Raw genomic sequence first — 57,671 nt, 5'->3', positions numbered from 1 at the left:
TTAAAGCACTGACCCTCTCGAATACCCGTGAACCCTATTACACCCCTCGTACGTAAACTGGCTTATGCAGGACTCATTCCGTTTATCGGTCTTGCTTTATTGGTGCAGCTCGCACCCACCCCATTAAATTATCTCAGCGCAGAATCTCTTGCTGGTTATGGCGCTGTCATTACTGCATTTATGGGTGCCATCCATTGGGGTGCCAATTTACATACCTTAGGTAAGGCGCCTTGCGGTGATCGTTGGATTGATCGCAATGCTTGGATTTGGGGTGTGATTCCAGCACTGGTTGCTTGGCTTGCCCTGCACATTTATATTCCAGTTGGCTTGCTCATTTTGGCATCCACTTTAATCATCCAACGCAATATTGATCAGAATACCTATCGATATTACTTTTCTGATGAAGCTGCTTGTGCTGCTTTCATGACCATTCGCAATCGTCTAACTTATATCGCTGCAGCTTGTTTAACTTGGGCAGCCATCGTGATTCTTTTTATTCAAGCATGATGATTTGATGAGTAGTTTGTTTGACAGCACCCCACCGCCACCGTTAGCGGAAGCACTGCGTCCAAAAACCATCGCAGAAGTCATCGGACAAACCCATTTACTCGCCGCCGGTAAGCCACTCAATCTAGCGTTTGCCTCTGGCAAACCCCACTCCATGATTCTTTGGGGCCCACCAGGTGTTGGTAAGACCACCTTGGCACGCCTTTCAGCTAAAGCATTTGATCGAGAGTTCATCGCCATCTCAGCAGTATTGGCAGGGGTTAAGGAAATTCGAGAAGCCATTGAGCTAGCCCAACAAAATATGGCGCAATATGGCAAGCAGACTATTTTGTTTGTCGATGAAATTCATCGCTTTAATAAGAGCCAACAAGATGCTCTGCTGCCCCATGTGGAATCTGGTTTATTTACTTTTATTGGCGCGACTACCGAGAACCCTTCTTTTGAAGTGAACTCTGCTTTGTTATCACGAGCTCAAGTCTATGTTCTTAAATCCTTAAGTCCTACTGAGTTGAAGCAATTATTTCAGCGTGCGCAGCAACATGCTATGCCGCAAGTGCAATTTGAAGATAGCGCCATAGATACACTCATCAGCCATGCTGATGGTGATGCGCGTCGCCTTCTCAATCTCGTTGAACAAATTCGTAATGCTGTCTTTACACCAAACTCGGAAGTCTCTACGGTAGACCAAGCCTTTATTGAAAATGCGCTCACTGTTCAGGCCCGTCGCTTTGATAAGAGTGGTGATCAGTTTTATGACCAGATATCCGCGCTTCATAAATCAGTGCGCGGCTCTGACCCCGATGCTGCACTTTATTGGTTCTGCCGGATGTTGGATGGTGGGGCTGATCCTCGCTATTTGGCGCGTCGCATTATTCGTATGGCTTGGGAAGATATTGGCTTGGCTGATCCCAGGGCGATGCAATTGGCTAACGATGCTGCACAAACTTTTGAGCGCCTTGGCTCACCAGAGGGCGAGCTTGCCTTGGGTCAAGCAGTCGTCTATTTGGCGGTCGCCTCCAAGAGTAATGCGAGCTACAAGGCTTTTAATGCTGCGCGTGCCTATGTTGCGCAAGATCAATCTAAGCCCGTTCCCAATCATTTGCGTAATGCGCCGACCAAACTCATGAAAGAACTGGGTCATGGCAAAGAGTATCGCTATGCTCATGATGAACCCCATGCTTATGCTGCCGGTGAATCTTATTTACCGGAAGGCATGCAAGCCCCGCATTGGTATGAGCCTGTTGAACGGGGCTTAGAAAGTCAGATCAAAGAGAAGATGACCTTCTTACGTAAGTTGGATGAAGAGTCCAAAAAGAAATCCGGAGATTAAGTCACATGAGTGAAAAAATAGTGGCCACACTCTATTACGACATCATCTCTCCTTTTGCTTATTTATATATCAAGCAAAGAAATCGTTTAGAACACAAACTCGATATCACTCCCGTGCCCATCCTGCTTGGTGGACTCTTTCGAGCCACAGAGAATAAAGGGCCTGGTGAGGTTGCTGCTAAACGTCCGCACACCTATCAATTCTGTGTATGGCAAGCTGAAAAGTTGGGAATTCCCTTTCGCTTTCCGGAGCATCACCCATTCATGACAGTGGCAGCCCAGCGACTACTCATTGAACAAAAAGCAGATTGGCCTATGGTTGAAAAGGCCTTTGACTATGTTTGGGTGGAAGGCAAAGATCCGAATTTATCTTGGCCGGATTTTTGCTCTTATTTAGGTTTGCCAGCAGATACCGTAAAACCGGATAACCCTGAAGTCAAAGCGCAACTCGTTGCCAATACCAATCAAGCGAAGGCAGATGGCGCTTTTGGTGTGCCCGCATTGATCCTCAATCATCACTGTTTTTGGGGCGTTGATACCATTGACTGGGCTTTGGACTATCTGGCGCGACCGGGGATGTTTGATGAAGCCTCCTACGTCTACGCCGGAAATGTTCCCAATGGCCTAGCTTAACTAGACTCCCAGACTCTTGAATACAATCATCCACACTCACTTCTATTAATTATTGGAGCTCTTATGCGTAAGCTTTTTGCCAGCCTTGTTCTCATTGTTAGCTGTTTTGCAAGTCAAGCGGCTATTGCCGGACCTAAAGTGGAATTTAAAACCACTATGGGTAATTTCGTAGTTGAGTTAGATGCTGATAAAGCGCCAAAGACGACTGCTAATTTTCTCAACTATGTCAAAAGCGGTTTTTATAACGGCACTGTCTTTCATCGTGTGATTGATGGCTTCATGATTCAAGGTGGAGGCTTTACCCCTGATCTCGTTCAAAAACCTACTGATGCTCCGGTGGTGTCTGAGGCAAATAATGGTTTGAAAAACAATCAGTACACCATTGCGATGGCACGCACTTCGGATCCCGATTCTGCAACTGCGCAATTTTTCATCAACGTTAAAGACAATCCTGGTCTGGACTACCCAAATGCAATGGGCAGTGGCTACACCGTGTTTGGCAAGGTGATCTCTGGCACACAAACGATTGACGCCATTCGTAAAGTACCAACGATGGTTGCTCCAGCGCCTCGCATGGGCAGAATGGCTGATGTTCCAACAAAGCCCGTCATCATTGAGTCTGCCACTATTCTGAAGTAAATAATTTACTCATAGATCTTAGGTTAGCCGCGATGATTTTGCTCGATGATGCGCAAAGTACAGCGGCTGAACCAAGCAGTCGACTCTATGAGAATCCACTGCATTACTGGCGCATTCTGCCAAGTGGCGATCAAACAAAAGACTTTGCCGCTACCGAACAATGTTTAAGGGAAATATCGGCATCACTATCTCGAGGTGAGCATGTCCTTGCTGCATTTGCCTACGAACTAGGTCAATGCCTTCAGCGATTGCCAGAGCATCGAGAGAATGCTTCTGCAACACACCCACTCATTGAGGCTTGGTCTTTTTCTAAGTTTGAAAAACTCTCCAAGGAAGCTGTTGATACCCTGATTGCCCATCGAATAGAGCAACTCGACTCCAAAGCGAAGCTTGCAGGCGTGCTTGATCAGCAGGAATCTCTTACTGAAGCGCAATTTGCACAAGATATTCAAACGATCCAGGAATATATTCGCAGCGGTGATACCTATCAGATTAATCATACCTACCGCATCACCGGGAAGGCCTATGGCTCTCCCCTCGCCTTATATAGCCTGCTACGACAGCGACAACCTGGCAGGTTTGGTGCCTATATTGCCTATGACTCTCGTTACCTTTTATCCCAATCCCCCGAACTCTTCATTGCTCGTGAAGGCAATACCTTAAAAGCCATGCCCATGAAAGGCACTGCCAGCGCACTCTCAGAAGTGGCAAGCGCACTCTCAGAAGACCCAAAAAATCAGGCAGAGAATGTGATGATTGTGGATCTCTTGCGCAATGATCTGAGTCGAATCTCAATGCCAGGCACTGTCACTGTTCCCAAACTCTTTGAAGTTGCTCGTCATGGTGATGTCTTGCAGATGACATCCACCGTCCAAGGAAAAATCAAACCAAATACCACCCTACTCGATATTCTGAAAGCAGTCTTTCCTTGCGGATCGGTCACGGGTGCCCCCAAAAAACGTAGTATGGAAATTATTCAAGAGCTCGAGTCTTCTGATCGTGGCTACTACTGTGGCGCACTGGGCTGGCTTGATCCCAACGACAACTTTGCCTTTAGCGTGCCGATTCGCACCATTGAAATCGAAGAGGATAAGCAATCCCATGCTGCTGCCTTCACACTCGGTGTTGGAGCAGGCATCACGATTGACTCTGATGCCAAACAAGAGTGGCAAGAATGCCGCATCAAATCTGCCTTCTTGATGCAATTGCCTAGTGGCTGTGGTTTATTTGAAACCATCGCCATCCATGAAGGAGCACCCCAAAGGATTACGGCGCACTTAGATCGCATGCATTCTTCTGCGCTAGCTTTGGGCATCGGTTTTAATCGAGCAAATGCGCAAACGCTAATCGAATCTGCTTGTGCTGGCCTTAAAAGCAATTTGCGCTACCGACTTCGCTTGGATCTGGCTCCAAATGGAGAATGTTCTGTGAACACGACTCCACTCGATGCTATTGAGGGGTCAGTAAAGATCTTTTGGGCAAAAGATGTTTTGTCCGCTGATGTGGGGATGTTTTCTGGAGATGCTTTATTAGCCCACAAGATTACTCAGCGCATTCTTTACGATCAAGCATGGCAAAAGGCAGTTGAGTTAGGCGGCTTTGACGCCATTTTTACCAATGAACAGGGCTTTGTCACTGAAGGCGGCAGAACTAGCATTTTTGTTAAACCCCAAGGAAGCGTGGAATGGCTTACCCCTCCAGTTTCAGCAGGTCTATTACCCGGTGTCATGCGTGCAGCCGTCCTTGCTGATCCCAATTTCAATGCCCGTGAAGCCAACCTGACTATTAATGATGTTTCAATGGCAGATGAGATTATTCTTACAAATGCGCTTCGCGGCGTCATCAAAGCCCATTTTTAGAAAGTCAATATGAAGTATTGCCCAAACTGCGCTGCTGTATTGACGATCAAAATCCCCGCAGATGATTCTCGTGAACGCCATGTCTGTGAATCTTGTCACAGCATTCATTATCAGAATCCGCGCAATGTCGTTGGCAGCATTCCCGTCTATGGTGAACGGGTGTTACTGTGTCGGCGTGCCATTGAACCGCGTCATGGTTATTGGACATTGCCGGCAGGTTTCATGGAGCTTGGTGAAAGTACTAGCCATGGCGCTGCTAGAGAAACACTTGAAGAAGCTGGCGCCCAAGTGGAAATTGGTCCGCTTTATTCTTTATTAAATGTTCCCCATGCTGAGCAAGTGCATCTTTTCTACTTAGCCACTATGCCTACTCCCGAGTTTTCTGCTGGTGAAGAGAGTCTTGAGGTAGCACTCTTTTATGAACATGAAATCCCTTGGGCTGACTTGGCTTTCCCAACTGTTAAGCAGACGCTAGAGTGGTTCTTTGCAGATCGGGCTGCTGGTCTTCTTCAAGCGGGCAAAGAGTTTCATGTTCGCAGTCGCGATGTCTCGCCCTCCGAGAGGGTGTAGTGAGTGAACTATGAGCCAGATTGCTTGGCTGGGCCCTCATGACCCTTTTCCTAATCCACTCCTAGCTCCTGATCCTGACCCCAGCGTTCCTGGCCTCATTGCCGTGAGTGAACGTATTTATCCTGGACAGCTCTCTCGGGCTTATCAACTCGGTATTTTTCCTTGGTACTCTGATAATCAACCGGTCTTGTGGTGGTCACCTGATCCTCGAATGGTTTTAAAGCCAAGCGCCTTTAAGTGCAGTGACTCTCTGAAAAAATGCATTCGTTTGTTTTACCAAGATGCAAATGCACAAGTTCAAGTCGATATGGATTTTGGTGGGGTAATCCGCGCTTGCGCGACCAGTGAGCGCAAAGATCAGGATGGCACTTGGATTACCCATGAAATCATGGATGCCTATACCGCACTGCATGAACAAGGTCATGCTCATAGTATTGCTGTCATGGAGCAAGATCAACTCATTGGCGGCCTGTATTGCGTCTCCTTTGGCGGTATGGTTTTTGGTGAGTCCATGTTCAGCCGCAAACCTGGCTCCTCTAAGATAGCCTTGGCGGCCTTAAGCGCCTGGTGCTTACAAAATGGCATTGCGATGATCGATTGCCAACAAGAGACAGCCCACCTGAGCTCCTTGGGCGCTACGCCTATTCCGAGAAAAGAATTTCTGGAAGCACTGCAAATATCTCTAAATCAAACTAAGATTGAAGCATCTTGGACCTTTGATAAAACCATCTTGACCCACTGGCTATGACCCAGCTTAAAGAACTTCCGCTGACCGCAATCCAGTTTTATGCAACTGCGCCCTACCCTTGTAGCTATCTGCCAAATAAAATGGCGCGCTCACAAGTGGCCACTCCATCTCATTTGATTCATGCGGATATTTATAACGAATTACTTAATGCGGGTTTTCGTCGGAGTGGTCTCTATACCTATCGCCCTTATTGCGACAACTGCAGAGCCTGCATTGCTACCCGCATTTTGGTGAATCAATTTATTCCCTCTCGGAGCCAAGGTCGCGCTTGGAAAAAACATTCTGGATTACAGGCGTTTGTGTTGAACTTAGGCTATCAAGAAGAGCACTACCAGCTCTATCAACACTATCAAAATGCACGTCATGCTGGCGGTGAAATGGATAACGATGATCAAGATCAATACATGCAGTTCTTATTGCAAAGCCGGGTGAACTCACGCATCGTGGAGTTCCGTGATGGACCCCACGACTCCCATCCCGGCCGTCTTCGTATGGTCAGCATGATTGACATCCTCGAGCAAGGCATTTCTTCGGTTTATACCTTCTTTGATACCTCGGAACACGCAGCCAGTTACGGAACTTTCAGCATCTTGTGGCAAATTGCTCAAGCTAAAGAGCTGAACCTACCCTATTTGTATCTCGGCTATTACATTCAAGAGAGTGAGAAGATGTCCTATAAGGTGAACTATCAACCGATGGAAGGTTTGATCGATGACCACTGGCAAGCATTGAGTGGGTCATAATATCTACCCATGATTGATCCCTATTCTCTTTTACGCCCTTGGCTCTTTTGTCTAGATCCTGAACAAGCGCATAACCTGACGCTCAGTAACTTAGATCGTGCACAACGCTGGGGTTTACTTGAGCGCTTTGTTACCAAACCCATAGCTGATCCACAAACGCTTTGCGGCATCACCTTTCCGAACCCTGTCGGTTTAGCTGCGGGTCTGGATAAAGATGGTAAGCATATTGATGCTCTCGCTGCGCTTGGCTTTGGATTTTTAGAGATTGGTACAGTCACTCCTCGCCCACAAGCTGGCAATGCTAAGCCCCGCATGTTTCGGCTCACTGAAGCCCAGGCGATTATTAATCGCATGGGGTTTAATAATGATGGGGTTGATGCTTGCGTAGTACGTGTACGTCGCTCCAGCTTTTGGCAATCCGGCGGTGTCTTGGGGATGAATATCGGCAAGAATGCAGATACGCCGATTGAGAATGCGGCAAGCGATTACATCTTGGCGATGCAGGCTGTTTATGAGATTGCCTCCTACATTACAGTCAATATCTCCTCCCCGAATACCCAGAATCTGAGAGCACTCCAAGGCGAAGAGATGTTGCGCTCATTACTCAGCAAGTTAGATCAAGCTCGGCAAGAATTATGTGATCGCTATGGTGTGCGCAAACCGCTCTTCTTGAAAATTGCGCCTGACTTAAATACAGAAGACATCCATTTAATTGCTGACCTATTAATGGAGTTTCAAATCGATGCCATCATCGCCACCAACACTACGATTGCACGTGATGCAGTTCAAGGTATGCAATATGGGCAAGAAACGGGCGGCTTATCAGGCGCGCCAGTTCGGGCAGCATCGAATCAAGTAATTAGGGCGCTCAAAGCCAGATTAGGAAACACTCTGCCAATCATTGGCGTAGGCGGCATTATGTCGGGGGCAGATGCCAGGGAAAAAATCATGGCTGGAGCGTCTTTAGTTCAACTCTATAGCGGCCTCATCTACCGAGGCCCGGATCTTGTGAATGAGTGTGCCAAGGCGCTCAGACAGCCCTGATCCCAAGCCCAAGTGGGTGTTTTTCCAGCCTCAATTCCATAAAATGGGATTTCATAATATGCAATTAGCTCTGAAATCGATACAATAAGGGCTATGAGTACGACCAAACCGATCAAAACTGCTAAAAATACTGGCGAAGTTGGCAAAACTGCCATCCAGGTGCTCGATCGCATGATGAACTTGCTCGACGCCTTAGCCGAGCAAGAAGAATCTTGCAGCCTCAAGAATTTGGCTGAGCAAACTGCTCTGCATCCCTCCACTGCCCACCGAATTTTGAATGACATGGTTGCTTGCCGTCTGGTTGAGCGTGGCGATGGCGGCACTTATCGACTTGGCTTAAAACTGCTAGAACTTGGTAACTTAGTCAAAGCACGACTCTCTGTTCGTGAAGCTGCACAAGTACCCATGCGTACCCTTCACAAGCTTACAGGTGAGACTGTCAATTTATCCGTTCGCCAAGGTGATGAAATTGTGTATGTCGATCGTGCCTATAGCGAACGCTCTGGCATGCAAGTAGTTCGAGCCATTGGTGGACGTGCCCCGCTTCACCTGACCTCAGTCGGAAAACTATTCCTATCAAGTGATGACCCTAACCAAGTGCGCGCCTATGTGACACGTACAGGGCTTTCTGGTCATACTCGCAATAGCATCACTGATTTAGCCAAACTAGAAACTGCACTCAATCAAGTGCGTAGAGATGGCAATGCACGTGATGATGAAGAACTTGAGCTCGGCGTGAGCTGTTTAGCTGCGGCGATTTTGGATGACTCAGGAAAATTGGTTGCTGGCTTATCACTGAGCGCTCCAACAGACCGCATGCAAGCTGACTGGCTAAAGGCACTACAAGACACCGCGCTCCAGATCTCCAAGGGAATGGGCTTCAAACCCAAGTCCTCTGAGCCTGGTGCTCCAGCCTAAATTACATTAAGCGACGGATGGGTTGAGCGCCTGAAGGCATGCGCTCATACCAATCACGCACTCTCACTGCATCTGCAAAACGCGATTGGGTTCCAACAGAATCTAAGAAGACCAGCAATAAGGGTGTGTTGTTCACTCGTGCTTGCATAACCAGACACTTGCCTGCGGCATTAATAAAGCCAGTCTTTTGCAATCCGATATTCATATCACCAGAACGCACTAAGCGATTCGTGTTTAGAAATTTTTGCGGGCGATTTGCAATCACCATCGTCAAATCAGGCCAAGTAGAGAACTCACGAATCGTCTTGTATTGATACGCGGCATTGAGCATGCGGGTGAGGTCCTCGGCTGAAGCAACGTTCTCGCTCATCAGGCCAGTAGGATCAGCAAAATGCGAATGGTCCATCCCAATGTCTTTTGCTTTGCGGTTCATCGCATCCACAAATGCTGGAATACCCCCTGGATAGTTACGACCTAAGGTATATGCTGCACGGTTTTCGGAAGACATCAGCGCCAGTAAGAGCGCTTCTTCACGCGTGAGTACAGTTCCGCCAGCTAGGCGAGACTTGGCATAAATGTGAACATCGTCCGCATTAATCACAATGGTCTCATCCATGGGCAACTTGGAATCCAAGACAACCATTGCTGTCATTAATTTTGTAATGGATGCAATCGGCAGGCTAACGCTCGGATTTTTTTCAAAATACACTTCTTTAGTGTCTTGGTTGACAACCATTGCAACACTAGATTTGAGGCTGAGCTCATCATGCTGACCGCGTAATCCTAGAGCAGTGGCAAGAGATGGTGGTCCGGCAACCACTGGCGCATTCGAACGCGTAACAGTCACTCGGACTGTCTTAGGTCTCTTAGGCGATTTAGCAGTCTTTACAACTACCTTGCTCGATTTGGCTTGCTTATCTTTATCCTTATCTTTGCTAGCTGCAAATACTGGTGCATTTACAGAGGCAGTCAAGCCGATCAGCAAAGCTAGGGCAAATGGCCAAAATCGATTCAAACGCATCCCAAAATACCTTCCAAAACTTTCAACATACCGAATGATAATTAATTTCTAATGTCAGAAAGGGTTTATTCGCCCCATCTTGGACATTTTGGGGTGTTCTATTCTGCAATCGTAGCTACCGTATTGGTTTGACGGGCATTAACCAGAACCACCCCAGTCATCGTTAAGCCCAGACCGACAGCCATCATGGCGGTAAATGGCTCATCAAATAGGAACCAAGCCATCAATGCCGTGGTTGGTGGTGTGAGATACAGCAAGCTGGTGACTTTGGTAGCCGCCCCCTTACGAATCATCATAAATAACAAACTAATCGATCCAATGGATAGCGGAAAGATAGCCCAAAGCAAAGCACCAATGACCGAAGCATTCCAGACCATCACGCCAGACTCAAAGAAATACATGCAAAGAAAACAGAGGACGGCTGATACGCCAAACTGAATGGACGAGCCTGCTCGCAGATCAAACACTGGGCAATACTTTTTCTGATACAGAGTGCCAAAAGTAATTGAGAGTAAGGCAATGACGGCCAATACATAACTAGCAAATGGAATATGGGCAAAGCCAATTTTTTCCATCACTACCAAAGCCACACCCGCAAAGCCAAACCCCAAGCCTATCCATTGGCGTGGAGTCACTTTTTCTGAAACCCATGCCGCAAACCACGCTGTCAAGATCGGTTGTAGACCAACAATAATGGCCACTAAGCCAGCAGTCATTCCGAGTCGTACTGCAAACCAAACCCCGAGTAAATAACCAAACTGCAACAAGATGCCAGCAACCGCAATATGCTTCACTTGCGACCAACTCGGCCAAGTGATTCGCCAAATCAGACTGAGTGCTGCCATGGCAGCTAGAACGCCTGCAAAACGCCAAAACAAAAATGTGGCTGGCTCAACATAGGGCATCGCCAACCGTGCGATGACAAATCCCGTACTCCAAATCAGCACAAAAAACGGTGCAATAGCATTATCTAAACTAAGCTTCATGAATCTCTTGCTGAAAATTGGGGGGATTGAACTGAATCATTGATTTTAGGCTCTTTTGTTATGGTGACTCTGCTACCCACTAAGGCGAAGTCATGATTCTTTATGCTGCGACGCAATATTAATGATGTAAAATTCCTCCAAACCCTATACAGTGAGGCATAGACCTCAAGCGAAAATTGAACGCAAATCCAAATGAAAGGGATTGAAATGAACTTAACACCAGAACAAATCGCAGCAGCGCAAAAAGCCAATTTAGAAACCTTGAGTGGTTTGACCAATCAAGCGCTCCAGAGTATTGAGAAACTCGTTGAACTCAATATGCATATTGCCAAACAAAGTTTGAGCGACAGCATGACTAGCGCAAGAAAAGCTTTGGAAGTAAAAGATATCCAGCAGCTCCTAGCCCATCAAGCTGAAGCAGTGCAGCCTATGGCAGAGAAAATTATGGCTTATAGCCGCCACTTGTACGAGTTGGCTCATGAGACTCAAAACAACTTCACTAAGTCTGCTGAAAAAGAATTTCAAGCGGGTCAAGAAAAAATCAATGCATTGGTAGAAGAGTGGACGAAGAATGCCCCCGCCGGTTCCGATGCAGCGGTGCAGGCAATGAAGCAAGCAATTGCTTCTGCAAACAATGTGTTTGAAACTAGCCAGAAAGCAGTGAAGCACGCGGTTGAGGTAGCACAAACAAATCTCAGCACGGCTACTGACACTGTGATGAAAGCTGCAGATACCGCAACGAAAGCTGCAAAAAAGAAATAATTTACCTGATCTCCTGTAATGCAAAAGCCCCGATTACTCGGGGCTTTTTCTTTTGAACTGGCTCAGCTATTTAGGACTTCTTCTTCACTGGTGGTAAATCTGTACAGTGCCCATGCGCTGCTTCAGCTGCCAGACCCACAGACTCACCTAGCGTGGGATGTGGATGAATAGTTTTGCCAATATCTACCGCATCAGCACCCATCTCGATGGCTAAGCAGACTTCACCTATCAGATCACCTGCGTGGGTTCCGACAATACCGCCACCAATAATGCGATGGGTGGCTGCATCAAATATCAATTTGGTGAAACCTTCATCACGACCATTTGCAATTGCACGACCACTTGCAGCCCATGGGAAGAGACCCTTCTCATAGGCAATGCCTTGAGCTTTACACTGCTCCTCAGTTAAACCAGCCCAAGCTACCTCAGGGTCTGTATAGGCAACGGATGGGATTTGCTTGGCATCAAAGTAAGACTTTTCACCCGCTGCAGCTTCAGCAGCGACATGACCTTCATGCACTGCTTTGTGTGCCAACATGGGTTGACCAACAATATCCCCAATAGCAAAGATATTTTGCACATTGGTGCGCATTTGTTTATCCACTGAAATGAAGCCCCGCTCGTCCACCTGAACACCGGCCTTGCCCGCATCAATCTTCTTACCATTTGGAGTCCGACCTACCGCTACCAATACCAAATCATATGTTTGTGGTTCTGCTGGGGCATTCTCGCCTTCAAAAGTCACTTGAATACCATCCAATTTCACTTCCGCTTTAGCAGCGCGCGTCTTCAGCATGACTTTTTCGAAGCGTCCGGCATTAAACTTCTCCCAGACTTTTTCTAGGTCGCGATCAGCACCAGCCATCAGACCATCCATCATCTCTGCAATATCAATGCGTGAGCCAAGCGTGCTGTATACGGTTGCCATCTCTAAACCAATAATGCCACCGCCAATCACGAGCATGCGCTTCGGAATACTCTTGAGTAATAAAGCGCCAGTACTATCCACAATTCGGGGATCCTCTGGCAAGAATGGCAATTTCACAGGCTGACTGCCCGCAGCAATAATGGCCTTCTGAAAGCGCACTACTTCTTTTTGGCCAGTCAGGTCTTGACCAGTGCCATTGGTTAATTCCACTTCAACGTGATGAGCGTCTAAAAATCGTCCTAAGCCACGCACGGTTTTGACCTTACGGGCTTTTGCCATACCAGCCAATCCACCGGTCAATTTAGCAATCACAGAATCTTTATAGCCACGCAGTTGATCAATCTCGATCTTGGGCTCACCAAAAGTGATGCCATGCTTAGACATGGTTTTGACTTCATCCATCACCGCAGTGGTATGCAGCAAAGCTTTTGAGGGAATACAGCCAACGTTCAAGCACACGCCACCCAAGGTAGCGTAACGCTCTACTAGAACAGTATTCATACCCAAATCAGCACTTCTAAATGCCGCGCTATAGCCACCAGGGCCCGCACCGAGTACCAATACTTCACATTCATGATCCACTTTGCCACTGTATTGACCAGCAACGGGGGCTGGGGCTGGAGCCGCAGCAGGAGTAGATGAAGTGGCAGCTGGTGCAGCCACAGCAGCAGGCTTAGCTACAGGGGCAGCAGCACTTGCCTCAATCTCAGCAATCACTGTGCCTTTACTAACCTTGTCACCCAACTTTACTGAAATGCTAGTGACGGTTCCCGCAGCGTCAGCTGGAACTTCCATCGTCGCCTTATCAGATTCGAGCACTAACAGTGGCTGCTCTTTTTCAACTACATCACCAACTTTAACCAGCACTTCAATTACTGGAACATCAGAATAATCGCCAATATCAGGCACGAGGATCATTTGCTTAGCCATAAATCCTCCTTACAGCGAAGCACGACGGAAGTCGGCTAAAAGTTGTGCGATATACACATTGAAGCGCGTTGCTAATGCGCCATCAATCACGCGATGATCAGCAGAGAGTGATAATGGGCAAATCAGACGTGGCACAAATTGCTTACCATCCCAAACGGGTTTCATGGCAGCTTTGCTAACGCCCAGAATAGCGACTTCAGGAGCATTCACAATTGGAGAGAAGTAAGTTCCTCCAATGCCACCTAAAGAGGAGATCGTAAAGCTCGCGCCCTGCATCTGATCAGGCTTTAACTTACCATCACGGGCAAGCGCAGCCAGCTCAGAAGTCTCTTTAGCCAACTCAAAGATACCTTTTTTATCTGCGTCTTTAATTACCGGCACAACCAATCCCGTTGGCGTGTCTGCAGCAAAGCCGATATTGAAATATTTTTTGAGAATTAGATCATCGCCATCGAGCGAGCTATTGAACTCGGGATATTTCTTCAAAGCAGCAACTGCAGCCTTCATTAAGAATGCGAGCATCGTAATCTTGACACCCTTCTTTTCATTCTCTTTATTGGTAAGCACACGGAATGCCTCCAAATCAGTAATGTCTGCATCCTCGTGATAAGTTACCGCAGGAATCATCACCCAATTGCGGCCAAGGTTCGCTGCAGTAAGCTTCTTAATTCGATTTAAGGGTTGACGCTCAATTTCACCAAACTTTGTGAAATCCACTTTTGGCCATGGGATCAAATTGAGACCGCCCAAGCTGCCACCGCTGGATGCTGAGGCACTGGTAGCGCCACCACTCATTGCGGCTTTCACAAAAGCTTGTACATCTTCCTGAGTAATGCGCCCCTTAGGGCCAGATCCCTTAACCTGAGTAATGGTCACGCCCAACTCACGCGCAAATTTACGTACGGATGGACTTGCATGACTTAACGCAGCATCCACCGCTGGGGCTACATTGCTCACCGGAGGCGGTGCTGGAGCACGAACAATTGGAGGCTCAACTGCCTTAGTAGGTGCAGGTGCTGTAGTTGCAGCTGGTGCACTTACTGGGGCAGCAGCTGAAGATCCACCTTCAAGAATCAAGACCACTGATCCCTCAGATAAGTTGTCGCCGACTTTCACTTTGACTTCCTTAACAACGCCGGAGTGTGTTGAAGGAACATCCATAGTGGCTTTATCAGACTCCAGTACAACGATAGATTGCTCTTTCTCAATCTTGTCGCCGGCCTTCACCAACACCTCAATCACGGGTACATCTTTATAGTCACCAATATCAGGGACTTTGATCTCCATGGATCCACCACCAGAACTTGCAGGGCTTGCAGCTGGAGCAGGGGCTGCTTGAGCTGGAGTAGCCGCTGTAGCGCCCTCTTCCAAAGTGATCACAACAGATCCTTCAGAGAGGCTGTCACCCACTTTGACCTTCACTTCTTTCACAAGCCCAGAGTGAGATGAGGGAACATCCATCGTTGCTTTATCAGACTCCAGAACAACGATAGATTGCTCTTTCTCAATCTTGTCGCCGGCCTTCACCAACACTTCAATAACAGGCACATCTTTATAGTCACCAATATCGGGGACTTTGATTTCGATTATTTGACTCATGAATTGATCTCGTTTTAAACCGTCATTGGGTTTGGTTTAGTGGTGTCGATGCCATACTTCTTGATCGCTTCAGCCAGTTTTTGACGATCCATCTGGCCTGCATCCACCAAAGATCTCAAGGCAGTCACAACCACCCAGCGACGATCCACTTCGAAGAAGTCACGGAGTTTTTCACGGGTATCAGAACGACCAAAGCCATCCGTACCCAATACTTCGTAGCGGCGACCTAGGTGCTGAATTGCTGGACGAATTTGCTCAGCAAACAAACGGACGTAGTCGGTTGCAGCAATCACAGGGCCAGAAGTATCTTTGAGGCACTTTTCCACATGGGACAAAGCTGGCGCCGCAGTTGGGTTGAGCAAGTTGGAGCGGTGTACTGCATTCCAATTGCGACCCAACTCAGTAAAACTTGGGCAACCCCATAAATCCGATGCTACACCCCAATCTTTTTGCAATAACTCAGCAGCCTCAATCACTTCACGGAAGATGGTGCCAGAACCAAGGAGCTGAACGCGCAACTTCGCTTTATCGTCACCAACTGACTTGAGCTTGTACATTCCTTTAATGATGTCTTTTTCAGCACCTTTAGGCATCGCTGGATGTGCATAGTTCTCATTCATCAATGTGACGTAGTAATAAACGTCCTCCTGCACTTCCAACATACGACGCATACCATCCTGAATCACTACTGCTAATTCAAACGAGAAAGTTGGGTCGTAGCTGATGCAGTTTGGTACTGCGCCACTCCAAAGATGACTGTGACCATCTTCGTGTTGCAAGCCTTCGCCGTTTAAGGTGGTTCTACCCGCAGTACCGCCTAACAAGAAGCCGCGGCTACGCATATCACCAGCCGCCCAGGCTAAGTCGCCGATACGCTGGAAACCAAACATCGAGTAGAAGATATAGAAAGGCAACATGGGCACGCCATGTGTAGAGTAAGAAGTTGCAGCAGCGATCCAATCGCACATACCACCCGCTTCGTTAATACCCTCTTGCAAGATCTGACCAGTCTTATCCTCTTTATAGAACATCAATTGATCGTGATCTTCTGGGGTGTAAAGCTGGCCTAATTGGTTCCAAATGCCGAGTTGGCGGAACATGCCTTCCATACCAAAGGTACGGGACTCATCTGGAACAATCGGCACTACACGCTTACCAATGGTTTTATCTCGCACCACAGTATTGAGCATGCGGACAAAAGCCATCGTAGTGGAGATCTCGCGACCCTCAGTAGTTGCTTCCAACAATGGTGCAAATGCATCTAATGCTGGTACAGGCAAACTCTCTGCCTTGGTTCGACGCTGCGGCAAGTAACCGCCTAACTCTTGGCGGCGCGCCTTCATGTACTCCAATTCAGGGCTGCCTTCAGCAAAGCTAACTAAAGGCATCTCATCAAGGTCTTCGTCTTTAACGGGAATTTCAAAACGATCGCGGAATCGGCGAACGTCGTCATCATTCATCTTCTTCGCTTGGTGCGCAATATTCATTGCCTCACCGGAGCCACCCATACCGTAACCTTTAATGGTGTGAGCCAAAATAACGGTAGGTTGATTTTTGTGATTTACCGCTGCATGAAAGGCTGCATAGACTTTATGCGGATCATGACCACCACGATTAAGTTGCCAAATTTCATCATCACTCCAATCACTTACTAAAGCTTTGAGCTCTGGCGTATTGAAAACGGTCTCACGGACATAGGCACCATTCTTTGATTTCATGGTTTGGTACTGGCCGTCAACGATCTCGCCCAAACGTTGCATCAAGATACCCTTTTTATCACGCGCAAATAAGGCATCCCAATGGCCGCCCCACACCACCTTGATGACATTCCAACCAGCGCCACGGAACTCACTCTCAAGCTCTTGAATAATGCTGCCGTTACCGCGTACTGGACCATCCAAACGCTGCAAATTACAGTTAATCACAAAGATGAGGTTGTCTAGCTTTTCACGGCCGGCCATACCAATAGCGCCCAAGGATTCAGGTTCATCGGTTTCGCCATCGCCCAAGAATGCCCAGACCTTGCGACCTTCATTCTTAATAAAGCCACGGTCTTGCAAGTAACGCATGAAACGCGCTTGATAAATAGCCATGATCGGACCAAGGCCCATCGATACCGTAGGGAACTGCCAGAAGTCCGGCATTAACCAAGGGTGTGGATAGCTTGAAATCCCTTTGCCACCAACCTCTTGGCGGAAGTGATTTAACTGATCGGCTGATAAACGGCCCAACATATAAGCACGTGCGTAAACGCCTGGTGCAGAGTGGCCCTGAACAAAAATTAGGTCGCCACCATGTTCTGGTGATGGGGCATGCCAGAAGTGATTAAAGCCAACGTCATATAAAGTTGCTGCTGACTGGAAAGAAGAGATGTGTCCGCCTACGTTTGTATCTTTATTGGCACGCAAGACCATTGCCATTGCATTCCACCGAGTGTAGGAACGAATGCGGTGCTCAATATTTTGATCGCCAGGTAACCGAGCTTGGTTCTCAACTGGGATCGTATTGATGTAAGGAGTTTCTGCATGGAAAGGTTGGACGACACCATTGACCCGTGCATGAGAAATTTGTTGATCTATTAAGTAAGCCGCTCTGTCAGCGCCTTCGTTATGAATGACACCATCTAAGGCCTGCAACCATTCTTGGGTTTCTCCAGGGTCTACATCCTGAGAATTTTGCTTACCTAATATCTGCTCTGGAACTGCAGCCATAACTTGTCTCCAATAAGTACTTCACTTGTATGTAGCAACTTTATAGACAACATTCTAGGAAGGTATATGGGTGTAAACAAGCAATTTCCCACATAATGATAATATTTCTCATAATGTGGTAATTTATTGCAGCGCAAATAAGATGCTGATTTAATGGGGAAAAATGGCTTTCTAAGCACGTAATAAGGCAAAATGACCCTCATTCATGAAATTTACGGCTTTGATTAGCATTCTCTTTAGTCCATTTAAATGGCTCCGAAAAATCCGGGGATTTAGGCTCGTTTACACCCCCCTGATTGCCATCGTGCTCTTTACCGTAGTCATGGGCATCATTCTGGGCACTTTGCACTTACAAGAAAAGAATCAACAAGAAGCCGCCCTATTTCGTGAACTGTCGTTTGCTAAGCAACGCATCCAATTGCGCTTTGCCAATAATCTAGAAGCGTTCACCAGTATTAATCGCGAACTGGCTGCTACCGAAGATCAAGTCAAGCTGAACAAAATTGCTTTTGAGCAAGCACAGGCGCTTGCACTAAGCAACCATGAAATCATCAAAATCATTTCACTGAATCAAAATCTGCAGAATCAATGGATGGCCCCACAAGGCAGCAAGAATAGTAATTGGATTGGCAATACACAAAATAGCCAAGCTAGCACTAGCGCACTAAACAGTACGGTTGAATTAAGCAAAATTACTGGCAGAGCTGCATTTAGTAAATTCATGAGCTTGGATATTCCTAGTCAGGACCCATTGGCAAAAGAGAGTAGCATCGTGTTCTGGCAAGTAGTGCCCAATATCGTGGGCGGTGAGGCTATTGGATACCTAGCTGTGCTCTACTCCACCCAAGGAGTGTTGGATATTATTCCATCCGATCTAAAAGCCCACTACCGCTTTACCTTGCTGGCAGATGATGAACGCATTTTGTCTATTTCCTCTGATCGCGGGACACCTAAAAGATCTTTTAGCAACCAAACGAGTTTGGATATTGGAGTACTGAGTCCAAACCTGACCTTACGAATTGATACCTATCCTCCACCAACAAATTTAACCTTTCGAATGTTGATTGGCGTGCTGTTGGGGTTGAGTGCCTTCGTGATTTGGAGTTTGTGGTCAGTCTTAAAACAGATGCAAGTTCGTCAAGAGGCAGAAGCCAGTTTGCGTAAAGAGACGAGCTTTCGAAATGCGATGGAAAACTCTACACCAGTTGGTATACGTGCGCATGATATGGATAAACGTATTACCTATGTCAATCGCGCATTCTGCGAAATGACTGGCTGGAACCCTGAAAAGCTCATTGGACTGAAGCCCCCTTTCCCCTTCTGGCCAGACGCTCGACGTGAGGAGTTGTCCGAGAAGATGAATCGGGCCTTGAACTCTGAAGTTGTCTCCAAAAAGGGTATTGAGGGAGCTATTTTGCGGCGCAATGGCACACTCATTGAAACCCGTACCTTCATTGCACCTTTAATTAATGAAAAAGGCAAACAAACCGGCTGGGTTACTTCTTTAATCGATATCTCTGAGCCTAAGAAGATTCGCGAAGAGTTAGCGGCCTCACAAGATCGCTTCACCACAGTTCTCGAGGGTCTGGATGCAGCGGTATCCGTAGTGGATCTAGAAACCAATGAACTTTTATTTGCGAATCGCTTCTACCGAGAAAATTTTGGCAATGACTCTAAAGGGCATTTCAAATTAGCAGGCGATATCAATACCATTAAAACGCTGCATGATATCGCTGAAGATATGCACGAATCTGCGCCATCTATTCCCGCCTCTTTTTTATATCAAGAATCTGAGTCAGAGGAAATTCAGCTCAGCGAAGATGGCAACCACTGGTATGAGGTGCGTCGACGCGTGATCCCATGGGTAGATGGTGAGCTCGCTCAGTTGCAGATTGCTACCGACATCACCATCCGCAAAGAAGCTGAAGAGTTAGCGCGTCAACAAGAAGAACGGATGCAATTTACGAGTCGCCTCACCACAATGGGTGAAATGGCTTCTTCCCTTGCCCATGAATTGAATCAGCCACTCTCTGCAATTTCAAATTACTGCATGGGCGTAGCCAAACGTTTAGATGGCAATATTGATCCTAATTTAAATAAAGAAGTTTTGCCAGCGCTAGAGAAAGCCTCAGAACAGGCTCATCGTGCAGGTACCATCATTCAACGCATTAGAGGATTTGTAAAGCGTAGTGAACCGCAACGCAAAACATCCTCAATAGCTGACATCATCAACGACGCAGTGGGCTTAGTAGAAATTGAAGCCAATCGTCATCGCTTAAGCATTGAATCAAATATTGCTGCAAATTTACGTGAAGTTAGCCTTGATCCTGTTCTGATATTGCAAGTATTAGTGAACCTGCTCAAAAATGGCTTGGATAGTATGCGGGAGGCCTACCCCCTGTCCTCGCGCTGGTCAGCCCCACCCGTCAAGATTAGCGCTGACTTGGACACCAATATTTTTCCGGCCATGCTCAGAATTCGGGTAACTGATTCTGGGGGTGGCATCGCCGAATCGGTGATTGAACGCATGTTTGAGCCGTTTTTCAGTACCAAAACCGATGGGATGGGCATGGGGCTGAATATTTGCCGCTCCATCATTGAATCCCACCACGGACGCCTCTGGGCATCCAATATTATGGATTCTGAACACACCAAGCTGGTCGGCTGCACCTTTACAATACTTCTACCCATAGAATCTTCGGATTCCATTGGAAATGCATAATTTTCGTAGTCTGAATCACCACGCGAGACCCAAAATGAACTTAGCCACTGCCAAACCCAACCAAGCCGAAGTTGTATATGTTGTTGATGATGATGAGGCTGTCCGCGATTCTCTTACCTGGCTTCTAGAAAGCAATGGCTACGTCGTTCGTTGTCACGCAAGCGCAGAACGTTTCTTACAGTCTCTACAAAGCACCGATAAGTCCACCATCTCTTGCGCCATCTTGGATGTGCGTATGCCAGGAATGTCTGGCCTTGAATTACAAGAGCGTTTGATTAGTGAAAATCTACCAATGCCTGTAGCCTTTATTACTGGTCACGGTGATGTCTCTATGGCAGTGTCCACTATGAAACGTGGTGCAGTCGATTTCATTGAAAAGCCTTTTAAAGAAAATGATCTCTGTGGTTTAGTCGATCGCATGCTTGCAAAAGCCAGAGTGGACTACTCACAAGCAAGTCAACGCAAAATTACGCAGAGCCTGCTGAGCAAATTGACTGGTCGTGAACGCCAAGTTTTGGAGCGCATCGTAGCCGGTCGTCTGAATAAGCAAATTGCCGATGACTTAGGCATCTCCATTAAGACTGTTGAGGCGCACCGTGCCAACATCATGGAAAAATTGAACGTCAATACCGTAGCGGACCTGCTCCGCTTAGCCTTAGCCGATCCCCAGCCTAACTAATCAGAATATCTCGACCGCAATGCCTGCCCAACTACTAGACGGTAACGCACTCTCTAAAAAAATCCGCACTGAGATCGCAGCTCGAGGGGCTATTGTGACGGCGAAGGGTGTTCGACCTGGATTAGCAGTCATCGTCGTTGGTGACAATCCTGCTAGCCAAGTATATGTGCGCAATAAGGTCAAAGCCTGTGAAGAAGTCGGCTTTCATTCGGTGTTAGAGCGTTACTCTGCAGGGCTTGGTGAAGAAGAATTGCTCGCTCGTATTGCTACCCTGAATGCGGATCCCTCAATTCATGGCATCTTGGTACAGCTCCCCCTACCTGAACACATTGCAGCTGAGCGTGTCTTGGAGGCGATTGCCCCTCATAAAGACGTGGACGGCTTTCATGTTGCCAATGCAGGTGCCTTAATGGTTGGCCAACCAGAATTTAAACCTTGCACACCCTATGGTTGCATGAAGATTCTGGAGAGTATTGATTATCCGATTCGTGGCGCGCGGGCTGTCATTGTTGGCGCCTCTAATATTGTGGGCAAGCCAATGGCTATGTTGCTTTTGCAAGCAGGTGCCACTGTGACAATTTGTAACAGTAAGACCCGTGACCTCGCTCACCACACTAAAGATGCAGACATTCTGGTAGTAGCTACCGGAAAACCGAGAATGGTTTCAGGCGATATGGTGAAAACTGGTGCAGTTGTCATTGATGTGGGTATCAATCGTCTTCCGGACGGCAAGCTTTGTGGTGATGTCGATTTTGATACTGCTAAATACATAGCCGGCTGGATTACCCCCGTTCCTGGTGGTGTTGGTCCAATGACAATCACTATGCTGCTCATGAATACCTTGGAAGCTGCCGAAAAGGCAGCTAAGCCTTAGATCGGCTGAGATCCATTAAGCTAGAGGGTATGACAAATACCTTCTTTCCTAGCTTACCCCCTGCCTTACAAAATAATCCCCTGCTGACCTTTGGTCGAGGCATCACTGCTTATTCAGATGTCAAGCCTGAGCACATTGCACCAGCAATCCGCTTTTTGCTCAAGCATGCACAAGAATCGGTGGATGCTGCAACCAATTCTCACACTCCGGCTACTTGGGATCAGTTAGCCGAACCCTTAGAGGATGCAACGGAAGCATTGGGCAGATCATGGGGTGTGATATCCCATCTCAATAGTGTTGCCGATACCCCAGAGCTGCGGACTGCCTATGGAGAGATACTCCCGGAGGTTACAGCATTCATGTCCAGTCTTGGACAAAATCTGGCGCTCTATCAGAAGTTTAAGGAACTGAAGAACAGTCCTGAATATGCGCAGCTCAGCCGCGCGCAACAGAAAGTGATTGAAAACTCCTTGCGAGAGTTTCGTCTTGGTGGTGCAGAATTAAATGATGCTGATAAATTGCGCTTCTCCGAAATTCAGGATCAACAAGCAGCCTTGGGTAAAGCGTTTTCAGATCATGTTTTAGACGCAACTGATGGTTTCGTCCATCTCATTACAAACAGAGCAGACCTGGCTGGTCTTCCAGAAGATACTATCGCTGCCGCTGCACATACTGCAGAGCAGAAAGGTTTGAAAGGTTGGGCATTTACCCTCCACTTCCCCTCTTACTATCCCGTGATGCAGTACTCAGAGAACCGCGACTTACGTCGCCTCATGTATGAAGCCTATGTCACACGCGCATCCGAGTTAGCCCCCCAATATGCCAAGGGTGATCTGGCTTGGGATAACACGGCTAACATGCTCGAGCAACTCAGACTGCGGGATGAAGAGGCACGCATGTTGGGCTTTGCGAATTATGCGGCTCTGAGCTTAGCGCCTAAGATGGCAAGCAGTGTTGATGAAGTGGATCTCTTTTTAACCAACTTTGCCAATAAAGCAAAACCATTTGCCCAGCAAGATTGGCAAGAACTTTGTGAGTATGCAAAAACAGAGTTGGGACTCGCTAGTGAATCGAGCAATGGCCTTGAGCCATGGGATGTTCCTTTTGCTGCAGAACGCTTGAAGCATGCTCGTTATTCTTTTTCTGAAAACGAGCTTAAGCAATACTTTCCACTTCCCAGGGTATTGGATGGTTTATTCCAAGTGATTCAGACGCTCTTTGGCGTGAAGATTGAGGCTGCTGACTTGCCTACTTGGCATGCAGATGTGCAGTCCTTTGCTGTAAAAGATCTAGCAGGAAAGATTCAGGCCTATTTTTATTTAGATCCCTATGCTTGCCCCGGGAAACGTGGCGGTGCCTGGATGGATGATGCTCGTGGTCGCAGAGAACTTGCCAACGGTGAAATCCAAGTTCCGGTTGCTTACCTAGTTTGCAACTTTGCTGCGCCAGTCAAAGTCGATGGGATATTGCGTCAACCCACTATTACCCATGATGATGTGATTACCCTCTTCCATGAAAGTGGTCATGGACTGCATCACCTACTTACCCAAGTAGGCGCATTAGGCGTTTCCGGAATTAATGGCGTGGAATGGGATGCAGTTGAACTGCCAAGTCAGTTTATGGAAAACTTCTGCTGGGAATGGGAAGTGTTAGAAAAAATGACTGCACATGCAGAAACAGGAAAGCCGTTGCCGCGTGAACTCTTTGAGAAAATGATTGCTGCTAAGAATTTTCAGAATGGTTTTGCAACCCTACGTCAAATTGTGATGTCCTTAACCGATTGGCGCTTGCACTCTCGCTTTGATGCTCAGGATGCTAAAGGCCATGCCGTACTTGATGTTTCACGTCAAATTGCTGATGAATACAACATCATTACGCAACCAGAAATCTCTCGTTGGATCAATTCCTTCAGCCATATCTTTGCTGGTGGTTATGCAGCGGGTTATTACAGCTATAAATGGGCAGAGGTGCTCTCAGCTGATGCTTACTCCGCCTTTGAGGAAGCTGAAAAACTCACTGGTAGTGTGCTCGATACCGAAACAGGAACTCGTTACAGAGAGGAGATTTTGGAAGTGGGTGGCAGTCGTCCTGCGGCCGAATCTTTCAAGGCCTTCCGTGGCAGAGAGCCCAGTATTGATGCTCTACTTCGACATGGTGGCTTAGCGTAGGCTGTCTTGTACTGACTAATCCACCCAAGTGGGATACTTCTCCATTACAGAATTGAATAATGGTGATTGAATCAGTTGCTCTAACCATTTTTGAGTAGCCGGCAATGGCAACTGTGTAAATCTTTCCGGATGAACGGCGGCAAACTGCCTGATGAATGGAAAGATAGCAATATCTACCCAAGACACTTTGTTGCCCAATAGATATTGATTTGCCTGTAGCGCAGTTTCGATGGGTTTTAACATCACATCCATTGCTGCAATTAAAACTTCTTCTGGATTGAGCTCTGGGTAGCGATTGGGATACTTGTATTGATCTAACAGCAACTTGAATTGGCCATCATTCTTCTCGATCCAACTTTCAGCAATCTGCTCATCGACACTCTTCCAGCCATCGGGGTCTGATTTGTCCAGTGCCCAGCGCATAATATCCAAGCTTTGATCGATGACTTGACCATCAACACACAGCACTGGAACAGTTCCCTTGGGCGATGCTAGTAGCATCGATTTGGGTTTATCCCTTAAAGCAATCTCTCGATGCTCGAACGCAATGCCAGCGTATTGAAGAGCCATCCTCGCCCTCATGGCGTAAGGGCATCTTCGGTAGGAGTACAAAATTGGCACCATAGATGCACTAGTCACTGAAATGCGCTTAGGTTTTTTTAATGGTTGCTATCACCGGAGCATGGTCTGAAGGCTGCTCCCAAGTTCTAGGCTCTTTATCTACGATGCTAGCACTGCACTTTTCTTTGAGTTGCTCACTCAGCAAAATGTGATCAATACGCATCCCAGCATTGCGTCTAAAACCCATCATGCGATAGTCCCACCAGCTATAGGTCTTGGGTGCTTGTGCAAACATTCTGAATGAATCATGCAACCCCAGATTTAATAACTCTTGGAATGCATTTCTTTCAGGTAGTGAAACTAAGTTCTGCCCCTCCCAAGCTTTGGGATCATGAACATCTTCATCGGTTGGTGCAATATTGAAGTCGCCCAGCAAAGCCAAGCGCTGGCTCTGCTCTAATTCGGATGTTAACCAGCTTTGTAACTTATTTAACCAGTCGAGCTTGTAAGCAAACTTATCGCTATCGGGTGATTGTCCATTCGGAAAATATGCGGAGACTAGTCGAATGGGTTGGGTTCCTGAAAATGGAATGGTCGCAGCCAAAATGCGCTGCTGTTCATCAGAGCTACCAGGGATATTCCGAATGGGCTTTAAAAAAGTGGTTTGCACATCCGAGGCAATAGCTGCCAAGGCAGCTTTGCGCACAATGATTGCTACACCGTTATAAGTCTTTTGCCCTGCTGCCAAGCTGAGATAGCCAGCAGCCTCAAGCTCTTGATGTGGGTACTTATCATCCGTGAGCTTGAGTTCTTGTAAGCACAAGGCATCAATGGCTTGCTTTTGTTGCTCCTGATCTTGCAACCAGCGAAGTACCTGTGGAAGGCGAACTTTTAAAGAATTTACATTCCACGCAGCAATGCGAATTGAATCAGTCATCGATCCCCAGTTCCTGCAATTTACGAGTAATGGTATTGCGGCCGATACCTAGGCGTTGTGCTGCCTCCACTCTACGGCCACGGGTTACCTCTAACGCTGCTTGCAATACTGCTTTCTCAAAGCGGGCACATAGGGCGTCATAGACCTCAGTATCACCATCCTGCAACATCTTCACGGCCAAACGTCCAAGACCATTCTCCCAATCGCCAGTAGCTACTTTTGCAATAGCCGGATTTGAACTAGAAGACTCGCCCTGCAAGATAACAGGCTGCTCACCAGCTTCCGCCATGATATCAGCAGGTAAATCAGTAACGCCAATCACATTGGCAGGTGTCATCACGGTAAGCCAATGGCATAGGTTCTCTAATTGACGTACGTTTCCTGGAAATGGCATTGCAGCAATTTCTTTCAGGACTTCATCTGAAAGCTTCTTGGGCTCTACGCCTAAGGATTTTGCGCAAGCGAGCATGAAATGTCTCGCCAACATCGGAATATCCTCACTGCGTTCGCGCAATGAAGGCATTCTTAAACGAATGACATTCAAACGATGCAATAAATCTTCGCGGAAGAAGCCTGCTGCTACACGAGCATCCAGGTTCTGATGGGTAGAGGCAATCACACGAACGTTTACCTTGATAGGATCTTGACCGCCGATGCGATAAAAATGGCCATCGGACAACACACGCAATAATCGTGTTTGTAAATCAAATGGCAGATCACCAATTTCACCTAAGAAGAGTGTTCCGCCATCGGCTTGCTCAAAACGTCCACGACGTAATGTCTGCGCACCTGGGAAAGCACCACGTTCATGGCCAAATAACTCTGACTCCAATAGATCTTTTGGAACAGCGGAAGTGCTGAGCGTTACAAATGGGCCTTTTGCCTTAGGGCTATGCTTATGCAGAGCATGTGCAACAAGCTCCTTACCCGTACCAGATTCACCAGTAATCAGAACTGTGGCATGCGACTGCGCTAAACGACCAATGGCACGGAAGATTTCTTGCATGGCGGGTGCTTGACCGATGATCTCGGTTGCCTCTTGCCGCCAGCCCGTCAAATCTTTAGTGCCTGCCTCATTTCGAGTGCTCTGCTCTACCGCACGAAGAATTAACTCCACTGCTTTTTCAATATCAAAAGGCTTGGTGAGGTATTCAAATGCACCGCCTTGAAAGGAGGACACCGCAGAATCCAGATCAGAGTATGCCGTCATGATAATCACTGGTAAATTTGGATGACTGGCTTTGACATGCTGCAATAAATCCAAACCATTGCCGCGCGGCATACGAATATCCGAAATCAATACCTGAGGAGATTCCTTCTCTAAAGCGTTGAGCACATCATTGGGGTTTGAAAAGCTCTTATGCGGAATATTTTCACGTGCCAAGGCTTTTTCTAAGACCCAACGAATGGATTGATCATCGTCAACGATCCAAATTGGTTTCATGATGCTTTCTCCTGACTGCGATATGGAATTTGAATATGAAAATCAGTACGTCCAGGGCGACTGTCACAAGCAATAAAGCCCCGGTGTTGTTGAACAAAGGTTTGTGCGAGGGTAAGGCCCAGGCCACTACCCCCTTCTCGTCCAGATACTAGTGGGAAAAAAATACGTTCAATGATTTCTTTCGGAATACCGGGACCGTTATCAATTACGTGCAAATCCATGGCCAACTTATAACGGTGCTTAGCAATCGTGACTGAACGAGCCACCCGCGTATTGAGTTCAATCTGCGCAATACCCGCTTTAATCTCATCTGAAAGCGCTTGTGCTGCGTTATGCACAATATTCAGTACAGCTTGAATGAGTTGTTCACGATCACCAAGAATGTCTGGAAGACTGGTGTCGTAATTGCGGATGATCTTTAAACCCTTGGGAAACTCTGCCAATACTAGGCTGCGGACGCGCTCAAGCGCTTCATGCACATTAAATGCTTCTATCACGTGCGCTTTACGATGTGGCGCCAAAAGACGATCAACTAAGGTCTGTAAACGATCTGACTCTTTGATAATGACTTGGGTGTACTCACGTAAACCCTTTTCCGGTAACTCAAACTCTAAGAGCTGAGCCGCACCCCGAATACCGCCCAAAGGATTTTTAATCTCATGCGCCAGATTGCGCATTAACTGTTTGTTGGCTTCTACCTGCTGTGTAACACGCTCATCACGCTCACTTCTCAATTGCTGGTCGATCGGAAACCATTCCATCATGATGAGCTCGGGATCCTCGAGCGCTGCAATGACTACATGTGCTGGGGTTGATTCTTGATGAATACTACTGGGTAGGGAATGCAAAACCATTTCTTGACGTTGTGCCGAGACATGACCTGCTCTCACCTCAGCAATCATGTCACTCAAAGCACTGTTATCCCCAAATAAAGCGTGCACAGACTGACCCTCAAGTGATTTGCGCGAGAGGTCCAGTGCAGATTCCGCAGCTGGGTTCACGTAAACCAATTGTTGGCTCTGAGCCTCAAATACCAGGATGGCATTGGGCATCTGATCAAGCAATGTCGGAAAAAAAGGAGCAGCCGTGGCTGCTCCCTTGAACGAATTGCGCAACAGACCTGCGCTCAAGTTCTCTCCTTCGCTTACAGGGAGAAGTACATATCAAATTCGATTGGATGAGTAGTCATACGGAAACGTGTGACATCATCCATCTTTAAATTGATGTACGCATCAATCATGGACTCTGTAAATACTCCACCACGAGTCAAGAACTCATGATCTTTCTGCAAGGCATCCAATGCTTCTTCCAAGCTTGCGCAAACGGTTGGAATCTTTGCATCTTCTTCTGGTGGCAAGTCATACAAATTCTTGTCAGCAGCTTCACCTGGATGAATCTTGTTCTGTACGCCGTCCAAACCAGCCATCAACAAGGCAGAGAATGCCAAGTATGGGTTAGCCAATGGATCTGGGAAACGGGTTTCGATACGACGACCCTTAGGACTAGAAACGTGTGGAATACGGATAGAGGCAGAACGGTTACGTGCTGAGTAAGCCAATTTCACTGGAGCCTCAAAGCCTGGAACCAAACGCTTGTAAGAGTTTGTACCTGGGTTGGTAATTGCGTTCAATGCCTTAGCGTGCTTAATGATGCCGCCAATGTAGTAGAGAGCAAACTCTGACAAACCAGCGTAACCATTACCAGCAAACAAGTTCTCACCGTTTTTCCAAACAGATTGGTGAACGTGCATACCAGAACCGTTATCACCCACTACTGGTTTAGGCATAAAGGTTGCTGTCTTGCCGTAAGCATGAGCAACGTTTTGAATCACGTATTTCTGCCAGATAGTCCAGTCAGCGCGTTGTACCAATGTGCTGAACTTTGTACCCAATTCGTTTTGACCTTGGCCAGCAACTTCATGGTGATGTACTTCAACTGGAATGCCCAATGATTCGAGAATCAAACACATTTCAGAACGCATGTCTTGGAATGTATCTACTGGAGCCACTGGGAAGTAACCGCCTTTTTTACCTGGACGGTGACCGGTATTACCGCCTTCAACTTCAAGACCTGATGACCATGGCGCTTCTTCAGAATCAATCTTCACGAAGCAACCTTGCATGTCGGCACCCCAACGAACGCCGTCAAAAATAAAGAACTCTGGCTCTGGACCAAAGTAAGCAGCATCACCTAAACCAGTGCTCTTCAAATACGCTTCGGCGCGTTTTGCAATAGAGCGTGGGTCGCGGTCGTAACCTTTGCCATCGGATGGCTCGATCACATCACAAGTCAACACCAAGGTTGGCTCTTCATAGAATGGGTCAATGTAAGCAGCAGTTGGATCTGGTTTGAGCAACATATCAGATGCTTCAATCCCTTTCCAACCAGCAATGGATGAGCCGTCAAATGCATGACCATCTTCAAACTTGCTTTCGTCAAACGCGGAGATCGGTACAGAAACATGCTGCTCTTTACCTTTTGTATCCACAAAGCGGAAATCAACGAAAGTACATTCTTTCTCTTTAACTAACTTCATCACATCAGCGACGGTCTTCGTCATGCAAATCTCCTCTATTAACTAAACTCGGAATTCAAACTCAAGGCATACACCCTTGTTTATTCCAGGCACCAAACATGCCTATTGGATGTATGTAATTTACTGAAGCAAACAAATGGGAACATTCATTATTGCACTAATTAAGTGCTCATTTACGGGTTTGACACCCTGAAAATACCCTTATAGCACTATTTTGGTGCAATAAGGGTATATGACTGACTAGCTAATATCGTGGATCTCGTATCCCAGTTCTTGGGTGCCGGTTCGAAGAGCAAGCCAAGCGCTCTCGAGGAGGTTTGCGTTGCCTTTGATGCCCAATTCAATATGACGCTGAGCGTATACGCCACCCTTACTAGGATCGCCTACTGAGGGCAGGCTAAAGACCTTCACCCCAGGGAAGTTTTCTTGGATGCGCTCCATTAAGGGGGTCAAAGTCGACTCAATACCCTTGGGCACGATGAAACTCTGCTCCGCCCAATTCTCTTGATGGAAGAGGCTTTTGTAATGATTATCCAAACACCAGGCCATCATGGGGCCAGCCATCACCGGAAAGCCAGGAACAAAGTGATGCTCCGAAATCCGAAAGCCCGGTATTTGGTTATAGGGATTGGGAATGATTTCACTACCGATCGGGAACTCGCCCATTTTGAAACGCTGCTGATTCTCAGGAGTATTGAGATCAGATTTAATCGGGTCCCCTTCTGCCATCGACTGAATGCGCCCCGCAATGAGTTCTTGCGCTGTGGGATGCAACTCTAATTTAGTGCCCAATGCTAATGCCGCGCATTGGCGAGTGTAATCGTCTGGTGTTGCTCCAATACCGCCAGTACTAAACACGACATCGCCACTAGCGAAACTGTCTTTCAGTGTGGCTGTAATTTGCTCTGGATCATCTGGCACATACTTGGCCCAAGAAAGACTTAGACCACGTTCATTGAGTAAGTCAATCAAGCTAGCCATATGCTTATCTTGACGACGGCCAGAGAGAATCTCATCGCCAATCACAATCAAACCAAAACGGCGTGCAGTCTCTGCCTCGTTGGCGGGGTTATCGATTTCAACTTTTTTAAGTGCATCAACCATGGTAAGGAAGTTCCGTCTCAACTACACGCGTGGGCACCGTTAAGGCTTGATCCAATTCATCCTGTCGTAACTCTTTGAGAGCATCTAATAAGAAATGGCTAAACCATAAAGCTGCAAATACAAAGATCAAAGAATAAATCCATAAAGCGACAAAACTCACGATCGGGAACAATACTAAAGCCAAAGCAGAAGTTGCCCAGAAGAAAGTTGGCACAGCACCCAACATGCCAGAAACAATACCCATTGTGAGTAAAGGCCAGCGGTATTTTTCTAGTAGTTGATCGCGCTCTTGAGTACTGGCATGTTTGGCCAACACATCGTAGGACATTAAGCGCATCGTTAACCATCCCCACAACAATGGTGGTAGCACTGCGACTAGTGGAGGCACCCACCAAACGGGTAAGGTCAACATCACTAAGGCTAAACAAATCAAGGCAGACCATAAGCTGTAGACCAGGCTTCCAAAGAAGCTGCCACCATGTTTGGATTCTAAATCTTGATAGTGGGATTGACGCACGACAATCTTTACTACCGTTGGCACAGTTGAAAACGCAACAAATACCAATAAGCTAATTGTGATCAAGGGAATAATCAGCATCACAAAAAATAAAGGGGCGATAAATGCTCGAGCATTTTCAAAGCCGGCCCAAATTAAGCCTTCTTGTATCCAGCTCGTAAACATGGAGGTGGTTAAGAAAATACTCAAAGCCTCTAAGGCGGGAGTCCAGGTCAACCAGATGAGGCAACCCCATAGCACCGAGACGATCAAAAATGGTCGCAGGCTTAGCCATAGCATTCTTGGATGCATTGTTCCCACCAAGGCCAAACCAAAGGATCTAAAGACTTGCGGCAATCCAACCATTCATACTCCTCTTGCACTTCACCTGAGAACTTCATCTCAGTGAGTGCCTATATTTACTTTGGTAATAACTCTTTTACTGCGTGGACGAGACCTTGCCACTGCTGAGTCAAAATATTTTGCGATACAGCTAAGTTTCTGACTCCTGTAGGATAGACCTCCTTCGGAAAGATCGCCGTACTAAAAAGCATGTCCCACCACGGAAACAGAATGCCGAAGTTACAACCTCCAAGCACACCCGGTTTGCCCTTGGCCTCATGACCATAGCCCACGGCATGATGCATGCGATGGTACAGCGGGGATATCAATACATAACGCCCTACACCGAGGTGCAATTTGATATTGGCATGCTGCCAACTCTGAATAAATTGGCTTAGCGCGACCAGCATAATAAATTGACCTGGAGGCACCCCGAATATCAAGGCAATTAAAGATAAGAAGACCGCACGCATGATGTCATCAAGTAAGTGGTTGCGATTATCAGACCAAGCAGTCATCACAGTTTGGCTGTGATGCAAAGCATGTAGCTGCCACCACCAATTAAAGGCATGTGAGGCGCGATGATAGAGGTAGTCAAAGAAATCGAGCAAGACGAGATAAATCAGAAAACTGACTACTGGAATAGAGGTGATGCCAGGCCACCAGTTTTCGACATTCAAGCGATCAAAGCGGAAGTCATGCAAGATTGAATCGATTTGAAAAAAGAATCCTGATAAAGCAATAAACATCAAGCCATGAAAGATTCCCAAGCGATGGAACAGGGTATAAAAAACATCGGCCCTGCTGCTTTTAGCAAAACGCTCTTGTTTCTCAGCAGGGGCAAAATGTTCCCAGGTTCTCAGTACAAGCACAATCAAGAAAACCTGTACGCAGCCAAACAAGAACCAATCAATGCCATCAAAAACATCTTCAGCCCAAGACATCAAATCAAACTGATACAGCAAGGGTCCAACTACATTAGAAAAAATGAATTCCTGAACGCTGCCGTAAGCATCAGAGATTAAGGAGGTTATCGAACTAAAGTCCATGCCCTATTTTGACTGATCTCTAGTTTATTTGTGTGAGGGTAGACTTAACTTGGGTAATAAGCCAAAGCAAAAGCCGCGCCCTTTGAGATTCACAATCAGTTGCTCCAGCACGGCAGGTGCCCAAGGATCTTTTCTAGACCAGATACCTAAGTGAGCCATCGTGATATCGCCATCCTTCAGATCACGACTCGCCTTCTCTAGAAGCAAACTATTAGGATGCTTATCTGAGTTGAGCTCATCCCCTAAAAAGCCAGCTGCTGACCAGCCAATATGCTGATAGCCGCACATATCCCCCATCCGAATGAGGGTAGGTGAAGTTTTGCCACCTGGTGCTCGCCAGATTTTTTGGATAGGCTGCCCGGTTAGCTCAATAAAACGAAGATCTACCCGACGAATCTCTTTGCACATGGCAGCCTCGTTATACAAAATAGTCTCGCCCGCCTTGGGGCCAAATTGAGGCTTCTCAAAGACTTGCCCCTTGGGCCCATCTTTCACAAAATACACATGATCGTAGGTATGACTACCAAAATGATGACCTTCCTTAAGACGCTCTTGCCAAAATGCTTTCCAAGAATCATCGAGGGAGAAGTCGCCACGAAAGGTTTTTTCATTTGCTAAAAAGAAAGTGGCTTTGACATCTTGGCGCTTGAGAATCTCTGCCACCTTTTCAGCAACTGACATATTGCCAGTATCGAATGTGAGATAAACCGTTTTATTGCAACTGCTTGTTTGTGCGACACTGCTCAATGCAAAACAGCCGAATACGAATGCGGCTGTTAAACGAATGAGGGCTTTGCACTTCATGATGAAGATTTATTCCCAGGAGGCTCTGGGGTAGAAAAATACGCCATGCGGCGATTTCCCAACGGGAATCACGGTGAGTAATTTCATCGTAGGGATATCAATCACGCCAACCTTTTTGGAAAAGCGAAAGGTCACCCACAAGGTTTTTCCATCCGGCGTAATTTCCATATCATCTGGGCCGGAGGGCAAGCCGGTAATATCACCCACCTTCTCTAAGGTATGCATATTAATCAGACTGATAGTTGATGCAATACGATTACTGACGAATACATGCTTTTTATCGCCAAGTGGCCGGAAATTATGAGCACCCTTACCAGTTGGGATGCGCTTCACTTCCTTGCGGGTCTTCCAATCAATGACTTGAACATAGTCTTCACCTGTTATGCCAATCAATAAGTACTGGTCACCAGGTGTCATCCATAAGCCTGCAGGAACTTTGCCCGTGGGAATTACCCAAAGTACTTTTTGAGTTTCTAAATCAATCGCTGCAAGTTCGCTCGAGTCTTGCAGTGTGATAAATGCAATTTTGCTATCTGAAGTGAATGCAATATGACTTGGGGTCTTGCCTAGTTTCACTGAACTGGCTAATTTCAGATCAGCACTATTGGCAGCATAGATGTCGACACGATCCAAACGATTGCCGTTTGCCACAAACCATTTGTGATTAGGTGAATACCCAATTTGGTATGGATCAATGATGTTTGGGATTTTTCCGGTCAACTCACCGGTAGTTGGATTCATTAAAACAACATCATTGCCTGCAGCATTGGCAATCAACAATGTTTTTTGATCTGGGGTCATCATCAAATGATGTGGCTCTTTACCAACTGGAACGGTTTTAATCACTTGCCGAGTGGGCATATCAATCAGACTCACCGAGGCAGCACCAGAGTTCAAAATAATGGCAATCTTGGGCTCGGCTACAGAAGTGCTAGTTTGTGCAAAAACCCCGTTTACGGAGAGTAAAGCCAGTAAGGCTGTAATTCTGTGAAATCTACTAATCGTGATAAATGTGTGCATCCCTCTATTGTAAGCAATGCAAGCAGGTTTTAATGCCCCTCCGTTTAACTCGATTTGACCTAGCGCAAGCTAGCCAGAACCTTTTCCAAGCGCTTTAAAGACATTGGCGTTGGGGTTTTGAGCTCCTGAGCATAGAGCGCCACCCTCAACTCTTCGAGTTGCCAACGAAAATCTTGTAGCGCAGGGTCTTCATTCATGGCATAGGCTGCTGAACCCTTGCTGCCCTGAAGCAACTTTTGCCATGGTCTTGCAACCGATTCCCAATCCTTTTGGCACTGGACATCACGAGTCGGGTTGGAGCGCAACTTATCAATTCTGAGTGCGATGGCTTTTAAATAACGGGGGATGTGCACAAGCTGAGCATAGGGAGTCTGTGCTACAAACTTGGCAAAGATTAAACCCTGGAGTTGCGTTTGAATATCAGCGTAGGCAGTTGGAGATGCTGCTTTAGCACTAGCAATCTTCTTCTGCAAATCAGCATAGGCCTGAAGCGCAGCTAAGGCATGTTTAGAAATCTCTTGTGCAATGAGCGCTAAGCGTGGCTTACCGGCCTGTAAGCGCTCTGCAAATTGCTCAGCATTCACAGGCAGAGGATCGATCATGAAAGCCCGCTCAATTGCAAGATGAATAATTTGTTCGATCAAGCCATCGACTGAGCCAATATTAATAAAGAGCAATCCTAGCTCCCGAATACCAGGCAATTGTTTTTGCAGTGCCTTGAGCGTGTCTTTATTACTTAGTGAAAATAATCTGCGCAATCCTTGCTGGTGCTGCTTTCTGGCCTCGACTAAATCATCAAACACCTCTAGGTCACAGTAATCCCCCCGATCCACCAAGGCCGGATAGCCAAATAGGGTCTTGTTCCCCTTTTGGATCTCAAGGGTTTCAGGAAGCTCGCCAAATTCCCAAGAGCGATAGCCTGATTGCTCTACTGAGCGGGCTTTTGCATCCGCATTGGCGCTTACTTTAGGCGCATCTACCCCTAACTCTGTCTGCGCCGTCTCTTGTGCAATCGCCTGAAAAGCACTGCGAGCAGTTTCGCCATACTCTGAGCGAAGGCGTGCAAGGTTACGCTCCACTTCTAGCTGTCGTCCATGTTCATCAACCAAACGAAAGTTCATTGCGGAATGCAGCGGCAAGGATTCTGGTCTAAAGTCTGTGCGCTTAATCTCCAGTCCACGTTCTTTACGAATATCACTGATGAGACTATCCAGAAAGTCACCAACTCCAAATTGCTTGGCATCTAATGTACGCTCTAAAAATGACTTGGCATAGTCAGGCAATGGAACACAATGACGGCGCAGCTTCTGAGGAAGAGATTTGAGTAGTAGCAATACCTTTTCTTCACACATACCTGGCACCAACCATTCACAGCGGCGGCCATCGACTTGATTGAGTTGTGTGAGCGGCACCACCAAAGTCACGCCATCCTTGGGGCTACCAGGCTCAAAGTGATAAGTCAGGTTGAGTTCTGCCCCACCCACCAGAAGCTTCTTGGGATAACGATCTACGGTAATACCTGCAGCCTCATGCCGCATTAAGTCTGCTTTTTCCAGTCTAAGCTGGGTATCAAGTTCAGGTTCTTTTTGCAGCCATGCTTTGAGGCCCTCCCGATTACAAATCGTTTTAGGTAGGCGAGATTCATAAAAAGCAAACAGCAAATCATCATCGACCAAAACATCGGGACGACGTGAGCGATGCTCTAGCGCTTCAATTTCTTTAATCAAACGGCAGTTGTGCCAGAAGAAACCAAATTGCCCAGGATATTTTCTCTTGGCATCCGCTTCAATTTCTCGCTGTAGCGCTGGCGATTCCATGCGACAAAACAGTTCTTCTTGAACTAAGGCCTGTCCAATAAATAACTCACGTGCCTCTGAAAAATTGTGCGGCTCATAGCGAACTCTGCGACCATGGTAGATTGGCAAACCATATAGGGTTCCCCGCTCAAACACCAGCACTTCACCCTGACGGTTATCCCAAAATGGATCGCTTAACGATTTAATCAGGCGATGGGCGGCGACTTTCTCAACCCATTGCGGCTCAATCTTTGCAATCGTGCGAGCATACATTCGGTTTGTCTCTTGCAATTCACCAGCCAAAATCCAGGCACCTGCCTTTTTCCCAATGGTGGAGCCAGGCCAGATGAATGGCCGAATGCCACGGGCTCCGACATACCCACCAGTCTTGCTATTGCGATCTTGAGACTTTTCGTCTTCCTCTTTTTTAGCAACATAACCAAGCAAACCTGTCAGCAATGACAAGTGAACTTGCTCATAGGTAGCAGGCAGGCCATTTTCTTTCCAGCCCTTCTCACCGAGCATGGTATGCAACTGACCATGGACATCACGCCATTCACGAAGACGTCGGGGAGATAAGAACTTGCTTCTGCATAAATTTTCTAATTGGCGATTGCTGTGCTTGTGTTGCAAAGCATCTTGGTACCAGTTCCAGAGCTTCACAAAACTCAAGAACTCAGAGCGTTCATCGGCGAACTGCAAATGCGCTTGATCTGCTGCTGCACCTTGATCCATTGGTCGCTCACGGGGATCTTGGGTGGCCAATGCGGAGGCAATAATGGTGACTTCTTTTAAGGCATTTTGTTCTTTGGCAGCAAGAAGCATTCTGCCAATGCGAGGATCTAGTGGTAAATCAGCTAATTGCTTTCCAATCGGAGTGAGTTTGAAACTATTGTTCAGATCCTTGCCATCAACTTGGTCCTTCTCATCATATTCAATCGCACCCAATTCATCTAATAGTTGTATGCCATCAGTAATAGCCCTGCCAAGCGGCTTATCAATGAAAGGGAAATGCTGAATCTTTGGTAAGCGCAGTGAGCTCATGCGCAGCAAGACTGCTGCTAGAGAACTGCGCAAAATTTCAGGATCGGTAAATTTAGGACGGCTTTGATAATCCAGCTCGCTATATAAGCGGATGCAAATACCATCAGAGACACGTCCACAGCGCCCTGCTCTCTGATTAGCAGCTGCTTGTGAAATCGGCTCAATCTGTAATTGCTCTACCTTATTACGGTAAGAGTAGCGCTTGACTCTCGCCAAGCCACTATCAATTACATAACGAATATTGGGGACGGTTAAGGATGTTTCAGCAACGTTAGTGGTCAGGATGATGCGGCGTCCATTACCTGGATTAAATACCCGCTCTTGCTCAGCAACAGATTGGCGCGCAAATAAACTCAGAATCTCTGGATGAAAGCGTTGCTGGAGAGTGTGGTCTTTACGCAGAGCTTCTGCACAGTCCCGAATCTCACGCTCACCTGGTAGAAAGACTAAGACATCGCCAGCCCCACTAGCCCCTTCTTGCCAGAGATGAGTAATTGCTTCAGTAACCGCCTCAGGAATTTCCTTGGCAACTTTAGATTCTTTTTTACCATCTGGCTTACCAGTTGAATTCGCATCAGGCTCTAGCGGTGCATATCGCTGCTCGACTGGAAAGAGTCGACCGCTGACCTCAATGACTGGCGCTACAGTGCCGTTGATTGCAAAGTGTTCTGCAAAACGCTGGGCATCAATGGTGGCTGAGGTAATGATCAGCTTGAGATCTGGCCGCTTGGTCAGTAATTGCCGTAGATACCCCAGCAGAAAATCAATGTTCAGGCTACGTTCATGGGCCTCATCGATGATAAGAGTGTCATAGGCGCGAAGCTGAGGATCGCGCTGTGTCTCGGCCAACAAGATGCCGTCCGTCATCAACTTGACTGAAGCCGTATTGCTAGTCTTGTCTGCAAACCGCACTTGATAGCCTACATCCTGACCGATGGGTGAGCCCAGTTCTTGGGCAATGCGTTTGGCTGTGGCAGTCGCTGCAATTCGGCGGGGTTGGGTATGGCCGATCAATTTGCCACCATTGATAGTCCCCCTACCCAGGTCTAAACAGATCTTTGGCAATTGCGTGGTCTTACCTGAGCCTGTTTCACCGCACACAATGACCACCTGATGGCTCAGCAAGGCATCCTTGATCAGCTGACGCTGACCCGATACCGGCAACTCCTCTGGAAAGCGGATTTCCAGCCTACGCTGGGTGTTGGAAGCAGGCACAGGCTTTGGCATTGCTTTGGGTTTTTGTTGGTTTATAGGCTCTTGCACCCTATAATTTTCTCACTATGCCAACAAATGCACCGAACCAGGCGCTCAGCGCCACTGAATCTACCTCCAACTTCCCATTTGTAGGATGGTTACGCGACGTTGCCCCTTACATTCATAGCTTCCGCGAAAAGACTTTTGTCATTGCCTTCGCGGGTGAGTTAGTTCAAGAAGCGGGTCTTGAGAACCTCATTGAGGACATCGCGATGTTGCATGCCATGGGTATGCGTATCGTCCTGGTTCACGGTATCCGCCCTCAAATCGAAGAGCAACTGATGTTGCGCAAGATTAAGAGCAAGTTTGGTAAGAGTTCAATAAACAGTTATCGCATTACGGATGCGGCAGCACTAGAGTGCGTTAAAGAAGCTGCCGGTGAATTACGTCTGGATATCGAAGCGGCATTTAGTCGTGGCTTACCCAATACCCCGATGGCTGGCTCTCGCATTTCTGTGATCTCAGGAAACTTCATCACTGCGATGCCAGTCGGCGTGGTCGAAGGTGTTGACTATATTCACACAGGTCTAGTACGTAAGGTGGATTCCACTTCTATCAAGTTATCGTTAGATAGCAATAAGATTGTTTTGCTTTCTCCTTTAGGTTTTTCACCAACGGGTCAAGCATTTAATCTCGCCTATGAAGATGTGGCTGCTTCCACTGCTGCTGCACTGAAGGCTGATAAGTTGATTTTCTTAAGTCAATTTGAAGGGCTTCACGATCAGGAAGGCGATCTCATTACTGAGCTGTCCTTACCGCAGTTGCAAGACTATATGCATGAGCATAAAGATATTGGCGTTAGCATGAAGAGTCTGCTTAATATCTCGGGCCGTGCGATACGGGCTGGGGTGAGCCGTGTTCATTTCCTGCCTTGCAATCAAGATGGTGCTCTACTGGAAGAGCTCTTTACCCATGATGGTATTGGCATGATGCTGGCCTCTTCCGATATTGAAAACTTGCGCGAGGCCAACCAAGACGACGTTGGCGGCATCTTGCAATTAACGATGCCACTAGAAGAGGAAGGCATCTTAGCGGCCCGTGGGCAAGATGTGATTGAACGGGATATTCAGCGCTTTTCAGTGATTGAGCATGACCGCGTACTCTTCGGTTGCGCAGCCCTCTTTCCCTTCCCCAATGGTGTTGGTGAATTGGCTTGCCTAGCAGTCGATCCAGATGTTCAAGGATCCGGTGACGGCGAACGTTTATTAAAGCGTATTGAAATGCGCGCCAAACAAGAAGGTATTAAAAAATTGTTTGTACTCACCACGAGAACAGAACATTGGTTCTTAAAGCGTGGCTTTAAGAGGGCAACGGTAGATGACTTACCTGAAGAAAGAAAGCAAATTTACAACTGGGACCGCAAGTCCATGGTCTTAACTAAAGATTTATAAGTAAAAAGTAATTATTCAGAAAGGCATTACAGATGGCACGCATGGTTCAATGCATCAAGCTCAACAAAGAGGCTGAAGGAATGGATTTTGCTCCGCTTCCTGGCGAGCTTGGCAAAAAGATTTGGAATCAAGTTTCTAAAGAAGCTTGGGCTGCCTGGTTAAAGCAGCAAACCATGTTAATTAACGAAAATCGCCTCAATATGGCCGATCCCCGTGCTCGCCAGTACCTTCTGAAGCAGGTCGAGAAATACTTCTTTGAGGGTGGTGCAGATATGGCACAGGGTTACGTTCCACCAGCTGAGTAAATCTTGATCTGGAGTGTTGACACAGTCAAAACACAGGCATAGGATGTAATTGTGGTGAGGCAGTTTGAGTGCCCCGCCACATTGGCGAAAGCCATTTAAGAATAAGCACATCTATGTGCTTATAGGCTAAGGAACTAAATACCTTCCGAGTGCCTGCGCCATGCAAACCATGGCAAACAACCCGATGGGCATACCCCGTCGGGTTTTTTACTTTCTAGAGGACGATTCTTTCCACGCCAGAGGTATTGCTGACCAACAAGATGTCCGCTTTTTCTTTGGCAAAGAGTCCAACCGTGATCACGCCTGCAATTTGATTGATTTGAGCTTCTAAAGCAATAGGGTCGCTAATCTTCAATCCAGCAATATCCAAAATCCAACCACCGTTATCTGTCACAAAGGGCTCACTAGGGGTTTGTTGGAGATCAGCCCGAATACTTTTGGCTGGGCGCAAGGTTACTTTACCGCCAAGCTTTTCCAGCTCTCTAGCAACCACACCCTTTGCCAAAGGAATGATTTCTACTGGAAGCGCGAAGTTACCGAGTACCGGCACTTGCTTAGAGGAATCGCAAATACAAATAAATTGCTTAGCCATGGAGGCAATGATCTTTTCTCGAGTCAGCGCCCCACCGCCCCCTTTGATCATGTGGCCAGCAGGATCGATTTCATCGGCGCCATCAACATAAGCTGGAAGGCTGACGACATCATTGGGATCTAGCACTTTGAAGCCATGCTTGAGCAGTCGCTCAGTAGTGGCATTCGAACTGGAAACCGTACCTGCAAAATGATCTTTGTGGGGGGCTAAGGCATCAATGAAGAAGTTGGCAGTTGAGCCAGTACCCACACCTAAAATTTGTCCAGCAGCCAGCTTGAGAACCTCATCCCGAGCTGCTTCACCCACCATTTGCTTTAATTGATCCTGAGTCATGTGTCCGCCAAACGCCTTTACTAGAACTGAGTAATGAATGCATCTATCATATGATATTCATCAGAAACCTTCCAAAGCAGACTTCTTTTAGACCCATAAGCCATGAATAGCACCGCCCTTGCATCCAGTCAACTTGAGCAGCTCAAGAAATTCACGACCGTTGTAGCAGATACAGGTGACTTTGAGCGCATGCAAGAGTTTCAGCCGCAAGATGCCACGACCAATCCATCCCTTATTCTCAAGGCGGCACAGCAAAGCAATTACCAATCTTTGGTGAACTCCGTTAAGGCTGCACACCCAGGCATGAGTCCGACAGACCTAGTGGACTATATCTTGGTAGCGTTTGGTTTAGAGATTCTAAAAATTGTTCCTGGCCGCGTTTCTACTGAAGTCGATGCACGTCTTTCCTTTGATACAAAGGCAACAGTCGCTAAAGCGAAACACCTCATTTCCCTGTACGAATCTCATGGCATTGATCGCAAGCGGATTTTGATCAAGTTAGCTGGCACTTGGGAAGGCATTGCTGCCGCAAAAGAATTAGAGTCTGCCGGTATTCATTGCAATATGACCCTGCTCTTCTCTTTAGTGCAAGCTGCCGCGTGCGGCGCTGCCAATGCCAAATTGATTTCTCCATTTGTCGGTCGCATTACCGATTGGAATAAAGCAAAGCTTGGTACTAGCTGGAGTGATGCCAATCATGGCGGCGCCAATGATCCTGGTGTGACTTCTGTCAAACGCATTTACCAATACTACAAACACTTTGGCATTGCTACTGAAATCATGGGTGCGAGTTTTCGCAATACCAGCCAGATCCTTGAACTAGCAGGCTGTGACCTACTAACTATTAGCCCAGAGCTATTGGCAGAGTTGAGCGCGAATACTGCTAGCGTTAGCAAGAAATTGGATGCCACTAGCGCTTTGAATGCGCAGATCACCCCATTAAAGCTAGATGAGTCGAGCTTCCGCTTACAACTGAATAATGATGCAATGGCCACCGAGAAATTGGCTGAAGGTATTCGTAATTTCTGTATCGACACAGAAAAACTAGAAGCCCTACTTGCGTAGAGCCTTGCCATTGCTAGAACTACTTATTTTTTGGCAGTGCTGATACCAATCAAACTATAAAGGGGGCAATTGCCAATCATTCCAGTCAATAGCGGAATAATTCCAATCCAAGCCCAAGGGCCAGTAATCCCAAATCCAGCTAAACCCATTAGGGTAACGCCAACTGTCATCCGTAGAACGCGTTCAGTGTGACCAATATTGCATTTCATATCAACCCCTTAAGTATGTATTTAGTAAGTACTAAATTCAGCTTAGGCTTATTTTTTGGTTTTAGCAAGACGTTGTCTTAATGTCTCATAGAGACATACACCACTAGCCACCGATACATTCAAACTCTCCACCACTCCCTGCATCGGGATACGGACAAGTTCATCACAGGTCTCTTTAGTGAGGCGGCGCATGCCTTCACCTTCAGCGCCCATCACGATCGCAATCGGGCCTGTCAGATCAATATCGTAGATCGATTTTTCAGCTTCATCATCAGTGCCAATTAACCAAACACCCGCTTCTTGCATTTCTTTCATGCTCCGAACGAGATTGGTTACGGTAATCACGGGCATCACTTCAGATGCGCCACTAGAGACTTTGCTGACGGTAGCGTTGATTGATGCTGAACGATCTTTAGGAATCACCACTGCATTGACACCAGCACCATCGGCTACACGCAAACAGGCGCCAAAATTATGGGGATCGGTAACGCCATCCAAAACCAAGAAGAGTGGCTTTTGCTGCGCTTCCTCGACATCCTCCACCACTTCTGTAATGGTGCGAGCAATGGTCATCTTTTCAGCTAAGGCAACGACGCCTTGGTGGCGATCATGACCAGTCAATTTATGTAAACGCTCTGCATCTGCTGCATGCAAACGCTCACCTAAGATTTCTTCTGCTTGTTTTAAAAAATCGCCCATACGTCGATCACGACGACTAGGGTCAAAATAGACCGCCTTAAGACTATCTGGGTCAACGCGTAAGCGCGCTTGTACCGCATGAAAGCCAACCAATATTTGTTTCATCTGATGTGCTTATTCTCTACTGTTCTTATTTACGACGAGCCGCTCGGGTATTGCGCACTGGAGGCTTATTTCCAGCGGCCTTTCCTGGCGTTCTACCGGGCTTATTGCCTTTGCCGTTCTTGCGACTAGCCTTGCTCTTCGATTGGGTGGCACTCAGTGTTCCAGCAGACTTAGCAGCATTCACATTAATGCCGCTGGGCTTTTGTGGAGTCTTATTCGCAGGGCGAGTCTTTTTAGATGCCGCTTTTTTATTAGGTCTGCCAGTATCAGCCGCTAAGAGCAATTGACGGCGATTAGAGGCGCCACTCGCATCAGCCCCAATAGATTTAACTAGACTAAATTCGATCTTACGGGCATCTAGGTCGACACGGCTCACCAATACATGCAGGCGATCGCCTAAGCGATAACGAATACCAGTGCGTTCACCGCGCAACTCTTGACGTGCCTCATCGTATTGGAAGTAATCTCCACCAAGTTCGGTGACATGGACCATACCCTCAACAAATAGGTTTTCCAGCTGAATGAACAATCCAAAGTTGGCAACGCTAGTTACTGATCCTGCATATTCTTGACCAAGATGGTCACGCATGTAATAGCACTTGAGCCAAGCTTCAACATCTCGCGATGCCTCATCAGCACGGCGCTCATTGGATGAGCAATGGACTCCTAACTGACCCCAAATAGGTAAGGCAGCATTACCGCCCTTCGGCGTTCTAACGCCTTTGCTTGGGACAGCCTTGGCATCATTTTGGGATTTCTTGGCATTGACTGCATTCTCACGACCCTTACCTTTACGTGGCAGTGTCAAATTCAATGGCACGTTCGGCGGAATAACGGGAGCGTAAGGCTTCTTTTGCAAGATGGACTTGATCACGCGATGGGTCAGCAAGTCAGGATATCTGCGAATCGGACTTGTGAAATGAGAATACGCTGGATAAGCCAAGCCAAAGTGGCCTTCATTATCGGGCTGATACATCGCTTGTTGCATGGAGCGCAATACTACAGATTGCAACATATTAGCGTCAGGACGATCTTTAATTTCACGCATCAATTTTGCAAAATCGCGTGGCTTAGGTTTCTCGCCACCGCCTAGTGACAAACCAGAGGTTCTCAGCACCTGACGCAAAGTCACCAACTTCTCTTCGGAGGGCTCACCGTGTACACGGTAAAGACTCAGATGTTTATTCTTCTCAATGAAGTCGGCAGCACAGACGTTCGCCGTTAGCATGCACTCTTCAATTAAACGGTGAGCATCATTGCGCAAGCGTGGTTCGATACGCAGAATCTTGCCCAGCTCATTACTAATGATTTGGGTCTCAGTCGTCTCGAATTCAATTGCGCCACGTCGCTCGCGTGCAGCCAGGAGAATCTTAAATAAAGAGTAGAGATTGCCCAATAAGGGACGGAATTGCGCAAAACGCGCTGCTTCAGGCCCTTTACTATTTGAGAGAATTTCCCAAACGATGTCATAGGTAAAGCGTTGTGCAGAATGCATCACTGCTGGATAAAACTGGTAGGCCAAGACTGTACCGTTGTTATCTACTACGGAGTCACAGACCATACAAAGACGATCTACATCAGGATTGAGCGAGCACAAGCCATTAGAGATCTTCTCTGGGAGCATCGGAATGACACGTCTTGGGAAGTAGACTGAGGTTGCCCGGAGCAAGCCTTCGTCATCCAAGGGATGTCCAGGTTTGACGTAATGGGAAACGTCGGCAATGGCAACAATCAAACGCCAGGCTTTAGTTTTGCCATACATGATGGGTTCGCAATATACCGCATCATCGAAGTCTCTCGCATCAGCACCATCAATGGTGACCAATGGAATGTCCCGTAAATCTACTCGACCCTCTAAATCGGCCTGCTGAACTGTATCGGGAAGCGCTGCAGCTTCTTTCATAGCAGCAGCTGAGAACTCATGTGGCACACCATACTTGCGTACAGCGATTTCGATCTCCATCCCAGGGTCATCAATCTCGCCCAAGACCTCAACCACGCGGCCAACCGCTTGGCGATAGCTATCTGGATAGTCAATAATTTCTACGCTAACTACCTGACCTAATTTTGCTTGTCCCTGTCCTTTTGGCGGAATCAAAATGTCATGACCAATGCGGTTATCTTCTGGCGCAACAATCAAGACACCGTTTTCATTCAAGAGACGGCCAATGACTACCTTATTCGCGTGCAGAACGACTTCAACAATTTGCCCTTCAGGACGACCACGTCGATCTGTTCCTAATACTTTGACGTTCACTCTATCGCCGTGCATTACACGGGACATCTCTCGTTCAGAGAGAAAAATATCTTCCCCACCATCGTCGGGAATTACAAAACCAAATCCATCTCGGTGACCCTGGACTGTTCCTAAACGATCAGCCTCTCGCGGCACCAAGTCTTTTGCTTTACGCATTTAATTCCTTCGGCAATACATGCCCTTACTATATATCTGTTGATATCTATTTTTGTTATGAATAGGCCTACTGTATCAAACCACTAAGACCAATCTGAAAAAGCCAAAATGGGGTTCAAAAAGCCTAAAAACGCCCATCCCCCTATAATAGAGGCATGCCCAGGTGGCGAAATTGGTAGACGCACCAGCTTCAGGTGCTGGCGATCGTAAGGTTGTGGGGGTTCGAGTCCCTTCCTGGGCACCAAACACTCTCCATAGACCCTATATGGGGTTAAATGAAGCAAATGCAACCCTAGCTAAGCAAGAAACCTTGAACTCCAGCCTTTTAAAGAAAACCAGTACTAAGGGTAAAGAAATTAGCCTTTTTTCTGCTACCGCCCTAGGAATAGGCGGGATGATGGGCGCTGGTCTCTTTTCTTTGCTTGGCACCGCTAGTGCACATGCTGGTACTCATGTACCACTCGCCTTCTTATTGGGAGCAATTGCAGCCTCTTTCTCGGTCTACTCTTATGCCAAATTGGGTGCCACCTTTCCGAGTAGCGGCGGAGCAGCTACTTTTACCGTAATGAGCTTTGGCGATGGACTGATTTCAGGGGGGCTCAACTCATTTCAATATATTGCTTATCTGATTGCAGCAGCACTGTATGCTTGTGGATTTTCTGAATACGCCAACACCATTTCCGGCGGAAATCTCTCAGCATTCGAAGTCAAAATCATAGGTGCAGTCATTGTTGTGCTGTGTGCGGGAATCAATCTACTGGGCACCGATATTGTTGGTAAAGCTGAAACCATTGCAATCGGTTTTGTCACCATCGCCCTGCTTCTGTTTTCTGCTGGTGGCATTCATATTGCCAATGTCAGCAACTTTGAGGCGTCTGGCTGGTCTATGAATGGCATCGCTATTGCTACTGGGATCCTCTATATCAACTACCAGGGCTTCGGAGTGGTAACCAACTCCTCTAATGCAATGCGTGAGCCGCAAAAAGAACTGCCATTAGCGATGTTCTCGGCACTCATCTTAGTAACAATAGCCTATGTATTGGTGAGCACCGCCGTAGTGCTGTTAATGAGTCCAGTACAAATGCTCCAATTTAATGGGCATGTACTAGCTGATGCCGCTCAAATGGTTGCTGGAAAGCTGGGCTTTAGCATCATCGCCGCCTCTGCACTTTTAGCTTGTGCAGCAGCACTCAATGCCACGATTTTTGCAGCATCGAATATTGCCGCAGACATGGCCAGAAAAAGCTCGATCTCCAAGATTCTGGGTGGGGCTGTTTTAAAAACACAAATCCGTGCTTTAAGCGTTTCTTCATTCATTGTGATTGCCTTAGTGCTAGCATTTCCATTGGATGTAGTTGGCAAGATGGCTAGTCTAGCCTTCTTATTGGTTTATGCAGCCATTACTTATGGCCACATCAAGGTACGGAAGCAAACGGGCGCCAAACTTTGGCCCTTATGGACTGCGATTGTGGTGAACCTCAGCTTGTTTACTACGCTATTTATTAACGTGGTCGAGAGCGCCCCTGGTAGCGCAATCGCATTGGCCTTAGCCCTCTTTGGATCTTTTGGCCTTGAGGCACTTTCTAGAAGTTATCTAAAACACAAGTTGGATTAAATCCAAGCCTTTTTTAAATCGCCATTGAGCGATGCAAGATCTTGGCTTTCATTTCTTCCCAAAGACTTTCATAATCCTCGGTTTTTTCGTCTGAAAGCTTTACAGGATCATAAAGATGTCCAAAAACAATGGACTCTCTTTTTACTAAAGTCTTCTCAAACTCTGACAACGCAATAGGCTTATCCTCCAGATCTCGCGTGAGCTCTGCGGAGCAAATAATCGCCTGCTGATCATCCTTATCTACCACTGCAAACTCAATAAATTGCTGGGACTGATCGACAATAACCAAAGTTCCCCGAGCATAAGTGAGTGCATCATGCTGTTGCACGATATAGGCTAAAAACTGATCTTCGTCGACCCTCTCCATCTGCAAATCATCAATAAAGAATAAATACTGATCGCCATCGCCATTAACCATCGTAAATACCTTTGGAGTAGCGCCGTGACCCAAAACGATATTGCGATAGTAGCTGGCTACTTCAATGGCGAGATTTTCTGAGAAAAGATGCATAACAAATTCACTTTGGTTTTTAGTTAAGTCAGGTTCTTCTTCAAGAACTCCATAGTTCTATCCCAAGCTAGCTTTGCTGCCGCTTCGTTATATTGCAAAGGCGGCAAGCCTCGCACATCAGATTTTGGGTTAGCAAAAGCGTGTTTGGCATCATAGCGCTCAAAATCATAATGAATACCCGCTTGCTGGAGTTTTTCCTCGAGTGCATCTACCCCCGAAATGCTGAAAAAATCATCGTGCAAGGCCCAATGGGCTAGCATCGGCTTCGTAATCGCCTGAGCATCAACATACTCTAGCGGTGGATAGCCATACCAAACTACCGTGCCATCTAACTCTGGAACATTGCATGCAGATAGTACGGTTAGTGCGCCGCCCATACAAAATCCAGTGACTGCTACTTTTTTACTACCAGTCGATTTGAGATATTGAACTGCGCCACGAATATCTTGACCTGCTGCGTCTCCAAAGTTCAGATCACCCATCAAATGCTCAGCCTCATTCGCTTCGAGCGCCAACTTACCACGATATAAATCTGGGACGAGCGCGCGGTAACCTGCTTTAGCTAAACGATCTGCTACAGACTTCACTTCATCATCTAAGCCCCACCATTCTTGAATGACGACGACTCCAGGGGCATCAGTTGAACCAGCTGGCTCGACTAGATAACCCTCCAGCAATTGACCATCTGGCCTTTTAAATTGAATCATGTGCACTCCCTATTTCTGTTTTCTTAAGCGTTATTTTCTGCAGGAATTTTGGCATCAGTATGAATATATCCTACCAGCCAAAATGTCAGCAAACCACAGACGGCTGCCCCATAGCCCACTAGGTTGTAATGCTCCATCATGCCGTCTGGCCGAATCGTCACAATCATGCCCGCCACTACAGAAGCAATACCGGAAGCAAGCATTTGCGTTGAACCCACCAAACTCATAAAGGTTCCCCGAATTTGAGGGGTGACCACTTGGCTCACCATAGCCATCGCGGGGATCATCCGCCCTGAAATCAGGATGAAAAAAGCTGTAGAGTTAATCAATACCATCCACAAAGGCACCGGAACTAAATTGGTAGTCACGATCAGGGGAGCTAAGCTCACAATCGCCAAGAATCGAAACACTTTGACCTTGCCATACTTGTCAGCCATATGTCCGATGTATCTCGAACTCATTAATGTCGCCACACCACCACAGAGATAAATCAACGAGATATAAGAATCCGCAACACCGACGTTAGAGGTGAGATAAAGCGCAATGTAGGGAATCACCGAGAATCCCGTCAACATAATTAAAGCCATGAATAAAAAGGCTCGCAAGTGATGATGGGCGATCACGATGTCATAAATTTGCTTCCAGCGACTGCCTTCGTGAATATGATGGAGGTGTCCAGATATTTTGGGAATATTGCGATAGCCAACAATCAAAATAATGATGGAGATTAGACCGATGAAAATAAAGGGGGCGCGCCATCCTAAAAATTGAATATGGTTTGCTAAGAACAAACTGAGTGGCACACCTGCAACCGTTGAGACCGAGAATGCCGCCATGACCGTACCCAAGGCTTTACCCCTCCGCTCAAACGGAATGGAGTCTGCCACAATAGTTTGCACTAGAGATCCTAAGATTCCACCAAAAGCACCTGCACAAGCTCGAGCAATAAACAGTGAGTGATAGTCTGGTGCAAATCCACAGGCAACCGTCGCCACGATAAAGCAGACATAGAGACGCAACAACAGTCCTCTACGCTCAAAACGATCAATATAGTAGGTGGCAAATACCCCTGCTATCGCTGCCGCAAATGTATAAGAAGAAAGTAACAGTCCAAACTGATGGGTATTGATGGGCAGGGCTTTAATGAACTGAGGCCCCAAAGGCATCATGATCATGAAATCCAAGATATGTGTGAACTGAATTCCCGCTAAAGCTAGGAGAAAAAAACGTTCTCGCTTGGGGGAATCAAAAAGGTTGGAAGGCTGGCTCAAGGTCTACTTTACACACACTGGTCAATATGACATTATCACCTCTGATACCAATATTTGCAGACCACCCCTTATGTCAATCATTTCAGACCCACTAGCCAACTCCTCCTTGCTAGGCATTCCATTCATACCATTGATCACGGATATCTTCTTTGGCATTCTCGGTCTATTAATCATCCTAGTTTTTCATGGCAGTCTGCTCAATCACATTATCATGCGTTTTGAAATCAAGACTGACTCAAATTTGAAACTTGGTCAATACAATCGTGTCTTCATGCACTTCTATGCGTCATTCTTCTTTATCGCCCTAGTTCACATCACTGAAATTATTCTGTGGAGCTTTTTCTTACTGGGCTTAGGCCTCATGAAAGATGGTGTAGAAGCTTTGCTTTTTGCAGGCAGTTGCTACACCACCGTTGGCTTTCAGGCAGATACTCTACCAATGGGATGGAAAAGCTTAGCGTTTTTTATTGCGTTTACAGGATTATTTTCTTTGGCCTGGACTACCTCAGGCATGTTCGGCATGACCGATGCCTACAAAAAAGCTTGGAATCTCAAGTATGGTCGTGAAGATTTGACTTCTTCTTAATGTAATACCCATAGACACAACGATTTCCCCCTCTTGAAGGGTTATGAGTGTCATAAATCACTCCGTCAATGACGGCAGTGAGATGCTTCGATACCTTCACAATGAGGGTATCGGTTGGCAATTCAGTAGGCCTCAAATGCACTTGGCATCCGGCGCCTACTTTCATCGTCGGTACCCACTCAAAGCCATGACTCAGGATGTAATCATGAAAGACATTACGATGATTTCCATTACGGGGCGATGAACCTTTCCGCGTGAGGTGTCTTGAAAGCTTGTTATCTCGCTCGTTCGCGTACCGAGCATTGGCCTCACGTAGATCTTCATAGACTTGTAAGTAAGGAAGATTGGCAGCAATCGCAATGGATCTCACCACACAGTCACCTGCCCCACCCTTAAAGCCAGCTGCATCTCTACCACCATCATGCATCCGAAAGGAAAAGATGGGATGGGATCGAGAGAAGAGATTAAAGAAGCTAAACATGTGCTTGATAAGATTGGCAAATAAAGAATGGACTTGCCTCTCGACAAATCCATTTTTTTGACAGATCAACCTGAATTACTTCGCTTGCGCTTTCTTTACTTCTAAACGCCAAGCGTGTAGCAATGGCTCTGTGTAGCCATTAGGCTGCTCTAGACCTTTGAAGATGAGATCACTTGCCGCTTTATAAGCAAAAGAGTCTTGGTAATTCGGCATCATCGGCTGGTAAAGCGGATCACCAGCGTTTTGACCATCGACTACCTTAGCCATACGCTGCAAAGCCTCATTTACTTGCTCTTTAGTCACAATACCGTGCAACAACCAGTTGGCAATATGCTGACTAGAGATGCGCAAAGTGGCACGATCTTCCATCAAGCCTACGTTATGGATGTCAGGAACCTTAGAGCAACCAACACCTTGGTCAATCCAGCGTACTACATAACCCAAGATGCCTTGGCAATTGTTATCCAACTCTTGAGCGATCTCTTCTTTTGACCAATTTGCTTTTTCAACAACTGGCACAGCCAATAAGTCATCAATCAATGCTTCTGCTTCTGCAGCGGTATTGAGCTTTTCCATTTCTTTTTGAAGAGCCGCAACGTTCACTTGGTGATAGTGGAGTGCATGTAAAGTCGCAGCCGTTGGTGATGGTACCCAAGCAGTATTAGCACCAGCCTTTGGATGAACAATCTTCTGCTCAACCATGGCTTTCATCATGTCAGGCATAGCCCACATGCCCTTACCGATCTGAGCGCGACCACGAAGGCCACAGTCCAGACCTGCAAATACGTTACGACGCTCATAGGCAGATAACCATTTGCTGGTTTTCATATCCCCTTTGCGCATCATTGGACCGGCATACATGGCAGTGTGCATTTCATCGCCAGTACGATCTAAGAAGCCAGTATTAATAAAGGCTACACGCGCACCTGCAGCAGCAATTGCAGCCTTAATGTTTGCACTCATGCGACGCTCTTCGTCCATGATGCCCAACTTCACTGTATCTGCTGGTAAACCCAGTAATTTCTCAACACGACCAAAGAGCTCACTCGCAAAAGCGACTTCCTCTGGGCTATGCATTTTTGGTTTCACGATGTAAACCGATCCCTTGCGAGTATTACCAATCGCTTGGTTAGCAGGACGATTGATGTCATACAAAGCAATCAATACGGTAACTACAGCATCCAAGATACCCTCGTAAATCTCTTTACCATCACCAGTAATAATGGCTGGGTTGGTCATTAAGTGGCCAACGTTACGCAGGAAAAGGAGTGAGCGGCCATGCAAAGTCACCACGCCATCTTTGGCATCGACGGCACCAATACCTGCTTTGTACTTGCGATCTGGATTGAGTGTGCGGGTAATAGTCTTATCACCCTTCTTTACTTCCTCAACCAAAGTACCCTTCAAAATACCTAGCCAATTTTCATAGGCGAGTACTTTATCGTCTGCATCCACTGCAGCAATCGAGTCTTCTAAGTCCAGAATAGTCGAAAGCGCTGCTTCTAAGATCACATCATTAATACCCGCAGGATCACCTGAGCCAATCGTTTTGGACTTATTGATTTCAATATCAATGTGAATGCCGTTATTACGCAACAAAATTGAGCTTGGAGCTGCAGCATCGCCTTGATAACCTACAAATTGCTTTTCATCAGCCAAACCAGTTGTGCTGCCATCCTTGAGTTTGACTGCTAACTGATTGCCATCCACTGTGTAGGCCACTGAATCTTTATGAGAGCCTTTGGCCAATGGCGCAGATTGATCCAAGAAATTACGGGCATAGGCTACGACCTTAGCGCCACGGATGGGGTTGTAAGCACCAGTTTTCGTTGCGCCATCCTCCTCGGACAATACGTCTGTGCCGTAAAGAGCATCATATAAAGAACCCCAGCGTGCATTGGCAGCATTCAATGCATAACGCGCATTGAGAACAGGCACCACTAATTGAGGACCTGCTTGTAGTGCTAATTCATCATCTACATTTTGTGTTGTGCCAAGAACCTTACCTGGAACTTCATCCAAATAGCCGATATCTTTTAGAAACTTGCGATAAGCTGGCATATCTTTGATTGGGCCAGGATTGGCTTGGTGCCATTTATCCAAATCCACCTGAATACGATCACGCTTAGCGAGCAAGGCCTCATTCTTTGGCGTTAAGTCTTTAACGATTTGATCAAAGCCCTTCCAAAAATCTGCACTCTTGATACCAGTTCCAGGAAGAACTTTGTCTTCGATAAAACGATAAAGTGGGGTTGCTACTTGAAGGCTATTGCAGGTGGTACGCGCAGTCATGTTGTAAACCTTTGTCTCTAATGCGAATGTTAAAAAATGGGTAATCGATAATTTTCCATCAATCCTGGAAAGGATGCTGGAGCAAAATGGTTTCATCGCGCTCTGGACCTGTGGAGACCATCGCGATAGGCTTGCCGGCTACTTCCTCAATCCGACGCAAGAAGTTCTGCGCCTCTACTGGTAGCTTGCTCCACTCACGGATGCCGAAAGTAGTGCCTTGCCAGCCTGGAAAATCTTCATAGATTGGCACGCAACGGGCAACGGATTCGGCACCGCGTGGCAATACGTCAAGTTTCTTGCCATCGAGGGTGTAGCCAACGCATAAACGAATAGTTTCTAAACCATCCAATACATCTAGCTTTGTAATACATAGACCAGAAAGACCATTGATCTGAATCGAGCGCTTCAAGGCTGCCGCATCTAACCAACCAGTTCGACGGGGACGGCCTGTCACAGAACCAAACTCTTTACCAACTTCAGCTAAGCGCACGCCAATGGGATCTTGTTTAGCAGGATTGTCGTGGTCATAAAGTTCGCTTGGAAACGGACCTGCGCCAACTCGAGTGCAATATGCCTTAGTAATACCCAAAATGTATTGCAATGAATCTGGCCCTACTCCTGAACCAGCAGCGGCATTCCCTGCTACGCAGTTGCTTGAAGTCACATAGGGATATGTGCCGTGGTCAATGTCGAGCAATGTACCTTGCGCACCTTCGAACAACAAATTCTGACCAGCTTGTCCTGCAGCATAGAGTTCGCTAGAGACATCTACTACCATCGGCTTGAGGCGTTCTGCATACGACATGGCTTCGGCAAGCGTCTTTTCATAATTCACTGGTTCAGCGCCGTAGTAGTTGCTTAACATGAAGTTGTGATATTCCAAATTCTCACGGAGTTGCTCAGCAAATTTTTCTGGATAGAACAAATCTTGCACGCGTAAGGCACGACGCGCTACTTTATCCTCATAGGCAGGTCCGATACCGCGACCAGTAGTACCAATCTTGGCTTCACCACGCTTCTTCTCGCGCGCATGATCGATGGCTACGTGATAAGGCAGGATCAATGTAGCCGCCTCAGAAATCTTCAAACGAGACTGAACATCTAAGCCAGCCGCCTCAAGTTCACCGATTTCTTTAAAGAGCGCTTCAGGAGAGAGAACCACACCGTTACCAATGTAGCAAATGACTTCTTTGTGCATGATTCCGGATGGAATGAGGCGCAAAATGGTTTTCTTATCCCCGATGATCAGCGTATGACCAGCATTGTGACCACCCTGAAAGCGTACTACCGCTTGAGCATGATCGGTTAACCAATCCACTACCTTGCCCTTGCCTTCATCACCCCACTGGGTGCCAATGACAACGACATTACGACCTTTAGCTTGCTGCTTTGAAGACATAGTGAAATCCAAAAAGATAATTACAAAATAGGTTAATGATTCAGCTTAATAATGCGGTACTACTTTTATTTATTTCTTCTTTACTACCCAAGAGTTACCCTGCTTGACTAACTCACGATCACATTCATATTCGGCAGCATCGGCAGTTTCACCAGCCATCAACTGAACGACCACCTCACCTTGACTGCGCAGAGCATCAATTGCTTGATTTAGCTCGGCATCATTGATCCAAGGGGCAGTAATCGCCAACTTGCGCACTGATAGAGGCGACAAGCTTGCTAAGGTCAGTAAATCTAATGAGAATCCAGTAGCAGGACGTGAGCGACCAAAGGCCTGGCCTACATGGTCATACCGCCCGCCTCTTGCAATCGGCTGCGGATGCTTATCAACATAAGCAGCAAACATCACACCGCTGTGATACTGATAGCCACGCAGGTCCGCCAAATCAATGCTGAGCTCTAGACCACTGGATGCACTGACGGCAGCGACTAAACGCTCCAGATCAGCGAGAGCCTGATCAATGGCTGCATGCTGAGGCAATACTTTTTTAGCTTTGACTAAGACTTCAGCACAAGGACCATTTAATTCAGTTAAGGCCATGAGTGCTTCGGTAGTTTTCGCAGGTAAGCAAGAGGCCCATTGGCTAAGGCGAGGACGATCCTTGCTTTGCAATAAATCATATAGAGACTCAATTGCATTTCTATCGAGCTTTTGTTCAGCCAAGATACCAGTCAGGATGCCAGCGTGAGATAAATCGAGGTAAACCTTTTCCAGGCCAGCAGTTGATAGCGTCTTTAGTAACAGTGTGATGGCTTCAAAGTCAGCCTCCCAAGTAGCACAACCGTAGATTTCAGCACCGATCTGCAACTCTTCACGCGCTAAGCTTCCTACTGGAGTACGTGCGTGGGCAACCGAGCCTGCATAGCAAAGACGAGTAACGCCAGTACGGTTTAATAAGTGCGCATCAATCCGAGCCACTTGCGGGGTCATGTCAGCGCGCAAACCTAGGGTACGTCCTGACAACTGATCGACTAACTTAAATGTTTGTAGATTGAGATCTGAACCTGTGCCAGTCAATAAAGAATCTAAGAACTCCAAGATTGGAGGCGTGACTAATTCATATCCGTAGGATTGATAGAGATCCAAAATCGTACGACGCAGGGTCTCCACCTTGCGAGCCTGGGCTGGCAAAACGTCTGCAATATCTTCAGGAAGTAACCAACGATTCATGATGTGGATTATTCACTTTCTTATTTTTTGTGCAGGAATTTAAAGAATTCACCGTTTGGCTCAACCACCATGATGTCTTTCTTATCCTTGAAAGAACTCCGGTAGGCCTCCAAACTCTGATAGAACTGAGCAAACTGAGGATCGCGCCCGAATGCCTCGGCATAGAGGGCTGTAGCTTTAGCATCCCCTGCTCCTTTGATCTTCTGGGCATCACGGTAAGCTTCAGCCAAAATCGTATCGCGTTGGCGCTCTGCATTGGCACGAATCTTGTCTGACTCTGCCGCGCCCATAGAACGCAGTTCATTCGCAACTCGCTTGCGCTCTGCCTCCATACGACGATAAACAGAATCACTGATTTCAGCCAAGAGATCAACCCGCTTTAGACGCACATCGACAATTTCAACACCAATATCATTCGCGTCATCAGCAACCTTTTTCCGAATCCCTTGCATGACTTCTTCGCGCTGATCAGAAATCAATTCCCGAACTGTACGTTTAGTGAACTCTTCGTTCAAAGCGGAGCGCACTAACTGAGTTAAACGATCTTGCGCTAAACGCTCATCACCCTTAAAACTAATGAAGAATTTACGAGGATCTACAATGCGCCACTTCACATAAGAATCGACTAATAAGTTCTTCTTCTCAGCAGTAATAAAGCGTTCTGCCTCTGGATTATCAATCGTCAAAATACGGCGATCAAAGAAACGAACGCTTTCAAATGGGGCTGGCAGCTTAACGCGCAGGCCTGGCTCCTCAATGACGCGCACGATCTGCCCAAAAGAGAACACCACTGCGAATTTGCGCTGATCGACAATAAAGATGCTGGATGACAACACATACATCAAGACAATGAATGCAATGGCAGCTGCAATAAGGCGATTAGCATTCATTATCGGGACTCCCGATCACGACTGCGCAGACCATCGCGCTTATCAGTAGTACTGCTTGATGATGAAGTGTTAGTAGTCGTAGTTGGTGCTGCCGTAGTTGCAGTGCTACCAGTCGCTCCGCCCACAGTCACGCTGCCAGTTGGGGTAGTGGCTGTACTGGATGGATTGACTTGAGTATTGGCGGCCTGCGCACTTTCCGCACTGACCTGAGCAACGATCTTATCTAAAGGTAAATACAAGAGGCTATTGCTCTTCGTTGTATCGACCAAAATCTTCGTTACGTTGTTATACATCTCGCGCATGCTATCGATGTACATGCGATCACGTGTGACCTGTGGTGCCTTAGCGTACTCCACCAAAATTTGCTTGAAGCGGGTGGCATCGCCTTCCGCAGTTGCCACAACCCTTGCCTTATAACCCTCAGCCTCTTGAATTAAGCGGGCCGCAGTGCCTTTTGCACGGGGAATAATGTCATTGGCATAGGCCTCCCCTTCACTCTTTAATCGTTCTTGGTCTTGACCAGCTTTCACTGCGTCATCGAATGCTGCTTGCACTTGCTCTGGTGGCTGAACATTTTGTACTGTGACGCTAGTTACATAAATGCCGGTCTTGTAGCTATCCAGAATTTTCTGAATAGAGTTCGCCAAATCAATACCAATCTTTTCGCGGCCTTCATATAAGACGGTATCCATCTTGCTCCGAGCAACGATTTCTCGCACAGCAGTTTCTGCGGCTTGAACTACTGCAGTATCTGGATCGCGGTTATTGAATAAATAATCGGTTGGATCTTTTAAGCGATATTGCACAGCAAAGCGAACGT

The 57,671-nt window shown here is 47.0% G+C and carries 49 protein-coding genes and 1 tRNA gene (1 of these 50 cut by a window edge); 21 read left to right on the top strand and 29 right to left on the bottom strand.

Translation table 11 applies throughout. From position 1 onward, the window contains the following. The first annotated feature begins 27 nt into the window (after positions 1 to 27). The 10 genes from IEN92_RS07000 to IEN92_RS06955 all read left to right on the top strand — a co-directional run bounded on the left by IEN92_RS07000 (position 28) and on the right by IEN92_RS06955 (position 8,990). Positions 28 to 507 carry a DUF3429 domain-containing protein gene (locus IEN92_RS07000; protein ID WP_251366788.1) on the top strand — a complete coding sequence of 160 codons (480 nt, stop codon included), beginning with the start codon at positions 28 to 30 and terminating at the stop codon, positions 505 to 507. Positions 508 to 514: 7 nt separating this feature from the next. Beyond that, positions 515 to 1,837, top strand: coding sequence for a replication-associated recombination protein A (locus IEN92_RS06995; RefSeq protein ID WP_216161908.1), 1,323 nt, complete (start codon positions 515 to 517; stop codon positions 1,835 to 1,837). A 5-nt stretch (positions 1,838 to 1,842) separates the two neighbouring features. Next, positions 1,843 to 2,469 carry a 2-hydroxychromene-2-carboxylate isomerase gene (locus tag IEN92_RS06990; RefSeq protein WP_216161905.1) on the top strand — a complete coding sequence of 209 codons (627 nt, stop codon included), beginning with the start codon at positions 1,843 to 1,845 and terminating at the stop codon, positions 2,467 to 2,469. 63 nt (positions 2,470 to 2,532) lie between these two features. Further along, positions 2,533 to 3,108 (top strand): peptidylprolyl isomerase, encoded by a 576-nt coding sequence (locus IEN92_RS06985; RefSeq protein WP_215376249.1) that lies wholly within the window; start codon positions 2,533 to 2,535, stop codon positions 3,106 to 3,108. A gap of 32 nt (positions 3,109 to 3,140) precedes the next feature. Next, entirely contained in the window at positions 3,141 to 4,967 is a 1,827-nt protein-coding gene (locus IEN92_RS06980; RefSeq protein WP_216161902.1) for a bifunctional anthranilate synthase component I family protein/class IV aminotransferase, read from the top strand. Between the two features lie 9 nt (positions 4,968 to 4,976). After that, positions 4,977 to 5,537 (top strand): NUDIX hydrolase, encoded by a 561-nt coding sequence (locus IEN92_RS06975; RefSeq protein WP_216161900.1) that lies wholly within the window; start codon positions 4,977 to 4,979, stop codon positions 5,535 to 5,537. 10 nt (positions 5,538 to 5,547) lie between these two features. After that, the gene (gene aat / locus IEN92_RS06970; RefSeq protein ID WP_216161897.1) at positions 5,548 to 6,285 is read left to right on the top strand and encodes a leucyl/phenylalanyl-tRNA--protein transferase; all 738 of its coding nucleotides are present in this window, start codon (positions 5,548 to 5,550) and stop codon (positions 6,283 to 6,285) included. Beyond that, positions 6,282 to 7,028 carry an arginyltransferase gene (locus IEN92_RS06965; protein WP_216161894.1) on the top strand — a complete coding sequence of 249 codons (747 nt, stop codon included), beginning with the start codon at positions 6,282 to 6,284 and terminating at the stop codon, positions 7,026 to 7,028. The genes aat and IEN92_RS06965 overlap by 4 nt, the downstream gene beginning before the upstream one ends. A gap of 9 nt (positions 7,029 to 7,037) precedes the next feature. After that, entirely contained in the window at positions 7,038 to 8,072 is a 1,035-nt protein-coding gene (locus IEN92_RS06960) for a quinone-dependent dihydroorotate dehydrogenase (protein ID WP_216161891.1), read from the top strand. 93 nt (positions 8,073 to 8,165) lie between these two features. Continuing rightward, positions 8,166 to 8,990, top strand: coding sequence for an IclR family transcriptional regulator (locus IEN92_RS06955; RefSeq protein ID WP_215376232.1), 825 nt, complete (start codon positions 8,166 to 8,168; stop codon positions 8,988 to 8,990). A 1-nt stretch (position 8,991) separates the two neighbouring features. Here IEN92_RS06955 and IEN92_RS06950 read toward each other — a convergent pair whose 3' ends face one another. Both IEN92_RS06950 and IEN92_RS06945 read right to left on the bottom strand, forming a co-directional pair. Further along, on the bottom strand, positions 8,992 to 10,011 hold the full coding sequence (locus IEN92_RS06950; protein ID WP_215376229.1) for a serine hydrolase: 1,020 nt from the start codon (positions 10,009 to 10,011) through the stop codon (positions 8,992 to 8,994). A gap of 98 nt (positions 10,012 to 10,109) precedes the next feature. Next, positions 10,110 to 10,997, bottom strand: a complete 888-nt coding sequence (locus IEN92_RS06945; RefSeq protein ID WP_216161888.1) for a DMT family transporter — start codon at positions 10,995 to 10,997, stop codon at positions 10,110 to 10,112. A 207-nt stretch (positions 10,998 to 11,204) separates the two neighbouring features. Between IEN92_RS06945 and IEN92_RS06940 the strand changes: the two genes are divergently transcribed. Continuing rightward, the gene (locus tag IEN92_RS06940; RefSeq protein ID WP_215376224.1) at positions 11,205 to 11,759 is read left to right on the top strand and encodes a phasin family protein; all 555 of its coding nucleotides are present in this window, start codon (positions 11,205 to 11,207) and stop codon (positions 11,757 to 11,759) included. A 70-nt stretch (positions 11,760 to 11,829) separates the two neighbouring features. Here IEN92_RS06940 and lpdA read toward each other — a convergent pair whose 3' ends face one another. From lpdA to aceE, 3 genes are read right to left on the bottom strand one after another with little or no spacing between them, the layout of a single operon-like run. Beyond that, positions 11,830 to 13,617: a dihydrolipoyl dehydrogenase gene (gene lpdA, locus IEN92_RS06935; RefSeq protein WP_216161885.1), complete on the bottom strand. Its 1,788-nt coding sequence runs from the start codon at positions 13,615 to 13,617 to the stop codon at positions 11,830 to 11,832. A gap of 9 nt (positions 13,618 to 13,626) precedes the next feature. Beyond that, positions 13,627 to 15,216: a dihydrolipoyllysine-residue acetyltransferase gene (gene aceF / locus IEN92_RS06930; RefSeq protein ID WP_216161883.1), complete on the bottom strand. Its 1,590-nt coding sequence runs from the start codon at positions 15,214 to 15,216 to the stop codon at positions 13,627 to 13,629. Between the two features lie 14 nt (positions 15,217 to 15,230). Then, positions 15,231 to 17,927, bottom strand: a complete 2,697-nt coding sequence (gene aceE, locus IEN92_RS06925; protein ID WP_215376215.1) for a pyruvate dehydrogenase (acetyl-transferring), homodimeric type — start codon at positions 17,925 to 17,927, stop codon at positions 15,231 to 15,233. Positions 17,928 to 18,132: 205 nt separating this feature from the next. Here aceE and IEN92_RS06920 point away from each other — a divergent pair, with 205 nt between their 5' ends. From IEN92_RS06920 to IEN92_RS06905, 4 genes are read left to right on the top strand one after another with little or no spacing between them, the layout of a single operon-like run. Next, the gene (locus IEN92_RS06920; protein WP_216161879.1) at positions 18,133 to 20,649 is read left to right on the top strand and encodes a PAS domain S-box protein; all 2,517 of its coding nucleotides are present in this window, start codon (positions 18,133 to 18,135) and stop codon (positions 20,647 to 20,649) included. A gap of 34 nt (positions 20,650 to 20,683) precedes the next feature. After that, positions 20,684 to 21,328: a response regulator transcription factor gene (locus IEN92_RS06915; protein ID WP_216161876.1), complete on the top strand. Its 645-nt coding sequence runs from the start codon at positions 20,684 to 20,686 to the stop codon at positions 21,326 to 21,328. A 19-nt stretch (positions 21,329 to 21,347) separates the two neighbouring features. After that, a complete protein-coding gene (gene folD, locus IEN92_RS06910) occupies positions 21,348 to 22,202 on the top strand; it encodes a bifunctional methylenetetrahydrofolate dehydrogenase/methenyltetrahydrofolate cyclohydrolase FolD (protein ID WP_216161874.1) in 855 nt (284 codons plus the stop codon). A 29-nt stretch (positions 22,203 to 22,231) separates the two neighbouring features. Further along, positions 22,232 to 24,370 carry a M3 family metallopeptidase gene (locus tag IEN92_RS06905; RefSeq protein ID WP_216161871.1) on the top strand — a complete coding sequence of 713 codons (2,139 nt, stop codon included), beginning with the start codon at positions 22,232 to 22,234 and terminating at the stop codon, positions 24,368 to 24,370. 15 nt (positions 24,371 to 24,385) lie between these two features. Here the strand turns inward: IEN92_RS06905 and IEN92_RS06900 are convergent, their stop codons facing one another. From IEN92_RS06900 to hrpA, 11 genes are all read right to left on the bottom strand, one after another. Beyond that, a complete protein-coding gene (locus IEN92_RS06900; protein WP_216162290.1) occupies positions 24,386 to 24,994 on the bottom strand; it encodes a glutathione S-transferase in 609 nt (202 codons plus the stop codon). A 25-nt stretch (positions 24,995 to 25,019) separates the two neighbouring features. Beyond that, positions 25,020 to 25,868: an exodeoxyribonuclease III gene (gene xth, locus IEN92_RS06895; protein ID WP_216161868.1), complete on the bottom strand. Its 849-nt coding sequence runs from the start codon at positions 25,866 to 25,868 to the stop codon at positions 25,020 to 25,022. Further along, positions 25,861 to 27,312: a nitrogen regulation protein NR(I) gene (gene ntrC, locus IEN92_RS06890; RefSeq protein ID WP_216161865.1), complete on the bottom strand. Its 1,452-nt coding sequence runs from the start codon at positions 27,310 to 27,312 to the stop codon at positions 25,861 to 25,863. The genes xth and ntrC overlap by 8 nt, the downstream gene beginning before the upstream one ends. Beyond that, a complete protein-coding gene (gene glnL / locus IEN92_RS06885; protein ID WP_370623907.1) occupies positions 27,309 to 28,430 on the bottom strand; it encodes a nitrogen regulation protein NR(II) in 1,122 nt (373 codons plus the stop codon). The genes ntrC and glnL overlap by 4 nt, the downstream gene beginning before the upstream one ends. A gap of 26 nt (positions 28,431 to 28,456) precedes the next feature. Further along, positions 28,457 to 29,872 carry a type I glutamate--ammonia ligase gene (gene glnA / locus IEN92_RS06880; RefSeq protein WP_216161863.1) on the bottom strand — a complete coding sequence of 472 codons (1,416 nt, stop codon included), beginning with the start codon at positions 29,870 to 29,872 and terminating at the stop codon, positions 28,457 to 28,459. 216 nt (positions 29,873 to 30,088) lie between these two features. Then, positions 30,089 to 30,952 (bottom strand): molybdopterin-binding protein, encoded by an 864-nt coding sequence (locus IEN92_RS06875; RefSeq protein WP_255539782.1) that lies wholly within the window; start codon positions 30,950 to 30,952, stop codon positions 30,089 to 30,091. Further along, complete coding sequence (locus IEN92_RS06870) at positions 30,945 to 31,814, bottom strand: EI24 domain-containing protein (RefSeq protein WP_215376194.1); 870 nt, start codon at positions 31,812 to 31,814, stop codon at positions 30,945 to 30,947. Before IEN92_RS06870 ends, IEN92_RS06875 begins: the two co-directional genes overlap by 8 nt. Before the next feature lie 53 nt (positions 31,815 to 31,867). Further along, the gene (locus tag IEN92_RS06865; protein WP_216161860.1) at positions 31,868 to 32,839 is read right to left on the bottom strand and encodes a sterol desaturase family protein; all 972 of its coding nucleotides are present in this window, start codon (positions 32,837 to 32,839) and stop codon (positions 31,868 to 31,870) included. 24 nt (positions 32,840 to 32,863) lie between these two features. Beyond that, positions 32,864 to 33,643 carry a polysaccharide deacetylase family protein gene (locus IEN92_RS06860; protein WP_216161857.1) on the bottom strand — a complete coding sequence of 260 codons (780 nt, stop codon included), beginning with the start codon at positions 33,641 to 33,643 and terminating at the stop codon, positions 32,864 to 32,866. 9 nt (positions 33,644 to 33,652) lie between these two features. Continuing rightward, positions 33,653 to 34,663 (bottom strand): beta-propeller fold lactonase family protein, encoded by a 1,011-nt coding sequence (locus IEN92_RS06855; protein ID WP_215376185.1) that lies wholly within the window; start codon positions 34,661 to 34,663, stop codon positions 33,653 to 33,655. 59 nt (positions 34,664 to 34,722) lie between these two features. Further along, a complete protein-coding gene (gene hrpA, locus IEN92_RS06850) occupies positions 34,723 to 38,730 on the bottom strand; it encodes an ATP-dependent RNA helicase HrpA (RefSeq protein ID WP_216863911.1) in 4,008 nt (1,335 codons plus the stop codon). A 53-nt stretch (positions 38,731 to 38,783) separates the two neighbouring features. Here hrpA and argA point away from each other — a divergent pair, with 53 nt between their 5' ends. Together argA and IEN92_RS06840 are read left to right on the top strand one after the other, a co-directional pair. Then, a complete protein-coding gene (gene argA, locus IEN92_RS06845; RefSeq protein ID WP_216161854.1) occupies positions 38,784 to 40,148 on the top strand; it encodes an amino-acid N-acetyltransferase in 1,365 nt (454 codons plus the stop codon). Between the two features lie 32 nt (positions 40,149 to 40,180). Next, a complete protein-coding gene (locus tag IEN92_RS06840) occupies positions 40,181 to 40,453 on the top strand; it encodes an oxidative damage protection protein (protein WP_062308940.1) in 273 nt (90 codons plus the stop codon). A gap of 214 nt (positions 40,454 to 40,667) precedes the next feature. Here IEN92_RS06840 and rpiA read toward each other — a convergent pair whose 3' ends face one another. Then, a complete protein-coding gene (gene rpiA / locus IEN92_RS06835; RefSeq protein WP_216161852.1) occupies positions 40,668 to 41,378 on the bottom strand; it encodes a ribose-5-phosphate isomerase RpiA in 711 nt (236 codons plus the stop codon). 102 nt (positions 41,379 to 41,480) lie between these two features. Here rpiA and tal point away from each other — a divergent pair, with 102 nt between their 5' ends. Next, the gene (gene tal, locus IEN92_RS06830; RefSeq protein ID WP_216161849.1) at positions 41,481 to 42,443 is read left to right on the top strand and encodes a transaldolase; all 963 of its coding nucleotides are present in this window, start codon (positions 41,481 to 41,483) and stop codon (positions 42,441 to 42,443) included. 23 nt (positions 42,444 to 42,466) lie between these two features. Here the strand turns inward: tal and IEN92_RS06825 are convergent, their stop codons facing one another. The 3 genes from IEN92_RS06825 to rnr are packed head-to-tail and all read right to left on the bottom strand — an operon-like array spanning position 42,467 to position 45,869. Beyond that, positions 42,467 to 42,652, bottom strand: coding sequence for a DUF2892 domain-containing protein (locus IEN92_RS06825; RefSeq protein ID WP_215376174.1), 186 nt, complete (start codon positions 42,650 to 42,652; stop codon positions 42,467 to 42,469). Positions 42,653 to 42,700: 48 nt separating this feature from the next. Beyond that, positions 42,701 to 43,456, bottom strand: a complete 756-nt coding sequence (gene rlmB / locus IEN92_RS06820; protein WP_216161846.1) for a 23S rRNA (guanosine(2251)-2'-O)-methyltransferase RlmB — start codon at positions 43,454 to 43,456, stop codon at positions 42,701 to 42,703. A gap of 25 nt (positions 43,457 to 43,481) precedes the next feature. Further along, complete coding sequence (rnr, locus tag IEN92_RS06815; protein WP_216161843.1) at positions 43,482 to 45,869, bottom strand: ribonuclease R; 2,388 nt, start codon at positions 45,867 to 45,869, stop codon at positions 43,482 to 43,484. A 157-nt stretch (positions 45,870 to 46,026) separates the two neighbouring features. Here rnr and IEN92_RS06810 point away from each other — a divergent pair. Together IEN92_RS06810 and IEN92_RS06805 are read left to right on the top strand one after the other, a co-directional pair. Then, positions 46,027 to 46,113, top strand: a tRNA-Leu gene (locus IEN92_RS06810). A gap of 21 nt (positions 46,114 to 46,134) precedes the next feature. Then, positions 46,135 to 47,484, top strand: a complete 1,350-nt coding sequence (locus IEN92_RS06805; RefSeq protein ID WP_216161840.1) for an APC family permease — start codon at positions 46,135 to 46,137, stop codon at positions 47,482 to 47,484. A gap of 13 nt (positions 47,485 to 47,497) precedes the next feature. Here IEN92_RS06805 and IEN92_RS06800 read toward each other — a convergent pair whose 3' ends face one another. From IEN92_RS06800 to IEN92_RS06790, 3 genes are read right to left on the bottom strand one after another with little or no spacing between them, the layout of a single operon-like run. Beyond that, the gene (locus IEN92_RS06800) at positions 47,498 to 47,995 is read right to left on the bottom strand and encodes a hypothetical protein (protein WP_216161837.1); all 498 of its coding nucleotides are present in this window, start codon (positions 47,993 to 47,995) and stop codon (positions 47,498 to 47,500) included. Positions 47,996 to 48,018: 23 nt separating this feature from the next. Beyond that, the gene (locus IEN92_RS06795) at positions 48,019 to 48,702 is read right to left on the bottom strand and encodes a dienelactone hydrolase family protein (protein WP_216161834.1); all 684 of its coding nucleotides are present in this window, start codon (positions 48,700 to 48,702) and stop codon (positions 48,019 to 48,021) included. Between the two features lie 23 nt (positions 48,703 to 48,725). Further along, positions 48,726 to 49,973, bottom strand: a complete 1,248-nt coding sequence (locus IEN92_RS06790; RefSeq protein WP_216161831.1) for an MFS transporter — start codon at positions 49,971 to 49,973, stop codon at positions 48,726 to 48,728. A gap of 70 nt (positions 49,974 to 50,043) precedes the next feature. Between IEN92_RS06790 and IEN92_RS06785 the strand changes: the two genes are divergently transcribed. After that, the gene (locus tag IEN92_RS06785) at positions 50,044 to 50,559 is read left to right on the top strand and encodes a hypothetical protein (protein ID WP_215376154.1); all 516 of its coding nucleotides are present in this window, start codon (positions 50,044 to 50,046) and stop codon (positions 50,557 to 50,559) included. Here the strand turns inward: IEN92_RS06785 and IEN92_RS06780 are convergent. The 6 genes from IEN92_RS06780 to hflK form a co-directional block, all read right to left on the bottom strand. Next, complete coding sequence (locus tag IEN92_RS06780; protein WP_216161828.1) at positions 50,525 to 51,040, bottom strand: hypothetical protein; 516 nt, start codon at positions 51,038 to 51,040, stop codon at positions 50,525 to 50,527. The two genes, IEN92_RS06785 and IEN92_RS06780, sit on opposite strands and share 35 nt — an antisense overlap. Before the next feature lie 75 nt (positions 51,041 to 51,115). Next, entirely contained in the window at positions 51,116 to 53,332 is a 2,217-nt protein-coding gene (locus IEN92_RS06775) for a malate synthase G (protein ID WP_215376148.1), read from the bottom strand. 58 nt (positions 53,333 to 53,390) lie between these two features. Beyond that, positions 53,391 to 54,731: an adenylosuccinate synthase gene (locus IEN92_RS06770; protein WP_215376145.1), complete on the bottom strand. Its 1,341-nt coding sequence runs from the start codon at positions 54,729 to 54,731 to the stop codon at positions 53,391 to 53,393. Between the two features lie 69 nt (positions 54,732 to 54,800). After that, the gene (locus IEN92_RS06765) at positions 54,801 to 55,961 is read right to left on the bottom strand and encodes an ATP phosphoribosyltransferase regulatory subunit (RefSeq protein ID WP_216161826.1); all 1,161 of its coding nucleotides are present in this window, start codon (positions 55,959 to 55,961) and stop codon (positions 54,801 to 54,803) included. Between the two features lie 20 nt (positions 55,962 to 55,981). After that, the gene (gene hflC, locus IEN92_RS06760) at positions 55,982 to 56,851 is read right to left on the bottom strand and encodes a protease modulator HflC (RefSeq protein WP_215376140.1); all 870 of its coding nucleotides are present in this window, start codon (positions 56,849 to 56,851) and stop codon (positions 55,982 to 55,984) included. Next, positions 56,851 to 57,671, bottom strand: partial view of an FtsH protease activity modulator HflK gene (gene hflK, locus IEN92_RS06755; RefSeq protein WP_216161823.1) — the 3' portion only. The gene runs 682 nt beyond the window's last position; the window shows 821 of its 1,503 coding nt (coding positions 683–1,503); its start codon lies beyond the right edge, outside the window; the stop codon is at positions 56,851 to 56,853. The genes hflC and hflK overlap by 1 nt, the downstream gene beginning before the upstream one ends.

The organism is Polynucleobacter sp. MWH-Creno-3A4 (genome assembly GCF_018881885.1).
Lineage (GTDB): Bacteria > Pseudomonadota > Gammaproteobacteria > Burkholderiales > Burkholderiaceae > Polynucleobacter.
This window is presented reverse-complemented; position numbering and strand designations above follow the sequence as displayed.

Excerpts from the sequence above, each read along its gene's own strand:
- IEN92_RS06995 (WP_216161908.1), top strand. The coding sequence starts at position 515 with ATGAGTAGTTTGTTTGACAGCACCCCACCGCCACCGTTAGCGGAAGCA.
- IEN92_RS06990 (WP_216161905.1), top strand. The coding sequence starts at position 1,843 with ATGAGTGAAAAAATAGTGGCCACACTCTATTACGACATCATCTCTCCT.
- IEN92_RS06985 (WP_215376249.1), top strand. The coding sequence starts at position 2,533 with ATGCGTAAGCTTTTTGCCAGCCTTGTTCTCATTGTTAGCTGTTTTGCA.
- IEN92_RS06980 (WP_216161902.1), top strand. The coding sequence starts at position 3,141 with ATGATTTTGCTCGATGATGCGCAAAGTACAGCGGCTGAACCAAGCAGT.
- IEN92_RS06975 (WP_216161900.1), top strand. The coding sequence starts at position 4,977 with ATGAAGTATTGCCCAAACTGCGCTGCTGTATTGACGATCAAAATCCCC.
- aat (WP_216161897.1), top strand. The coding sequence starts at position 5,548 with ATGAGCCAGATTGCTTGGCTGGGCCCTCATGACCCTTTTCCTAATCCA.
- IEN92_RS06965 (WP_216161894.1), top strand. The coding sequence starts at position 6,282 with ATGACCCAGCTTAAAGAACTTCCGCTGACCGCAATCCAGTTTTATGCA.
- IEN92_RS06960 (WP_216161891.1), top strand. The coding sequence starts at position 7,038 with ATGATTGATCCCTATTCTCTTTTACGCCCTTGGCTCTTTTGTCTAGAT.
- IEN92_RS06955 (WP_215376232.1), top strand. The coding sequence starts at position 8,166 with ATGAGTACGACCAAACCGATCAAAACTGCTAAAAATACTGGCGAAGTT.
- IEN92_RS06950 (WP_215376229.1), bottom strand. The coding sequence starts at position 10,011 with ATGCGTTTGAATCGATTTTGGCCATTTGCCCTAGCTTTGCTGATCGGC.
- IEN92_RS06945 (WP_216161888.1), bottom strand. The coding sequence starts at position 10,997 with ATGAAGCTTAGTTTAGATAATGCTATTGCACCGTTTTTTGTGCTGATT.
- IEN92_RS06940 (WP_215376224.1), top strand. The coding sequence starts at position 11,205 with ATGAACTTAACACCAGAACAAATCGCAGCAGCGCAAAAAGCCAATTTA.
- lpdA (WP_216161885.1), bottom strand. The coding sequence starts at position 13,617 with ATGGCTAAGCAAATGATCCTCGTGCCTGATATTGGCGATTATTCTGAT.
- aceF (WP_216161883.1), bottom strand. The coding sequence starts at position 15,216 with ATGAGTCAAATAATCGAAATCAAAGTCCCCGATATTGGTGACTATAAA.
- aceE (WP_215376215.1), bottom strand. The coding sequence starts at position 17,927 with ATGGCTGCAGTTCCAGAGCAGATATTAGGTAAGCAAAATTCTCAGGAT.
- IEN92_RS06920 (WP_216161879.1), top strand. The coding sequence starts at position 18,133 with ATGAAATTTACGGCTTTGATTAGCATTCTCTTTAGTCCATTTAAATGG.
- IEN92_RS06915 (WP_216161876.1), top strand. The coding sequence starts at position 20,684 with ATGAACTTAGCCACTGCCAAACCCAACCAAGCCGAAGTTGTATATGTT.
- folD (WP_216161874.1), top strand. The coding sequence starts at position 21,348 with ATGCCTGCCCAACTACTAGACGGTAACGCACTCTCTAAAAAAATCCGC.
- IEN92_RS06905 (WP_216161871.1), top strand. The coding sequence starts at position 22,232 with ATGACAAATACCTTCTTTCCTAGCTTACCCCCTGCCTTACAAAATAAT.
- IEN92_RS06900 (WP_216162290.1), bottom strand. The coding sequence starts at position 24,994 with ATGGTGCCAATTTTGTACTCCTACCGAAGATGCCCTTACGCCATGAGG.
- xth (WP_216161868.1), bottom strand. The coding sequence starts at position 25,868 with ATGACTGATTCAATTCGCATTGCTGCGTGGAATGTAAATTCTTTAAAA.
- ntrC (WP_216161865.1), bottom strand. The coding sequence starts at position 27,312 with ATGAAACCAATTTGGATCGTTGACGATGATCAATCCATTCGTTGGGTC.
- glnA (WP_216161863.1), bottom strand. The coding sequence starts at position 29,872 with ATGACGAAGACCGTCGCTGATGTGATGAAGTTAGTTAAAGAGAAAGAA.
- IEN92_RS06875 (WP_255539782.1), bottom strand. The coding sequence starts at position 30,952 with ATGGTTGATGCACTTAAAAAAGTTGAAATCGATAACCCCGCCAACGAG.
- IEN92_RS06870 (WP_215376194.1), bottom strand. The coding sequence starts at position 31,814 with ATGGTTGGATTGCCGCAAGTCTTTAGATCCTTTGGTTTGGCCTTGGTG.
- IEN92_RS06865 (WP_216161860.1), bottom strand. The coding sequence starts at position 32,839 with ATGGACTTTAGTTCGATAACCTCCTTAATCTCTGATGCTTACGGCAGC.
- IEN92_RS06860 (WP_216161857.1), bottom strand. The coding sequence starts at position 33,643 with ATGAAGTGCAAAGCCCTCATTCGTTTAACAGCCGCATTCGTATTCGGC.
- IEN92_RS06855 (WP_215376185.1), bottom strand. The coding sequence starts at position 34,663 with ATGCACACATTTATCACGATTAGTAGATTTCACAGAATTACAGCCTTA.
- hrpA (WP_216863911.1), bottom strand. The coding sequence starts at position 38,730 with ATGCCAAAGCCTGTGCCTGCTTCCAACACCCAGCGTAGGCTGGAAATC.
- argA (WP_216161854.1), top strand. The coding sequence starts at position 38,784 with ATGCCAACAAATGCACCGAACCAGGCGCTCAGCGCCACTGAATCTACC.
- IEN92_RS06840 (WP_062308940.1), top strand. The coding sequence starts at position 40,181 with ATGGCACGCATGGTTCAATGCATCAAGCTCAACAAAGAGGCTGAAGGA.
- rpiA (WP_216161852.1), bottom strand. The coding sequence starts at position 41,378 with ATGACTCAGGATCAATTAAAGCAAATGGTGGGTGAAGCAGCTCGGGAT.
- tal (WP_216161849.1), top strand. The coding sequence starts at position 41,481 with ATGAATAGCACCGCCCTTGCATCCAGTCAACTTGAGCAGCTCAAGAAA.
- IEN92_RS06825 (WP_215376174.1), bottom strand. The coding sequence starts at position 42,652 with ATGAAATGCAATATTGGTCACACTGAACGCGTTCTACGGATGACAGTT.
- rlmB (WP_216161846.1), bottom strand. The coding sequence starts at position 43,456 with ATGAAACAAATATTGGTTGGCTTTCATGCGGTACAAGCGCGCTTACGC.
- rnr (WP_216161843.1), bottom strand. The coding sequence starts at position 45,869 with ATGCGTAAAGCAAAAGACTTGGTGCCGCGAGAGGCTGATCGTTTAGGA.
- IEN92_RS06805 (WP_216161840.1), top strand. The coding sequence starts at position 46,135 with ATGGGGTTAAATGAAGCAAATGCAACCCTAGCTAAGCAAGAAACCTTG.
- IEN92_RS06800 (WP_216161837.1), bottom strand. The coding sequence starts at position 47,995 with ATGCATCTTTTCTCAGAAAATCTCGCCATTGAAGTAGCCAGCTACTAT.
- IEN92_RS06795 (WP_216161834.1), bottom strand. The coding sequence starts at position 48,702 with ATGATTCAATTTAAAAGGCCAGATGGTCAATTGCTGGAGGGTTATCTA.
- IEN92_RS06785 (WP_215376154.1), top strand. The coding sequence starts at position 50,044 with ATGTCAATCATTTCAGACCCACTAGCCAACTCCTCCTTGCTAGGCATT.
- IEN92_RS06780 (WP_216161828.1), bottom strand. The coding sequence starts at position 51,040 with ATGTTTAGCTTCTTTAATCTCTTCTCTCGATCCCATCCCATCTTTTCC.
- IEN92_RS06775 (WP_215376148.1), bottom strand. The coding sequence starts at position 53,332 with ATGACTGCGCGTACCACCTGCAATAGCCTTCAAGTAGCAACCCCACTT.
- IEN92_RS06770 (WP_215376145.1), bottom strand. The coding sequence starts at position 54,731 with ATGTCTTCAAAGCAGCAAGCTAAAGGTCGTAATGTCGTTGTCATTGGC.
- IEN92_RS06765 (WP_216161826.1), bottom strand. The coding sequence starts at position 55,961 with ATGAATCGTTGGTTACTTCCTGAAGATATTGCAGACGTTTTGCCAGCC.
- hflC (WP_215376140.1), bottom strand. The coding sequence starts at position 56,851 with ATGAATGCTAATCGCCTTATTGCAGCTGCCATTGCATTCATTGTCTTG.